50 protein-coding genes are annotated in these 57671 nt (G+C 45.0%); 24 read left to right on the plus strand and 26 right to left on the minus strand.

The features are described from left to right. The first annotated feature begins 619 nt into the window (after nucleotides 1-619). The 4 genes from J4N43_RS15745 (at nucleotide 620) to J4N43_RS15760 (ending at nucleotide 6883) form a co-directional block, all read left to right on the plus strand. The gene (locus J4N43_RS15745) at nucleotides 620-1837 is read left to right on the plus strand and encodes an AAA family ATPase (RefSeq protein ID WP_005374503.1); all 1218 of its coding nucleotides are present in this window, start codon (nucleotides 620-622) and stop codon (nucleotides 1835-1837) included. Nucleotides 1838-1844: 7 nt separating this feature from the next. Then, nucleotides 1845-2819, plus strand: coding sequence for a ParB/RepB/Spo0J family partition protein (locus tag J4N43_RS15750; RefSeq protein ID WP_158159432.1), 975 nt, complete (start codon nucleotides 1845-1847; stop codon nucleotides 2817-2819). 105 nt (nucleotides 2820-2924) lie between these two features. Beyond that, nucleotides 2925-4952: a tRNA(Met) cytidine acetyltransferase TmcA gene (locus J4N43_RS15755; protein ID WP_158159431.1), complete on the plus strand. Its 2028-nt coding sequence runs from the start codon at nucleotides 2925-2927 to the stop codon at nucleotides 4950-4952. A 251-nt stretch (nucleotides 4953-5203) separates the two neighbouring features. Then, on the plus strand, nucleotides 5204-6883 hold the full coding sequence (locus J4N43_RS15760) for a flagellar assembly protein A (protein ID WP_158159430.1): 1680 nt from the start codon (nucleotides 5204-5206) through the stop codon (nucleotides 6881-6883). Nucleotides 6884-6938: 55 nt separating this feature from the next. Here J4N43_RS15760 and catC read toward each other — a convergent pair whose 3' ends face one another. Continuing rightward, nucleotides 6939-7598 (minus strand): type C chloramphenicol O-acetyltransferase, encoded by a 660-nt coding sequence (gene catC / locus J4N43_RS15765; protein WP_054575282.1) that lies wholly within the window; start codon nucleotides 7596-7598, stop codon nucleotides 6939-6941. A gap of 88 nt (nucleotides 7599-7686) precedes the next feature. Here catC and J4N43_RS15770 point away from each other — a divergent pair, with 88 nt between their 5' ends. Both J4N43_RS15770 and J4N43_RS15775 read left to right on the plus strand, forming a co-directional pair. Further along, a complete protein-coding gene (locus J4N43_RS15770; protein WP_017635661.1) occupies nucleotides 7687-8598 on the plus strand; it encodes a LysR family transcriptional regulator in 912 nt (303 codons plus the stop codon). 37 nt (nucleotides 8599-8635) lie between these two features. Continuing rightward, complete coding sequence (locus J4N43_RS15775) at nucleotides 8636-9301, plus strand: Type 1 glutamine amidotransferase-like domain-containing protein (protein ID WP_054700563.1); 666 nt, start codon at nucleotides 8636-8638, stop codon at nucleotides 9299-9301. 89 nt (nucleotides 9302-9390) lie between these two features. Here J4N43_RS15775 and J4N43_RS15780 read toward each other — a convergent pair whose 3' ends face one another. From J4N43_RS15780 to murQ, 3 genes are all read right to left on the minus strand, one after another. Beyond that, complete coding sequence (locus J4N43_RS15780; RefSeq protein ID WP_158159429.1) at nucleotides 9391-10446, minus strand: porin; 1056 nt, start codon at nucleotides 10444-10446, stop codon at nucleotides 9391-9393. Between the two features lie 148 nt (nucleotides 10447-10594). Continuing rightward, entirely contained in the window at nucleotides 10595-12049 is a 1455-nt protein-coding gene (gene murP / locus J4N43_RS15785; RefSeq protein ID WP_252094183.1) for a PTS N-acetylmuramic acid transporter subunit IIBC, read from the minus strand. Nucleotides 12050-12077: 28 nt separating this feature from the next. Beyond that, a complete protein-coding gene (murQ, locus tag J4N43_RS15790) occupies nucleotides 12078-12980 on the minus strand; it encodes an N-acetylmuramic acid 6-phosphate etherase (RefSeq protein ID WP_017635657.1) in 903 nt (300 codons plus the stop codon). A gap of 242 nt (nucleotides 12981-13222) precedes the next feature. Here murQ and J4N43_RS15795 point away from each other — a divergent pair, with 242 nt between their 5' ends. Continuing rightward, on the plus strand, nucleotides 13223-14074 hold the full coding sequence (locus tag J4N43_RS15795; RefSeq protein WP_005383578.1) for an SIS domain-containing protein: 852 nt from the start codon (nucleotides 13223-13225) through the stop codon (nucleotides 14072-14074). 19 nt (nucleotides 14075-14093) lie between these two features. Here the strand turns inward: J4N43_RS15795 and mpaA are convergent, their stop codons facing one another. Further along, nucleotides 14094-14804: a murein tripeptide amidase MpaA gene (mpaA, locus tag J4N43_RS15800; protein WP_053350131.1), complete on the minus strand. Its 711-nt coding sequence runs from the start codon at nucleotides 14802-14804 to the stop codon at nucleotides 14094-14096. A 141-nt stretch (nucleotides 14805-14945) separates the two neighbouring features. Here mpaA and J4N43_RS15805 point away from each other — a divergent pair, with 141 nt between their 5' ends. Then, on the plus strand, nucleotides 14946-16571 hold the full coding sequence (locus J4N43_RS15805) for an ABC transporter substrate-binding protein (protein WP_053350132.1): 1626 nt from the start codon (nucleotides 14946-14948) through the stop codon (nucleotides 16569-16571). Nucleotides 16572-16634: 63 nt separating this feature from the next. Here J4N43_RS15805 and J4N43_RS15810 read toward each other — a convergent pair whose 3' ends face one another. From J4N43_RS15810 to J4N43_RS15845, 8 genes are all read right to left on the minus strand, one after another. Then, nucleotides 16635-17219 carry a flavodoxin family protein gene (locus J4N43_RS15810; protein ID WP_053350133.1) on the minus strand — a complete coding sequence of 195 codons (585 nt, stop codon included), beginning with the start codon at nucleotides 17217-17219 and terminating at the stop codon, nucleotides 16635-16637. Nucleotides 17220-17354: 135 nt separating this feature from the next. Continuing rightward, a complete protein-coding gene (locus J4N43_RS15815) occupies nucleotides 17355-17948 on the minus strand; it encodes a mechanosensitive ion channel family protein (protein WP_042522270.1) in 594 nt (197 codons plus the stop codon). Nucleotides 17949-18441: 493 nt separating this feature from the next. Next, a complete protein-coding gene (locus J4N43_RS15820) occupies nucleotides 18442-20556 on the minus strand; it encodes a type I secretion system permease/ATPase (protein WP_005374556.1) in 2115 nt (704 codons plus the stop codon). Nucleotides 20557-20571: 15 nt separating this feature from the next. Beyond that, on the minus strand, nucleotides 20572-22485 hold the full coding sequence (locus tag J4N43_RS15825; protein WP_252094184.1) for a bifunctional diguanylate cyclase/phosphodiesterase: 1914 nt from the start codon (nucleotides 22483-22485) through the stop codon (nucleotides 20572-20574). A 5-nt stretch (nucleotides 22486-22490) separates the two neighbouring features. Then, nucleotides 22491-23174: a transglutaminase-like cysteine peptidase gene (locus J4N43_RS15830; RefSeq protein ID WP_005374561.1), complete on the minus strand. Its 684-nt coding sequence runs from the start codon at nucleotides 23172-23174 to the stop codon at nucleotides 22491-22493. 114 nt (nucleotides 23175-23288) lie between these two features. Then, nucleotides 23289-24680, minus strand: coding sequence for an HlyD family type I secretion periplasmic adaptor subunit (locus tag J4N43_RS15835; protein WP_005374562.1), 1392 nt, complete (start codon nucleotides 24678-24680; stop codon nucleotides 23289-23291). 173 nt (nucleotides 24681-24853) lie between these two features. Next, entirely contained in the window at nucleotides 24854-26077 is a 1224-nt protein-coding gene (locus tag J4N43_RS15840; protein ID WP_017634536.1) for a sigma-54-dependent transcriptional regulator, read from the minus strand. After that, the gene (locus J4N43_RS15845; RefSeq protein WP_054578584.1) at nucleotides 26070-27944 is read right to left on the minus strand and encodes a sensor histidine kinase; all 1875 of its coding nucleotides are present in this window, start codon (nucleotides 27942-27944) and stop codon (nucleotides 26070-26072) included. The genes J4N43_RS15840 and J4N43_RS15845 overlap by 8 nt, the downstream gene beginning before the upstream one ends. Before the next feature lie 115 nt (nucleotides 27945-28059). Here J4N43_RS15845 and pdxH point away from each other — a divergent pair, with 115 nt between their 5' ends. Continuing rightward, nucleotides 28060-28695: a pyridoxamine 5'-phosphate oxidase gene (gene pdxH / locus J4N43_RS15850; protein ID WP_005374570.1), complete on the plus strand. Its 636-nt coding sequence runs from the start codon at nucleotides 28060-28062 to the stop codon at nucleotides 28693-28695. Between the two features lie 73 nt (nucleotides 28696-28768). On the opposite strand, the gene J4N43_RS15855 is transcribed toward pdxH, so the two are convergent. Continuing rightward, nucleotides 28769-29488, minus strand: a complete 720-nt coding sequence (locus tag J4N43_RS15855) for a helix-turn-helix transcriptional regulator (RefSeq protein ID WP_017820063.1) — start codon at nucleotides 29486-29488, stop codon at nucleotides 28769-28771. A 972-nt stretch (nucleotides 29489-30460) separates the two neighbouring features. Here J4N43_RS15855 and J4N43_RS15860 point away from each other — a divergent pair. From J4N43_RS15860 to putP, 4 genes are all read left to right on the plus strand, one after another. Beyond that, nucleotides 30461-31273, plus strand: a complete 813-nt coding sequence (locus J4N43_RS15860) for an AraC family transcriptional regulator (protein ID WP_025768702.1) — start codon at nucleotides 30461-30463, stop codon at nucleotides 31271-31273. Nucleotides 31274-31677: 404 nt separating this feature from the next. Continuing rightward, complete coding sequence (putA, locus tag J4N43_RS15865) at nucleotides 31678-34809, plus strand: bifunctional proline dehydrogenase/L-glutamate gamma-semialdehyde dehydrogenase PutA (RefSeq protein ID WP_017634533.1); 3132 nt, start codon at nucleotides 31678-31680, stop codon at nucleotides 34807-34809. 11 nt (nucleotides 34810-34820) lie between these two features. Then, a complete protein-coding gene (locus J4N43_RS15870; protein ID WP_005383557.1) occupies nucleotides 34821-35528 on the plus strand; it encodes a 1-pyrroline-5-carboxylate dehydrogenase in 708 nt (235 codons plus the stop codon). 136 nt (nucleotides 35529-35664) lie between these two features. Continuing rightward, a complete protein-coding gene (putP, locus tag J4N43_RS15875; RefSeq protein ID WP_005374582.1) occupies nucleotides 35665-37158 on the plus strand; it encodes a sodium/proline symporter PutP in 1494 nt (497 codons plus the stop codon). Nucleotides 37159-37282: 124 nt separating this feature from the next. Here the strand turns inward: putP and J4N43_RS15880 are convergent, their stop codons facing one another. After that, nucleotides 37283-37816: a GNAT family N-acetyltransferase gene (locus tag J4N43_RS15880; RefSeq protein ID WP_017820066.1), complete on the minus strand. Its 534-nt coding sequence runs from the start codon at nucleotides 37814-37816 to the stop codon at nucleotides 37283-37285. Nucleotides 37817-37964: 148 nt separating this feature from the next. On the opposite strand from J4N43_RS15880, the gene J4N43_RS15885 reads away from it, so the two are divergent. Next, nucleotides 37965-38204 (plus strand): RNA recognition motif domain-containing protein, encoded by a 240-nt coding sequence (locus J4N43_RS15885; RefSeq protein WP_005374587.1) that lies wholly within the window; start codon nucleotides 37965-37967, stop codon nucleotides 38202-38204. Between the two features lie 91 nt (nucleotides 38205-38295). Here J4N43_RS15885 and J4N43_RS15890 read toward each other — a convergent pair whose 3' ends face one another. Continuing rightward, entirely contained in the window at nucleotides 38296-38730 is a 435-nt protein-coding gene (locus J4N43_RS15890; RefSeq protein ID WP_062730876.1) for a hypothetical protein, read from the minus strand. Between the two features lie 18 nt (nucleotides 38731-38748). Continuing rightward, nucleotides 38749-39282: a GNAT family N-acetyltransferase gene (locus tag J4N43_RS15895; protein WP_062730877.1), complete on the minus strand. Its 534-nt coding sequence runs from the start codon at nucleotides 39280-39282 to the stop codon at nucleotides 38749-38751. 358 nt (nucleotides 39283-39640) lie between these two features. On the opposite strand from J4N43_RS15895, the gene J4N43_RS15900 reads away from it, so the two are divergent. Further along, nucleotides 39641-39889 (plus strand): hypothetical protein, encoded by a 249-nt coding sequence (locus J4N43_RS15900; protein ID WP_081007959.1) that lies wholly within the window; start codon nucleotides 39641-39643, stop codon nucleotides 39887-39889. Between the two features lie 292 nt (nucleotides 39890-40181). Then, the gene (locus tag J4N43_RS15905; RefSeq protein WP_005374595.1) at nucleotides 40182-40658 is read left to right on the plus strand and encodes an Lrp/AsnC family transcriptional regulator; all 477 of its coding nucleotides are present in this window, start codon (nucleotides 40182-40184) and stop codon (nucleotides 40656-40658) included. Nucleotides 40659-40761: 103 nt separating this feature from the next. Here the strand turns inward: J4N43_RS15905 and J4N43_RS15910 are convergent, their stop codons facing one another. Then, nucleotides 40762-41469 (minus strand): DUF445 domain-containing protein, encoded by a 708-nt coding sequence (locus J4N43_RS15910; protein ID WP_025998611.1) that lies wholly within the window; start codon nucleotides 41467-41469, stop codon nucleotides 40762-40764. 591 nt (nucleotides 41470-42060) lie between these two features. Further along, complete coding sequence (locus J4N43_RS15915; protein ID WP_005374597.1) at nucleotides 42061-43911, minus strand: ABC transporter ATP-binding protein; 1851 nt, start codon at nucleotides 43909-43911, stop codon at nucleotides 42061-42063. Nucleotides 43912-44315: 404 nt separating this feature from the next. Here J4N43_RS15915 and J4N43_RS15920 point away from each other — a divergent pair, with 404 nt between their 5' ends. Both J4N43_RS15920 and J4N43_RS15925 read left to right on the plus strand, forming a co-directional pair. Continuing rightward, complete coding sequence (locus J4N43_RS15920; protein ID WP_062730878.1) at nucleotides 44316-45317, plus strand: arginine deiminase-related protein; 1002 nt, start codon at nucleotides 44316-44318, stop codon at nucleotides 45315-45317. Nucleotides 45318-45582: 265 nt separating this feature from the next. Continuing rightward, nucleotides 45583-46821 (plus strand): DEAD/DEAH box helicase, encoded by a 1239-nt coding sequence (locus tag J4N43_RS15925; protein ID WP_062730879.1) that lies wholly within the window; start codon nucleotides 45583-45585, stop codon nucleotides 46819-46821. A 64-nt stretch (nucleotides 46822-46885) separates the two neighbouring features. On the opposite strand, the gene J4N43_RS15930 is transcribed toward J4N43_RS15925, so the two are convergent. Further along, nucleotides 46886-47578, minus strand: a complete 693-nt coding sequence (locus tag J4N43_RS15930) for an MOSC domain-containing protein (protein ID WP_062730880.1) — start codon at nucleotides 47576-47578, stop codon at nucleotides 46886-46888. A gap of 111 nt (nucleotides 47579-47689) precedes the next feature. Here J4N43_RS15930 and J4N43_RS15935 point away from each other — a divergent pair, with 111 nt between their 5' ends. Next, a complete protein-coding gene (locus tag J4N43_RS15935) occupies nucleotides 47690-48505 on the plus strand; it encodes an AraC family transcriptional regulator (protein WP_062731084.1) in 816 nt (271 codons plus the stop codon). An 88-nt stretch (nucleotides 48506-48593) separates the two neighbouring features. Beyond that, entirely contained in the window at nucleotides 48594-49586 is a 993-nt protein-coding gene (locus J4N43_RS15940) for a zinc-dependent alcohol dehydrogenase family protein (protein ID WP_062730881.1), read from the plus strand. A 73-nt stretch (nucleotides 49587-49659) separates the two neighbouring features. On the opposite strand, the gene J4N43_RS15945 is transcribed toward J4N43_RS15940, so the two are convergent. From J4N43_RS15945 to J4N43_RS15955, 3 genes are all read right to left on the minus strand, one after another. After that, nucleotides 49660-50355: a VC0807 family protein gene (locus J4N43_RS15945; RefSeq protein ID WP_005383527.1), complete on the minus strand. Its 696-nt coding sequence runs from the start codon at nucleotides 50353-50355 to the stop codon at nucleotides 49660-49662. A gap of 166 nt (nucleotides 50356-50521) precedes the next feature. Further along, nucleotides 50522-51052, minus strand: a complete 531-nt coding sequence (locus J4N43_RS15950; protein ID WP_255209459.1) for a sigma-70 family RNA polymerase sigma factor — start codon at nucleotides 51050-51052, stop codon at nucleotides 50522-50524. Nucleotides 51053-51172: 120 nt separating this feature from the next. Further along, nucleotides 51173-51859 carry a DJ-1/PfpI family protein gene (locus J4N43_RS15955; protein WP_005383525.1) on the minus strand — a complete coding sequence of 229 codons (687 nt, stop codon included), beginning with the start codon at nucleotides 51857-51859 and terminating at the stop codon, nucleotides 51173-51175. Between the two features lie 126 nt (nucleotides 51860-51985). On the opposite strand from J4N43_RS15955, the gene J4N43_RS15960 reads away from it, so the two are divergent. Both J4N43_RS15960 and J4N43_RS15965 read left to right on the plus strand, forming a co-directional pair. Continuing rightward, nucleotides 51986-52942 (plus strand): LysR family transcriptional regulator, encoded by a 957-nt coding sequence (locus J4N43_RS15960; RefSeq protein ID WP_017820076.1) that lies wholly within the window; start codon nucleotides 51986-51988, stop codon nucleotides 52940-52942. A 127-nt stretch (nucleotides 52943-53069) separates the two neighbouring features. Beyond that, on the plus strand, nucleotides 53070-53609 hold the full coding sequence (locus J4N43_RS15965) for a CAP domain-containing protein (protein WP_005398264.1): 540 nt from the start codon (nucleotides 53070-53072) through the stop codon (nucleotides 53607-53609). Nucleotides 53610-53688: 79 nt separating this feature from the next. Here the strand turns inward: J4N43_RS15965 and J4N43_RS15970 are convergent, their stop codons facing one another. Further along, complete coding sequence (locus J4N43_RS15970) at nucleotides 53689-54108, minus strand: VOC family protein (RefSeq protein ID WP_005374615.1); 420 nt, start codon at nucleotides 54106-54108, stop codon at nucleotides 53689-53691. Nucleotides 54109-54337: 229 nt separating this feature from the next. On the opposite strand from J4N43_RS15970, the gene J4N43_RS15975 reads away from it, so the two are divergent. Together J4N43_RS15975 and J4N43_RS15980 are read left to right on the plus strand one after the other, a co-directional pair. Next, a complete protein-coding gene (locus J4N43_RS15975; protein WP_053350147.1) occupies nucleotides 54338-54907 on the plus strand; it encodes an imm11 family protein in 570 nt (189 codons plus the stop codon). A gap of 8 nt (nucleotides 54908-54915) precedes the next feature. Then, the gene (locus J4N43_RS15980) at nucleotides 54916-55161 is read left to right on the plus strand and encodes a hypothetical protein (RefSeq protein WP_252094185.1); all 246 of its coding nucleotides are present in this window, start codon (nucleotides 54916-54918) and stop codon (nucleotides 55159-55161) included. On the opposite strand, the gene ahpF is transcribed toward J4N43_RS15980, so the two are convergent. Both ahpF and ahpC read right to left on the minus strand, forming a co-directional pair. After that, nucleotides 55158-56726, minus strand: a complete 1569-nt coding sequence (gene ahpF / locus J4N43_RS15985) for an alkyl hydroperoxide reductase subunit F (protein ID WP_062730882.1) — start codon at nucleotides 56724-56726, stop codon at nucleotides 55158-55160. The genes J4N43_RS15980 and ahpF overlap by 4 nt on opposite strands. A 334-nt stretch (nucleotides 56727-57060) precedes the next feature. Continuing rightward, on the minus strand, nucleotides 57061-57618 hold the full coding sequence (gene ahpC / locus J4N43_RS15990) for an alkyl hydroperoxide reductase subunit C (RefSeq protein ID WP_005374632.1): 558 nt from the start codon (nucleotides 57616-57618) through the stop codon (nucleotides 57061-57063). Nucleotides 57619-57671: the final 53 nt, after the last annotated feature.

The raw sequence follows: 57671 nt of genomic DNA on the forward strand, positions 1-57671 counted from the left end.
GTCAATTTCTGCTCAATCCCCCATTCTGTCTGCACTCAACCGTAAATCAGAGAAGAAAACTCATGCTTCCGAGAGATTCTAAGGCTTGATCATATTTCCGATTAATGGATCTTATTTTATTTGCGTGTTTACACCGTACTCTGCTCTATTTTTCCATGATCATGCTTTCGGATTTGCTTATTAACACGGAAGCATGATCATAAGCATGCCTTGATCATACTTCCATAGATGTTTCGCTGGAACTGCCCTATTTTGCTCGGAGACATGATCAAGGTGTTCAGATCTTTATTGTTCCGATATTACTTACTATTTATCGTTTAAATTAGGTTGGTCTAACATAACCCGTAATTTAGCTTAATATTATAATCGTTCCGGTAGAAAATTGATTTACATTGTAAATGAGTGACGCTGTAACACTTTTTATTTTTAAGTTTAGGTGTCCACTTATGAGAAGATTATTTGATTAAAAATAGTTATCTTTTTGACCATAAATCATAAAAGCGTCGATTTGGGTGTTTTTTTATGTGATGGTAATTCAAAATGTTCGTGCACCTTTTTGTTGTTTTTGGTCTTTACTGCTGTACAATTGCAATTATAAATCCTTCCAACGGAATTTGGCATGAAAAGAGAAAAAACGATTGAAAACCTTCTTGAGTTAGCGGAGCTGACTCAGCAGGTTCAAGCTGACCGTATTGAAATTGTTTTAGAAGAGCGAAGCGATAACTACTTCCCACCAATGTCGAAAGCGATGATGGAAACCCGTTCTGGTCTAACTCGCCGTAAGCTCGACGACGCGATTGGTAAAATGGAAGCCGCTGGGCATCAATTTACTAAAAACAACGCGAATCATTATTCAATTACGTTAGAAGAAGCACACATGCTCATGGATGCGGCTGAAGTGCCTAAATTTCATGAGCGTAAAAAGAATTCAGGTAACAAACCTTGGATTATTAATGTGCAGAACCAAAAGGGCGGTACAGGTAAATCAATGACCGCGGTTCATTTAGCGGCATGTTTAGCGCTAAATTTGGATAAACGATACCGTATTTGTTTAATCGACTTAGACCCACAAGGCTCGCTACGTTTATTCCTCAACCCGCAAATCAGCATGGCAGAGCATGATAATATCTATTCTGCGGTAGACATTATGTTGGGTAACGTGCCTGATGGTGTGGAAATTGACAGTGAATTTTTACGTAAAAACGTATTGCTGCCAACGCAATATCCGAACTTAAAGTCGATTTCAGCGTTTCCAGAAGACGCGATGTTTAATGCGGAAGCATGGCAAACGCTATCTGAAGACCCATCACTCGATATCGTCCGTCTGCTGAAAGAGCAACTGATTGATAAAATTGCTGATGACTTCGATATCATTATGATTGATACCGGTCCACACGTTGACCCATTAGTATGGAATGCGATGTATGCATCAAATGCCTTGCTAATTCCTTGTGCGGCTAAGCGTCTGGACTGGGCTTCAACAGTAAACTTCTTCCAGCATTTGCCTACGGTATATGAAATGTTCCCGGAGGACTGGAATGGTCTTGAGTTTGTTCGCTTGATGCCAACCATGTTTGAGGACGACAATAAGAAGCAAGTTTCTGTTTTAACTGAAATGAACTATCTTCTAGGTGACCAAGTTATGATGGCTACTATTCCTCGTAGCCGTGCGTTTGAAACCTGTGCCGATACCTACAGCACAGTATTTGATCTGACAGTAAGCGATTTTGAAGGCGGTAAGAAGACACTAGCTACCGCGCAAGACGCTGTTCATAAAAGCGCACTGGAATTAGAGCGTGTCCTGCACTCTAATTGGCCGTCATTGAATCAGGGGTAATAAGTAAATGGCTTTGAAAACGTCTGAATTAAACGCGAAATTATTTGGCAAAACGAATAAGCGTCGTGTTGTGACTCCGCAAGAGGCGCAAACTGCGGCAAAAGAGAAAGCTCAAACGATTGAACTAGCAGTTGCAGGTGAAAATATTGTTCAGTTTGAACTTGTGCGTATTCCTGCAAATAAAGTTGCGACAGAAACAACAGTATTTGTTGATAACGCTCGTGAGCAATCGTTCTTAAACGAACATGCTTTATCTGATGTTTTAGTCACACTCAAAGAGCGTGGCCAACAATATCCAGCAGTGGGTCGTAGAACTGAAGATGGCAAGATTGAAGTTTTAGATGGTAGCCGTCGTCGCATGTCTTGTATCCTCGCTGAACAAGACTTTTTGGTTTATGTTGCTGACAACATTAATACTGACCATGCTAAGTTTTTGTCTGATGTGGCAAATGCTCACAAGCCGCTCTCTTTATATGAAAAAGGGAAAGAGATGCAGGCTAAGCTTGATAGTGGTGAAGCTGAGGATCAGAAAGCATTGGCAAAAATGTTCCAGTGCAGTGAAGCGTTGGTAAGTGGCGCTTTAAAAGCCGCAGCATTACCGTTAGAACTGCTTCAAGCGTATCCGAATGTTGGCGATCTCGGTCGCCCAACAATCGTGAAACTGCACAAACAGTTTTCAACGCTAACGCCAGAGCAGCAGCAAGAGCTGTTAGATAAATGTCGCTCTAGCGAAGGGTTTTTATGGCAGCGAAGCACTGCTCAAGGCGTTGCTCGTCTGACAAAAGAAGTCACGGAAAGCATCGAAAATTGGATTACTGAACTTGCACCAGCAAAACCTGGTAAGAAGACGGAAAAAGTCGACTTAGTTAAAGGTCGAGCAAGCTATAGCCGAAAAGGTAGCAGCCTGGCGTTGAACTTGAAGAAAGTTGAGGACAGCTTAATGGAAGAGATTCTTGCGTTTGTACAAACCAAACTGCAATAACAAATGATGATTGAATCAACCGCCTCCGGGCGGTTTTTTTATATCTGAGAAGCGTCAAATTAAAGATGTGATACCATTGCGTCAGTTCAACGTTGGATAGACAAAATGCAGACACAATCTGATTTCCTTTCATCACTTCAACATCAAGCTCACCAATCTTTCCAAAGGATTGGTGTTGTCATTCAAGGGGAGGCTTCTTGGCAAAATGCGTTGATGTCAGAGTTCCATAAAACGCAGCGCCATCAACGTTGGTTTTCTGTTGGTGATTTTGGTTTGAAAAACGTATCCAGTGTTTCGTCTAAACAAGGGCACATATTGCTAGGCAGAGAGTGTGACGTTCTATTGTTTGATGCTCGAAATGGCTTTGACGCCAATAGTTTTACCGCCGCGCTTGGCTCATTGGTTGGCGGCGGTTTTCTTATTGTCATTACTGAGCTGCGACAAAATGCGAATTTTGCTCAGCAATGGATGCACAAACAATGGGAGAAGCTCGTTGTTATTGAGCAAGACAAACCATTGCCAACGGCTCCAGACATCAAGCAAGCAGAAAAAGAAAGCCACTACACGGAACAAGAACATGCCATTTCTCTAATTGAAAAGGTGGTGACAGGACATCGAAAGCGACCATTAATTTTGACCGCTGATCGTGGACGTGGAAAAACAAGTGCCCTCGGAATTGCGTGTGCGAACTTATTACAGCAGAAGCCGCTTAGAATCTTAATTACGGCACCATCTATAAAAGCCGTTGAGCCTGTTTACCAACATGCTTTACGTTTACTCCCTAGCGCACAGCGTATTAAGAAGGACAGATTAGAATCAGGGCAGGGAGCCATTCAATTTATTGCTCCAGATGAACTATTATTGAGTCGACCTGAATGTGATTTGTTACTTGTCGATGAAGCGGCTGCAATTCCAGTTCCTATGCTCAAAAGCATTACCGAACATTATCATCGACTCGTTTTTTCTACGACTATTCACGGTTATGAAGGTTGTGGCCGGGGCTTTACGATTAAATTTGTTGATTGGCTTCAGAAACAGCGTTCGGGAATGAAAACATGGCACATGACACAGCCCATCCGCTGGAGCATGAATGATGCGCTTGAATCATGGCTCTATGACGCGTTTTTGTTGGATGCGGAGTTAACGCACCATCAACTTAAACAGGTCGACTCAATTTCCCTTTCTAAAGCCGATAAGAAAAATTTGATATCGCAGCCTAGTTTGCTGCGTGAGTGCTTCGCTCTTTTGGTGAATGCTCATTATCAGACCTCGCCGAATGATTTGATTCACCTTTTGCAAGACGACAACAGTCAGCTCTATTTTGCTAAGCAAGATAATGCGGTTGTGGGGGTAATATTAGCGGTCGAAGAGGGTGGGCTTGACGCTGAATTGGTTGAAGAAATTCAGCTTGGTAAGCGTCGTCCTAAAGGACACTTAGCCCCAGTTACGATTGCAAACCACCTAGGATTTCCGAATGTCGCGAATCTATCGACGCTGCGAGTCATGAGAATTGCTGTTCATCCGGAATTGCAAGGAAGAGGCATCGGTCAAAAAATGCTGCAGCAACTTGATCAAATGGCGGCTAAACACATTGCTTACTTATCCACGAGTTTCGGTGCGACGGAAGAGTTGGTCCATTTCTGGCTACAATCGAACTTCCGTGCAATTCGTTTAGGGTCAATGCGCGATGCTGCTAGCGGTTGTTATTCAGTCTTGATGGTCAAACCTTGTGATTCCCAACAGACGGCTTGGGTCGACCAATCTCAGGCGCTATTTGAAGAAATGTTGTCTAACAATGTGGCTGACGTCTATCCAAAATTAGAAGCCTCTATTTTTCGAGCTCTATTACCGCAACCTTTGGGAATGAGTCCACTTCATCCCGCTAAGTTATTACTAATTGAATGCTATGCTGATGGTGGTAACAGTTATGAGTCCGTGTCTGCTTGGCTTCAGCAGTGGTTACTTAACTTAGGTTTGAACTCCGCTTCCGACTTGATGATCAGTAAGCTTTTTCTTAACCGTAGTTGGACTGAATGTGCTCAGCAATTTGGTTTACCTGGAAGAAGGCAAGTTGAGCAGCAGTTAAGGGACGAAGTAAGACACATTTGGAACGATTTACACTGTAAACACTAAAGGGAAATTTACACTGTAAATGAAATTATTAGGAGCTGATTTTACACTGTAAATCCAGCTCCTTTTTATTTCGGCGTGTATTTTGATTGAGCTTTAGGTTAAATCGAAATGCTCTCTTAATATCTGTTTAACCGTTATTGATGGATTACTTTCTTTAGTGACGTGAGCCCTATAATAAGAAATGCGAGGTTTGTTCAGAAAACGGATTTGGGTAGACTGAAAGTGTTGATGGGAAGCAAAGTGGTAAGGGTATGTGGAAGCTGTGTCTTGAGTTATCTGAAGATAAGACCAAGGTGATAGCCCGTCTTCCGAGTGAAGTGGACCTCGGTGGTGAGCTAAATCAAAATGAATTAAACGAGCAGCTCGTCGCAATGAACGCTGAAAAGATGTTTGTTGTTGAGGGGGAAGTCGTGAGATTCATTAACTGCGCCAAAGAACGTAAAGCCGAGGCCTACGAAGGCATCGTCATTGCGGAAAAACGCAACGCGCAAGTTGAGGTTGAATTATCGAATAATGACATGCTCGCCAGTATGAACGTTGTCGGCGCGTACGGAGGCCGAGGTTTACGTGGCCCCGAGATTGTTCAAGCCCTTGCTCAAGCGCGAGTTTCGAAAGGCATCAACAAACTGGCTTTGAAGAAAGTGTTGGTTGTCAGCACTCAGCTCAAACCCGGCGAAACTTTTTCTCAACCTGTAGCGGTTGGTAAGCAACCTATCAAAGGCAAAGACGCTCTTTTTACTCCTCTTGTTAAAGACATCACCAAACGCATCCTCAAACCCAAAGACGGCCAATCTGCTAGCGACAAAATTGATTTACGTAACCTCGGTGAAACTATCGCGGTTGACGTAGGCGATGAGGTGATGCGCCGCACGCCTGCGACCAAAGGTACGCCTGGTTTTACTGTTCAAGGGCGAGTGATTCCTCCACAAGCCGGAAAAGACAGCCCAATGAAGCCAGGCAAGGGCACCGAGATAAGCAAGCAAGACCCAAACCTATTGATTGCATCGGTATCCGGTACGCCTCTGATTAAAGACAAAACCATCGAAGTTGATAACGCACTCTGTCTCAATAGCGTTGGCGTGAATACAGGCCACGTGAAATTCAAAGGGAATGTGATTATCGGTGGCAACATTGAATCTGGCATGATTGTTAAAGCGACGGGTTCTATTACTGTAGGCGGCTTCATTGAATCGGCTGACGTACAAGCGCAAGACGACATCCAAGTTGGTAAAGGGATCATTGGCCACACCGTGAGTGATGGCCAGCCAAAGAGTTGTCACGTCAAAGCCAAAGGTTCGATTCGTGCCAGCTACGCCCAATATTGTGATTTGCAAGCCGGAGAAAATATTGAGTTGGCGGTGCACAGCATGAATAACGATATTGTTTGTGGGCGCAATCTGACGGTGCTAGATGCGAACGGTAGGAACGGCACGCTCAGCGGCGGAGATGCCAAAGTCGGTGGCAAAGTGGTGTGCTTACAATTGGGCGTAGAAGGCGACACCGCCACTAAGGTAGAAGCGTTCGCACGCTATTCTGCATTTAAGGAGCGATTAGCTGAGCTTAAAGAACAATACAAACGCGCTCAAGAAGGCACGATGGATGTGATTCGTAAAGAGCTCGAATTTAAGAAACGTCCTAAAGCCGAACGTACCGACGAAGAACAAGCTCAGATTGACGTGATGAAAACACAAAACAACGAGCAGCTTGAAGCGATAAAGCAAAAGCTAGAACAAACGGAACATGACTTTGAAGTCGCGTTAGAAGAAAATATTGTCGAAGCCAAAGAGCGTGTATTCACTCGCGTGACGGTGCAGTTTGGCGACGAACAAGTAACGACAAAGCGCACTCATGGCGGTTGTTCGTTCCGTTTCAATCAATACGAAATTAAAGTCTCGGCGAACTTGGAAGAAGAGGACGTCGCTGCGGTTTAAGCTTTCTTACTCACTGAGCCCACACGTCGCAACAAGATGTGTGGGCTTTTTTTATCTACAAATCGACAATGTGCTCTTGATAGTAGTCCGCAAGCGCACCCACTTGGCTGCTACACATTACTTTCATTGCTTGTTTAATGTGTTCTATTGGCCAGTTCCACCATTGGATATTGAGTAGAGTTTCAATCTCTTTATCGCTGAATCGTTGACGTACGACTTGGTTGTTTCCAACCACCACAGAATAAGGTTGCACGTCTTTCGTCACTACGGCGCGTGCTCCGACGACGGCTCCATCGCCGATGTTTACTCCGGGCATGATCATCGCCTCACTGCCAATCCAAACATCATTTCCCACCACTGTGTTTCCGGCACGCTCGAAACCGTCTTGTACGCCTTCTCCAAATTCTTCAGGAGAGAAGGGGAAGGTCGAAATCCAGTCAATGCGATGACCTTGGTTTCCTGCCATCATGAAGGTGGCTCCAGAAGCGATGGAACAAAACTTGCCAATGATTAATTTGTCGATGCTATCGGGTTCTCTACTTTGCCATTCTTGAAGTGTGACGGGGTCACCCAACAAGTAGCGTACCGCTTGCTCTTCGAAGCTTTTTTGATGATAGAAGCCCGAGTAATAGCTGTAATCGCCAACGATGATATTGGTATTAGTGATGTGATCTTTAATGACTTGACCTTTTAACCACGTGTCGAAAACACTCATAACTCATCCTTTCAAATTTAGGTTGTACAGAGTTTAGAGGCTTTCTATTATTTCCAGTAGTTTGATTTTAGAGATTCAGAATTACTGTATGGAAATAAAATGGCTCAGCTACGTACCACTTTACGTCGCTTTGTGCGAGGAGCGAAGTATTGCTGGCGCAGCAAAGCGCCTGAATTGTTCGAATGCGCATGTAAGTCGGCAACTTAAACAGCTTGAAGACATATTGTCGGTGCAGCTTATTCAGCGAACTACGCGCCAGTTTAATTTGACCTACGATGGTTTGCGGTTTTATCAGCAGGTAAAGCAACTGCTCGAAGGCGCTGAGCAGATCAATGAGCAAGTCATGGCAAACGAGATCGTATCGGGAAAATTGAGAATAGCGGCGTCTGCTTCTTTCGGAGCCGCGTTACTCAGCCAAACATTGATCGAGTTTCGATTGCAACATCCACAAGTGAGCGTCGAAGTGATCTTCACAGAGACACCTCTCGACTTGATTGAGGCTGGGTTTGATATCGCATTCTACTTTACCGATACTCCTCCAGAGGGATACGTCGGCCATCAGCTACGCACTTTACACTGTAAACCGATCGCTCATCGCTCGTATTTAGCTGATAAACCAAATGTAAGTACGCCAGAGGAGCTTGGTGACTTAGAGCACATCCTTTATAAAAGTCGCGACTTGGTGTTAGATAAGTGGACGTTTACGCATAAGCAAACTCAACAGCAGTGCAGCATTGAGTTAGAAAGTACGCTGAGTTTTAATCTTGTCCAGTCCATGTTGGATGCTACTTTGGCTGGCTGTGGTGTAGCCATGTTAGATGAATTTGCACTGGCTAAACTCGACCCTGCACAAAAAGAAAAACTCGTGAGTTTGCTTCCAGAATGGCAAACGGATGCGATTTTGCCGCTTTATCTGCTTTACCCAAAACGTGAGCACTTACCAAGAAGAACGCGAGCGTTCATTGATCACTTTAGGAACATATATTCTGTCGGAGAATAGCGACAACAAACTTAGCAACAATTGAGGAAGTAAAGGAATGCGAAAACACTGTATTGCGATTGGCGGTGGGGGCTGGATGATGGGAGAGAATCCGAGCCCGCTCGATCAATACATTTTGTCTTTGTCTGGTAAGGAGAATCCAAACATTTGTTTTATACCTACAGCCACGGGAGATGCCGATGAAGTGATTGAACGTTTTTACGATGCGAAGCTTAGTGAAAACGTGACCCATTTTCCGCTGTTTAAGTTTGAAGCTGGTTGGAAAGAAACGCTATTTGAACAAGACATCATTTACGTAGGTGGCGGTAATACGCGTTCGATGTTGGCCATTTGGCGCGAATGGGGAATCGATAGAATACTCAAGCAGTGTTATGAACAAGGCATCATCATTTGTGGCATGAGCGCAGGTGCAATTTGTTGGTTTGAGTTTGCGGTGACAGACAGTGATCCCGAAGCATACCAAGTTATGCGTTGTCTTGGATTTATTGACGGTTTGGCTGCGGCGCATTTTTCTCATGTAGGTGAGAAGTTCGAGGTTTTCCAAGCCTTTGCTCGTTCTCAACCGAGCATCACTTGTTATGGCATTCACGATTATGCGGCATTGCACTTTGTTGATGGAAAATTGTTAGCTACTGTCACCAGCTTTCCTGATGCCGGTGTGTTGGTCAAAACAGGTAACGAAGAAAACATATTACGAGGGTGAGCTTCTTCAAATCAGCATTAAAGGCAATAACTACTGACCGGACACAGAAGAAGCTCATGGATTCAGCTAACTTACATTAAGTATCGTGCTTACAGCTCGTAACGCAGACCTAAGTGGTAGTAGCTTTCGTCTGCGTGCGCACCGCCAAACGAGACTTCTTGTCCATTGCTGTAGCCACGCGAGCCGTTACGATCAACGTAGTTTGTGTAGATAGAAGAACGAGGCGTCAGTTTGTATTGCACTTCTAGCGTTGTATCTTTCAGCTCTAGCTCGTCACCATCACTATTTTCTAAAGAACGATAACCAGCACGCAGTGCCCATTTGTCATTTACACTGTAAACCGCCGTCAACTCCATCACTTTGTCGGTGCTGGTTTGTGAGTAATAGCCCTCTAGTTCATCTTCCGAGTACAACGCACCCAACATCAAATCACCTAAGTAGTAACGCGTACCAGCGCCCCAGAATGTGTAATCGGTGTCGTTGTTTTCACGTGCATCACCTTTATTTTTCTGCATCGCTATCACTGGTGCCAAGGTACCCAAATTCCCCATGTCTAGCGTATAACGCAGTGCAGCGTTGTAACCGTAGTCGAGCTCAGAAGTGTTGTTTCCTAAAATGTACGCGACAGAAAAATCGACATTACCTAGGTTGTTTTGGTATTGCAGCGTGCCATCTTGACGGAAAACTTGCGTCGCGGTTTTGTCGACTTTATTCGCTTGGCGCGCCATAGAAACATCGGAAGAAGCGAATACATCACCAATGTCGGTAAACATAATCAATCCAGATGCCACGCGACCACCTGTAATGCGACCATAATCTTTCGCATCAATACCCGTCCATACATAACGTGCGGTCAGAGACGGTTTGTCGTTTACTTGGTTTGCGTATTCAGCGGCACCCACTTGGTATTGCGCTTGGCCGATGATCGACGCGTACTCGTTGATGGTTTGTGAACCGTTTAAACCAATACGGCCATCAAACTCGCCATTTGCATCGCCGTGCTCATCATTTTTACTGGTGACATTGAAACCAAGACGAGAGTAAATATTTAAAACTGACCCATCTTCCGCTTGATACAGCTGCGCTGCCATTGCGTTTGATGCCATCAATGTTGGGAGAAGTAGAGTCAAAATGTGCTTTTTCATGATTAACGACCTTTCATTTCTATTGTTTTAGGTACGACAAAGCCCCTTCCGAGTAACGGAATAAGAAAAATTGTCGTGAAGTAGAGAGAGGGTGCGCCCTTGTTTGCCAAGGACGCGAGCTAGTCCATTCCTATAGGGGAAGAATGATTTAGCTTAAATCGACGTCTTTGCAGCCAAAGAAGTAAGTCGCGAGGAAGCCGACGATGTAAGAGATAAGCAGGCCAGCAACAAACACCATCATTCCCGGGAAGATGCCATTTTCTGATGTCATGAGAGGAATCGCCACGATACCGGACGGGCCAAACACCGTATTAAGACCAACTGGTAAGCCAAGGTAAGAAACTAAACCGATAAAGAAGCCGCCCGCAGCGCCGCCAATACAAGCGGTAACGAATGGTTTTACGCGTGGTAATGTCACGCCGTAAATCAATGGTTCGCCAATGCCTAGAAGGCCAGGAATAATAGCGCCTTTAACTTGAGTGCGCAGTAGAGCGTCTTTTTTGGCTTTGAAATACAGCGCCATTGACGCGCCAACCTGACCTCCACCAGCCATCGCCAGGATAGGGAATAGCGAGTTAAAGCCCTGTGCTTCCATCAATGCAAAGTACACTGGAACAAAACCCTGGTGGATGCCAAATACCACAGAAATTAAGAACAAACCTGCCAAGATTGCAGCGCCTAATGGGTTATCGTTCAAGTTGAGGAACAACCAAGACATCCCTTTAAACAGCTCGCCGCCGATTGGCATGATGATCAAGAAGGTTACCGCACCCATGATCAACAGAGTGATAACGGACGTTAAGATCATGTCCAGATCATCTGGCATGTGTTGACGAACCTTACGCTCGACTTGCGCACCGATGATCGCCGCCAAAAGTACGCCGATAATGTTGCCGCGCGGATCAATCGCAAAGCCGAAAAACTCGTTCATGCCAGAGTAAATGCCGGATGTCGCCTCTGGGTTGTAACCCAGCACAAACAAAGAGGCGAGAATGGCACCATTAACACCAGAGCCGCCAAATGCTTGCTGCGCGTTGTAACCAATCAGAATACTTAGGAAAGCAAACAGACCCTTACCAAAGACTTTCATGTAGGCGATCAAATCCAACATAAACTGGCTTGGTGTCTGGTCGAGAACAAACATCTGTTCCAATAACGTCGCAAAACCTAGCAACAAACCAGCGGCAATAAAGCCTGGGATCAACGGCGTAAAGATAGTGGCAAACTTGCTTAAAAAACGCTGAACCGCACTGGTTTGTTTGCTCTTCATCTGTTTTTTCTGCTCGGCCGCGACGGCAGAAAGATCTTGTTGCGGCTTATCTGGTTCTTCACTATCACCAGAGGTTAAGCTGTCGATCAATTGATTCATCATCTCAGCTGCTTGTTGAGCTTTTCCGGGACCGAGAATGATCTGAAACTGCTCATCGCTTTCCACCACACCCATTACGCCGGGAATTTGCTTGATAACTGATTGATCAGCCAAGTCATTGTTGGCGAGCGATAAACGCAAACGCGTCATACAGTTACCACATTTGCTTACGTTGCTACTGCCACCTACTGCGGACAGCAACTGCGATACTGTGTTTGAAGTTATTTTTGCCATAGGGTCTATCCTTCAGAACTCGGATTATTTAGTTATTATTTAGTGCTGCGCGAATAAAGCCGTTGTGCGCGGCGAGGCGTGATTTGGCTTGTTCGGCATCCAAATCGGCCAAAATCATTAAGATGGCGGTTTTGCAGTGGCGACCGCAGGCATTTAATGCTCGCTCTGCTTCTTCTTTTGATGCGTCGGTTGCTTCCACAACAATGTTGGTTTGGCGTTGGATGAGCTTGGCGTTAGTGGCTTCTACATCCACCATTAAGTTGCCAAATACCTTACCGCTACGAATCATTGCGCCTGTCGTGAGCATGTTTAGCACCAGTTTTTGTGCGGTGCCGGCTTTCATGCGAGAAGATCCAGTGACAACCTCTGCGCCAACTATCGGCAGAATCGCGATGTCGGCCGCTTCTGCCATGGCACATTCTGGATTACAGGCGATAGATGCGGTCGTGGCTCCGATGGATTTAGCGTAGTCCAAACCACCTAGTACATAAGGTGTACGGCCACTCGCTGCAATGCCTACAACCACGTCATGCTTGGTGAGGTGAAGTGCTTTTAAGTCGTCTTGACCCATTTTCGCGTTGTCTTCTGCGTTTTCTACCGCTTTTAAAATCGCTTGATGTCCACCAGCAATTAAGCCAATCACCATATCTGGATGCGTGCCGTAGGTAGGAGGACACTCGCTTGCATCAAGAATGCCTAAGCGACCTGACGTACCAGCTCCCATGTAAATTAAACGGCCACCATTTGCAAAAGCTTGGGTAATTGCGTCAACTGTCTCTGCAATTTGTGGTAGCACCGCTTTTACCGCGAGCGGGACTTTTTGATCCTCTTCATTAATGACTTGCAGCATCTCGATGGTCGAAAGCGTATCGATCTCGGCACTGGCTGGGTTACGGCTTTCTGTCACCAATCTGCTTAAATCAATCTTCATGTTTTGCACTCTTCGTAATGTTCAATCTGAGGGCGATTTTATGGAATAAAATATTCAGGTTTGGTGATAAAAATCACACTTGAGGTTATTCTTTATGCAGGAGAAATTTGGAATAATGAGAGAAAATATACGTCTATTACATCCGGGATTAACTGTCTTGGTTAGAATAATCAGGGGGTTAAATCAAACGCCTATTATTTCTGTTTTGGAATAATTTATTTAAAATTTTTGAGGTTTTTGTTGTGTCAGTTATCAATAGGATAGTCGCGAGGCGTACTCAGCTTTCGCAAAGTGGTCGTTTGGTTGGCGATTGGATTGTTGAAAACGCAGAAAAGGCGGCGCTGCTCACTAGCCAAGAACTTGCGGCGCAAGTAAAAGTGAGTCAATCGAGCATTGTGAAATTTACTCAGCGTATCGGCTTTAAAGGTTACAGCGAGTTTAAATTAGCTCTGAATGAAGAGATTGGCCGTAAGCATGCGATGCAGTCGACACCGCTGCACAGTGATATTTTGGCTGACGACCCCATTGCGGTTATTTCACAGAAACTGGTGAAAGCGAAAACCGACGCTATGTTTCAAACCACCAATACGCTGTCTTACGAAGCGTGTCACCAAGCGGTGAAATGGTTGAGTGAAGCGCGTCGAGTGCAAGTGGTCGGGATTGGGGGCTCTGCACTGACCGCGAAGGATTTAAGCTTTAAACTGCTTAAACTTGGTATTACGGCGCTTTCTGAACAAGACAGCCACGTGCAGATTGCTGTTGCCCGCACGCTCTCTCCAGAAGATGTTCAGATCGCAATCTCGTTTTCGGGTGAGCGCAAAGAAATTCTCGTCGCGGCAGAAGCGGCAAAAGAGCAGGGCGCGAAGGTGATTGCGTTATCTGCGCCTGGAAGAAGTCGCTTGCGCGGTATTGCCGATATTACGTTTGATACGATTGCCAATGAAACGGAACATCGCAGCTCATCCATTGCTTCGCGTACCGCGCAAAACGTGATCACCGATTTGCTGTTTATCATCTTGGTTCAGCAAAGAGACGACAGTGCCCGTCAGTTGATCAGCGATATCAGTACCGACATCAAACAGATCCTCACATGATCGCTTGTTTAACAGCGGACTAGAGATCCGGATCGTGCCTCAGCAAAGCAATAAAAGCAGAGAGATGTTTTTCAATGGTGAGATCGGCAGAAATCGCTGGTAACTCCAACGTGATGCAAGGTAAATCACGTTCACTACACCAAGTGCCGAATGAGCCGGGTGTTTCGTAGTCGACATCGTCAACGATTGGCAGTTGAAACTGCTCGCCGAGCCATTTGGCAAGGTCGGAATGTTTGGGATCATCCACAAACGCAAGCGGTTCATGAAACGACACCACAAACTTTGGCTTGCGCAGTTCAATCAAGTTAATTAATGCGCTAACTTCAGGCTCTAGTTGGTTTTTAGTGCCAGTTTTCACCTGTACGTCTCGAACGGGTGTGTGAGAGCTCCATCGATACACTGTGCCATGCTCAGTCCAATTTTGGGTTGGAAACGCGCGATTGAGATCCACTTGGTTTGCATTTGCGCGTGTGCCTAGTTGGTTGCCGTCCGGATTCATTGACAGAATCACATCATGTCGTAAGTTATCAGCAGGCAAGCTTCTTAGCGCGCAGGACAAACCTGCAATCGAGGCCGTCTCGTCCCCGTGAGTGCCTGCCAAAATCAAACCTCGCGAAGCACTTTCGACTTGAGCCGGAAAATACAGTAATGGCGCACCAAGCACGGATTGACCGTATGATGTTGGCCGAATTAAAAATGCCGCTCTTTCCGTTCTTGGAATTAGACTCACCGTAATCTCCTGATTGATGAAGTAGTATCAATATCTAAGCTAATTACACCTAGCTAAACTGAACCGTTTAAACTCGTCAACGGTTGAAATGTTAATTGTGGCACTTGCTTCACAAGACGCGTTAGGAGAACGAAAAAAGATATGGATTTTAAAAAACATTCAACGGCGTTGCTGATTTCCTCTTTATTCACCCCTTTTCTTGCTACATCAGTTGCTGCGGAGACCTTACCTAAAGGCATTCAACTTGCCGCAGAACAGCATTTAGTACGTGCGAATGACGCAGAGGCGGCGACGCTTGACCCAGCGAAAGCCGAAGGTCTGCCAGAAATGCATGTGATTCGTGACTTATTTGAAGGGCTTGTGATTCAAGATCGTGACGGAAACATTATTCCCGGTGTGGCAGAATCATGGGAAACCAACGACAACCAAACCTTTACTTTTCACTTGCGCAAAGACGCGAAATGGTCGAATGGCGAGCCTGTGACAGCGGATGATTTTGTCTATTCACTGCGCCGAGCGGTAGATCCGAAAACCGCTTCTCCAAATGTTTGGTATCTCAAACTCACCAAGATCAAAAACATCGCCGATGTAGCAGAGGGCAAAAAGCCTTTGGACGATCTCGGTATCAAGGCAGTGGATAAATACACCCTACGTTTTGAGTTGGACAGTCAAGTGCCGTACTTTGTTGCTATGACTGGGCACACGTCCATGATGCCAGTGCATCAAGCGACAGTGGAAAACCGCGACAAGCCGTGGAGCGATCCAGACCAATTTGTTAGCAACGGTGCATTCACATTGGATAAGTGGGTCGTGAATGAGCGCATTGAACTGGTTAAGAGTCCAAGTTACTGGGACAGCGCAGATACGCATCTAAACAGAGTGACTTACATTCCGTTTGAAAACCAAAACGCGTCTATCAATCGCTATGCGGCAGGAGAGCTGGATGTCACGTCAGATGTGCCGACTCATATGGCGCAGAAGCTTAAACAAGATTACAAGCAGGCTTACACGGTGGTGCCATTATTGTGTACGTATTACTACGCGTTCAATACCACTCGTCCGCCATTTGATGATGTGCGAGTGCGTCAAGCGGTGTCGTACTCCATCATGCGCGATGTGATTACGAATGGTGTCACGCAAGTGGGTAACCTTCCTGCTTATACTTTTGCGCATCAGTACACCGCAGGGTTTGATGCGACGCCGCCTGAATACAGTAAGTGGAGTCAGCAACAACGTGACGAGAAAGCGCGTCAGTTGTTAAAAGAAGCGGGTTACAGCCAAGACAAGCCGCTCGATTTTAAATTGCTGTACAACACCAGTGAGGCAAACAAATCGATCGCGGTTGCGATAGCGTCGATGCTACAAAAAAATCTCGGTGCACACGTGGAGTTAGAAAACCAAGAGTGGAAGTCGTACTTAGTGGCGCGTAAACAAGGCAATTTCGATGTGATGCGCGCTTCCTGGTGTGGTGATTACAATGAAGCGTCTACTTTCCTGAGCTTACTTCGCTCAGGTTCTTCGGGTAACTTTGCACGTTACAGCAGTGAAGCGTACGACAACGCGATGAACAGTGCATTGGCTGCAACCAATGAGAAAGCACGCCAAGGATTTTACGACCAAGCTGAACAGTTGCTGGCGACAGATATGCCTATCGCGCCAATCTATTACTACATGCAAGCACGTTTGGTTCGTCCTACGGTTGGCGGTTTTGCCAAGAACAACGTAGAAGGTCGTATCTACTCGAAAGACCTCTACATCAAGAAGTAGCGCTCAAAACAAGCGATAAATATGAAGCCCCGAAGATGTATCTTACGGGGCTTCTTTTTATTGTTAGCGAGTGGATAGCTTATTCACGAGCATAGCGACTCGTTTGCCAAGATACTCCGCCGTTGCAACATCAGAAGCATGCAACTGACCACCTTCACCACCTTGTGCAACAATACCACCTTGTACACCATAACGATTCAGGTTTTGCTCCCCAGAATTGCTGATCTTATCCAACCCGATCCACATCATGCCGTGTTGGTTAGCGAGCGTTTGTAGATATTGTAATGTGCAAGATTGGTCGCCATTCATTGCCCCACCACTGGTAAAGCCAGCCGCGATTTTGCTCGCCCATTTTTGGTAATACCAAGATTCACTGCTTGCATCTGCAAATGCTTTAAACTGCGCTGCTACACCGCCCATATAGGTCGGTGAGCCAAAGATAATCGCATCACACTCAGCAAGTTCATCCATTAGTTTAGGGTTCACAAAACGTCCCTCAATAATCTCATTGCCTTCAATTCGGTGAGAGAGGATTTCACAGTCATCTTGCTGCTTAATGCCTTGTTGTTCAACGCCTGCGGCAATCGCGCGAGCAAGCTGACCAGTAACGTCGGTTTTAGAGAAATAAATAATCGCAATTTTGGACACAATGGTTCCTTTTTTCATTGTTGATTTTTAATCGTGCGACTAAGGCTAAAACCTCAAGTTAAGTTGAGGTCAACACTAAAACTTAAAAAGAAGTGCATTAAAAAGCCGATGTAGATACATCGGCTTTTTAGTGGGTTATTTCTTTCTGCGAGTATAAATCCGAGATTTTACTTTACTTGGCTCTGGCTTGTTTTTCGCCAGCTTTAGCACTGCTTTTTGCAAAATCTGATTGTTTGGGTAAGTGATTAAGTTTCCGTTGTCGTGCTTAATTAACACGTGAAACATACTGATTTCTTGAATCTCACCGCAGATGTCTTCATCTTTATCTACGACTTTAATTCGGTCACCCACTCGGTATGGGAAGACAAAAAAGATCAAAAAGCTGGCAGTGATGTTGCTCAGAATTGACCACTGCGCAATAAACGCCACACCTAATACGGCAAAAATGGACGATAGGAACAAAGACACATCGCCATAGCCAATACCTGTGATAATGGCAAAAATAGAGGCGGTCAAAAATAGCAGCGCGACATTGAAACAGCGCTGAATAAAACTCAAACGAGCCTTTTTTACACCTTTCGTTGTTGCCAAATTTAGGATGGCTCTATTTACAATCCTCTTCAGGATGCGATACGCGATCAGGACAAAAATGCCCATCAATAGTTTGTAACCGAGGGAGCCCGTAGTGAAATACTGGCTCACTTGCTCTAATTGGATCCAATCATTCATTTCTTCATCTCGACGATATCTAGAAAGCGGCTTTTATAGCTGATTTTTTGCTGTAAGTAATCACAATTTTTCTTTACACCATTTGTCTCTGTGTTGAGGTACTACAGAGTACTATATTGGTTAATCAAAGACTTAGTGAGCATTGCGAACTCTTTGGCTTTATTACTTATATTCAACCAAAGCTGACGTGATTTTGAAAAGAGCAATCTTTGAGCTGTATCCCATATCCGACATTCTATGACGCTAGTTCCTTATAAACGAGCTGAATATGACTTTTGTCCTGATAACCTAAGGTGTATTAATTGAAATAGCTTTTAGGGCGTTGAAAAATGGAAGAAGATGAAAAGGCGATTATGATTTTATTCGTGATTGTTGGCCTTGTACTCGTTTGGGTCGCGCTTGAAGAACTTAAATATCTCGGGCTCCCAATAAAATAAGCCCCGTTAAACACAAGTTAAACGGGGCCCTTGTCTTTTATCAATGTGAATTCAGGCTAGCTAACCGCACGCACTTTGCCTTGTTTCAAATCGTTCAGCACTTGCGCTTTAGGGCCATCTGCAATGATGCTGCCTTTTTCCATCACAATTACGCGATCAACGATGTCGAGCATAGACGTTTTATGCGTAATCAGAATCAGCGTTTCACTAGGTTTCAACTGTGCTAATTGATGTTTAATGTGCATCTCTGAGCGATTATCCATCGCACTGGTTGGTTCATCCATTAGTAGAACAGGAGGACGACCCAAAAATGCACGAGCGATCGTGACTGCTTGACGTTGACCACCCGAAAGCATTGCTCCACCTTCACCAACTTGGCGTTCTAAGCCCGCTGGGTCAGATTGCGTAAACGCAGTAACACCGGCACGATTCGCTGCGTCTAGTACGTCACGGTCATCGGTTAATGGGCGACCTAGCGTAATGTTGTCGCGGATAGAACCAAAGAACAGATTCGAATCTTGCGGCACACAACCAATATTACGGCGAATGTCGACATGATGCAGCTGTGCGATGTCGGTATCATCAATGCGAACATGACCTTCCGTCGGCTGATACAAGCCCATGATGAGACGCTCTAACGTGGTTTTACCCGAACCGATACGGCCTATGATCGCTACTTTTTCGCCTGGGTTAATGGTCAAGCTCAAATCTCGAATCGACGCCACCGGTGAATCTGGGTAGTGGAAGGTCACGCGTTCAAGTTCAATTTTGCCTTGTACTATTGGACGGTGAATGTAACGTTTACCTTCTTCTTGTTCATCCGGCATTTCCATGACTTGATTGATAATTGTCATAGAAGACTTCGCTTGGTTGTAGCGCGTAGAGAGTAAGGATAACTGAACCAAAGGACCAATCGCGCGGCCGCTAAGCATGGTTGCGGCAATCAAACCACCCATGGTTAAGTCGCCCTCTGCAATCAAGTAAACGCCTAGGATGATCATCCCTACGTTACTACTTTGCTGCACAAAACCTGCCGCGTTTTGAATGCTATCCGTAATTCGGCGGCTTTTTATATTCCAGTTCGCCATGTGCGCAACTGCCTCTTCCCAGCGGTATTGGAATTGGCTTTGCGCACTGAGCATTTTTACGGTTTCTAACCCAGCCAAGCTCTCTATCAAATTGGCATATTTTTGCGATGCTAGGCGTGAACCCTCCTCAATGGAGCGGCGCAGCGGCCCTTGTATCAGTAGCGAGTGAATAATCAAAATGACCACGCCCACCATCGGTACATACACAAGATCGCCAGCCATTAGCCATATAATCACTAAGAATAAAATGGCAAAAGGCAAATCAATGAGAGCACTGACGGTCGCTGAAGTAAAAAACTCTCGAATAGATTCGAATTCTTGTAAATGGCGAGCGAAGGCACCGACCGAAGGCGGCTTCGATTCCATTCTAATCCCCATCACTTTGCTGAACAGTTTGGATGAAATCAGAATGTCAGACTTCTTGCCCGCCACATCAATGAAGTAATTTCTCAGCGACTTGAGAATGAAGTCGAACAGGAACACGACAAAGATGCCACTTGCTAGTACCCATAGGGTTTCAAACGCAAGATTCGGAACCACTTTGTCGTACACCAAGCGAGTGAATAGCGGAGCGGCAACCGCAAAGAGGTTGATGAGAAGTGATGCGATTAAAACATCGCGGTAGATGCGTTTTGACTGCCACAAGGTTGACCAGAACCAGTGGCCTTCGTTGGTTTTGAGCACTTCGGGAGAGCGCTCATCGAAACGGAATTGCTTTTTAACTAAAAAGTACCGACCAGTGTATTGCTCAAGTAGGTCTTCTAATGGAATAGAGATCGGCACCATTCCACTTTCTAGGGTGGTGACTTCGGCCTCGCGTTTCTCCATATTGATGCTGTTGAGAACGCAAGAGTCACCGCCTTTAAGAACTAAGATTGCCGGCAGAATTAGGCTGGAGATGCTCTCCAGCTCTGCGCGGTTTTCCTTGGCAACCAATCCGGCCCTTTCCGCTGCTCTTGGTAGCAAAAATGGGGTCAGTTTACCGTCAGATAGCGGTAGTCCGTTGACTAGCGCTTCTGGCGAGTTAGCTAACCCATAGTAACGGCTAACGTAGATGAGCGAATTCAGTAAAGGGTCTTTCATCGTTGATAAACCTTTTTATTCCTTGTCGACGATGAATCCTTGGAATACCTCAACAAAGTGTTCAGTGAGGAAATCCAACTGGATTTGAGTTTCGATACGCGATGCGATAGTCGTAATACCAAGGTTGTGGGCAGTACGAGAGATCGACGTTAGCGTGAATTTTTGTTTTTCGTCGTGCAAGTTGTGTGTGAATAGGTAATCGAGCTTCACATAGTTCAGGCGGAACTCTTGGATGTATTCCAAAGATTGGAAGTTACGTCCGTAGTTATCTACGCCGAACTCAGCACCTGATTGGCGAATGGCATTACATAACAGTGCTGTGTGGTGAGGCTGATCGATAAAGCATTCCTCTGGAATTTCAAAGTGTAGCTTAGAGGCCACTTTGGCGTGTTTTTCCAGCATGCTAGTTGTCCAGCGAATAAACGATGGTTGAGACAAGCTGCTTTGCGCGATGTTAATCGCGACTGGGTCATTAAGTTCACCACTTTCTAGCATCTTAATCATTGATTCAATGACATACTGGTCAAAGATGTTGGTGGCGTCTAACTGTTCTAGTGCGAATAGGTATTGATTCGCACGATACGTTTCACCATCTTTTTCGATGCTTGAAAATACTTCGTTGTGGAATACTTTACCCCATGTGTTTTTCGCAGCTTGGAAACGGAATTTAACCCAATCACTATGAATGGCTTCTTCAACCAACGCTTTCCATTGCTGTTTACCCATCAAACTAGAAGGTGTATCACTGCCAATGAAGCCGTATGGCTTGTCTGGTTGCGCTTTGGCTTTCGATAGTGCGTTGTCCACCATCGAGAGGATTTCAGAGCGCGTTTTCTGATCTTTGCTGTGTGCAACCCCTAGTGACGCTTTAGGTTTTGCTAAGCCTGTTGGGTCAGTATTTAGGCCGTTCACACAATTGACGATGCTGTCCGATAAAATGCGTAACTCGCTCTCATCCATATGAGGGAAAAGCAAGCCGAACTCATCACTAGACAAGCGAGCAATAGTGGCTCCCGGTACATCAATGGTGTTTTTCAAACGTTGAGACAGTTCTTTAACGTGGGCATCTGCGCGTTGGTAATCTTTGGTCTCGTAAATGTCCCCAATGTATTCAGCATGGAGTAGCGCGATACCCCCTTGCGTTTGCTCTGCAAGCCATTGGTCGATTTGGTTGATGTAGAATGAGCGGTTACCCAATTTAGATATAGGATCGAGGTAAGCCTGAGCACGCAGACGTTGCGCCTCTTTGGCTTGCTCTTTGAATGATAGCTCGATTTGAGCAGACATCATGTTAATGCCATCTACCACCGCGATAAGATCTTTGGTTCTTGGACGAGCAAGCGGTTCACCAAATTGGTTATTCGCGATTTCATGCATTTTATTTACGATGGCCGTTAATGGTTTTAGCGAGCGACGTAGGATGTATGAAATTGCCACTAAACCAGCTAGAAAAATAACACTGAATACAGACAGCAAGCCAATAAAACCTTGCCAGAGCTGCTCGTAAGCTGCGCCTGGGTGGCTAATGATTTCTACTTCGGCGAGCTGCATCCAACCACTGGTCACAACACGCTTATCGTGAATCGCTTTAAATAGATTCATGTCGATAAACCATTGTGGCACCGTACTTGGTTTAACTGGGTAAGTACGCACGATCTGGTAGTCAGAATCTAATGCTGTAAGACGAACAACGGAGTAGGTGCTGCCGTCAAATAGAGCATTAATCACGGACTCAACCGCGACTTTATCTTTGTCCTTTAGGTAAGGAGCCAGTGCCAAACCTACGGTGTTAATAGTGTTGTTGACCTCTGAACGTTGCTGTTGCTCCAAGCTGTCTCGAGTCGTGTTGAATTGGATTACGAATACTGATGCCAACAAGAGTATAAAGACCGTAACCATCCCCACCACAAGCTTCTTATATAGGGTCATGTTTCTCACTCGTCATAGTTAATTTTAGGTTTATTTAACTGCAACTTACGTTCGCGCGAGCGTAAGTCATTCCAAAGGCTCAACCGTGATGCTTTCCCTGCTAGCTCTCCAGTGCTAGCAGATGACTTCATCAACCACAGGTTTGTACCATTAAAACTGTATATCGGTAGCAAGTCGCTACGCTTAGAGGCTCGGACAATGTCAGGATTGATATTATCGAGAATGAGCGGCTCAGAACTTGGGGTAGGGTAGTAAGCTAATACCATGTGAAACTGATTCAGTTCGATGGCTTTTACGTATATTAAACGCATCTTTGAATCTGGTATTCCTAGCTCGAGTAAAGAGAAGTACTTAGCAATAGTGAAATCTTCACAGTCTCCTGCGTTACTCCCTAAAAATTCGAGTGGCGTAGCCCAATAATCTGTCTTTCCCCACAGTTTTATGTCGTCAACGAAATACAGCTGATTAAAAAAGTCGTTAACGCCAGCGAGCTGTTCATGAGTCTCTAATTGTTTAAATAAGTCGAGGTTCTTTCGCCATGTATTTACGCGCAATCCCGCACGTTCGCCGTACACCGCTGTGACCGTATTGACCCATCGTTGTTCTTTACTGTTCAGCGCACCAAGTTGGAACGACAAACAACTTAAGCTGATTAATAATGTAACTTTACGCTGCAAATTGGATCGCATATTCGACTCGTATCACAAGTATACTCTTCTAGAGAGTTCGTCAGTGAGAAATAAGTGCTTTTTATTTAATCACTTATCGCTCAATACTCCCTATCGCGAGTATCTTAATGTGGTTTACTCCTTCAAGGCGTTCGTTTTGGCACTTAAAATCGGTTTAAGTAGATATTCCAAAACGGTTCGCTTCCCTGTGATGATATCGACCGATGCTGTCATTCCTGGAATGATTGGTAAATCTGCATCTTGACCAAAGTTTGTTTTTTCGGTGCGTACACGAACAATGTAGAAGCTGTTGCCTTCTTCATCTTGAGTGGTATCCGCGCTGATATGTTCCAACTCTCCCTCTAAACCGCCGTACTTTGTGAAGTCGTAAGCTGTAAATTTCACGATAGCATGAAGATCTGGGCGTAAAAATGCGATGTCTTTTGGCGCAATTTTCGCCTCTACCAATAGTGTGTCTTCTGTTGGTACGATCTCGACGATATCCATACCAGGTTGGATAACACCACCGACAGTATTGATGTTCAGTGTTTTGATTTTGCCTGTTACTGGCGAATTCACAACCGTTCGGTTTACTCTATCTTCCAAGCCCACCGCTGATTCAACCAAGGCAGATAACTGGTCTTGGGCGCTGTTGAGTTTCTCTTGCTGTTCAGAGCGGAATTTGAGTGCAACATCAATACGGTTGAGCATGGATTCTCGAATCGCTGATTGCAATACGGGAATCTTGAGCTCACTGGACGTCATTTCACGACGGGTATCGTTGACTTGGCGCTGTAATTTGAGCAGTTCAATACGAGGAACAACGCCCTCGTCTGCCAAAGGTTTGGTGATATCGAGTTCTTTTTTCGCGTATTGGTAGCTTTGACGCAAGTTCCTTACTCGTGCTTGGATCTCTACCAAGTCCTGCTGCTTTTGCTGCACTTGTTGGTCAATAACAGAAAGTTGGTTGCGTAAATTATCTAGATCTTCGCGATATTCTGCTTTTTGACGCTGTGTGAGTTGAGGTCGAGTCTCTTCCAAGGTTGGTGGGAAGGTCAGTTTACCGTAATCAAGTAGTACACTTTGACGCCAGTTTTCCGTTTCAAAATCACGATTAACGGCAACACTGTTAATAGAAGCGGATAGTTGCAGCACAGATGCGGTAAGGTTGGCAACTTGTTGCTCACGTTCACGAAAATCCGAACGAAAGCGGGTGTCGTCGATAAGCAGTAACTGTTGGCCTTTTTCAACCAACTGACCTTCTTTGACCAAGATTTCTTTGACTAAGCCACCTTCTAAGTTTTGGACTACTTGTATCTGTGAGGAGGGAATCACTTTGCCTTGACCAACCGTGACTTTGTCGATTTCAGCCCAAGATGCCCAACCTATTGCTGCAATGAAAAATAGAACCATAACCCAGAGCATAAAACGCGCGCTGTTGGGGGTATTGAGGAGCAATGCTGCAGTTTTGTCATCAACAAAATCCAACTCTTCATCGTTGAGTTTGTTGTAGTTATCTCGGCTCATCACAGTCCCTGCTTATATAATTACGGATTATCTTTTTGATCTTATTATTATTAACCGATCATGTCAGCATGCTCGGCTAATAAAATATGAGAAGAGGGTTATTCTCTCTTCAAATGAGCTTTCTTACACTTTCTAAATCAAACAAAAGCATAATTAGCGCCGGAGTATAGCTATTACGCCTTGAACTTGGCTTTATCCAACTGATGTTTTTTTAGTTTGTCGTACAAGGTTTTGCGTGATACCTGTAATTCTAGTTGAACCTCTTTGAGTCTGCCGCGATGTCTTTGCAATGCATCGAATAACAAGCAATATTCAAAGTATTCTGTGCGCTGAGTCATACTCTGAATTTCAAGACTTTTCTCACTATTCCAATCTTCCATTCTAAAAGTATCTGGCTTGAGGGCACGAAGTTCAGCAAATTGGCGTAGCTGCTTAACGTTTTCTGGCCATTCGAGATTGGTGAGGTGTTTGACTTCTTCTAGGCTGATATGTGGTGGCTGTAACTGATATCGGCTCGCGGTGTGGCGCACAAAGTGCTTGTATAAAGGCCCTATATCTTCCTTTCTTTCATCGAGCGTCGGTAAGTGAATTAGAGTCGCCAGGGATTTTAGAGGCGGCTCGGCTTGGGTGGTCGCGCCAAAAACACGTTCAAGTTTTGGGTGCTTGAACAAGTATTCCCATTGCTCAAATGATACATGCTCTGCGCTATGTAAGTACAAACTGCAGTGGCGTTTTCCTTCACTTAAGCGGTGTATGGCTTTGTCGAGCGCTTCTAATGAAAGCTCATAGAGGTCTTCACCAGAAGCGGCGATTAGCTCACTATCCGGTGTTGCATGTATGTCGTGGGCAAATTGTGCGGCGAGCCGGCGACCTGTACCATCTTGACCTACAAAAATGAGCGGCTGGCTTGTAGGCGCACTGATTAAGGCGCGACGAATACTAACCATGGCCTTACTGTGACCAATCATTTTCGGACCAACATGAGTTTGCATGTCGAGCTCTTTCTTAAGCCAGATGTTTTCTTGCAACAAGTTCAGTTTATCGCTGGCATTGTTGAGCGATTTCATGAGCTGTTCCGTTGAAAACGGTTTTTCTAGAAAGTCGTACGCGCCGCTTTTCATCGCATCTACCGCGGTTTTCACATCTCCATGTCCAGTAAGTACGATGAATTGAAAGTGATCGTTTTTGCTTCGCAAAGTTCGCATAAACTCCAAGCCATCCATCACGGGCATATGGATATCGGTAATGATAATCGCAGGCGTATTTGAGTCGATTACGCGTAAGGCTTCTACTGCGTTTGGTAAGCAGGTGACGTCTATACCTTCAATCAGCAGGGCTTGAGACACGGCATCACGAATGTGTGGTTCGTCATCAACAAAGAAAACTGGGTTATTCATGGTCGTTTTCCACTTCTGGGGTACGTTTATTCTGATTGACTATTGGTAGCGTCACGATAAAGGTCATCCCTCCTGCTTGTTGTTCTGTGTTCTGATGTTTATAGGCACAGAGGGAGCCGTGATAGCTCTCTATAATCCGCTTGGAGATTGTTAAACCTAATCCAAGACCCTCCGGCTTAGTCGTAAAAAATGGGTCGAACACTTTTGCTAGGGCTTCGTCTGACATCCCTGGTCCGTTATCGGAAACAAGAATGTCGCAACTGTCATCATGACACTGAACAGCAATGGATATTTGCGGATCGATACAGTGGTTTTCCATCGCTTGTGCGGCGTTGTGGAAGAGGTTTATCAGCACTTGTTCTAATTCAACGCTGTGAATGGCCAGCTTCACATCATAGTCGATGGCCGGAACTTTTAGTGTTACTCCTTGCTTAATAAGCTTGTTGCTCAAAATGCTGGTGGCAGTATGTACCGCGTCGTGCAGTACTGAGATTTCATTGTGTGAATCGTGCGTGGCTTTCCGAGTAAAGACTTTTAAGCGGGCAATGACTTCCGAAATGGTGTCATTGAGTGTCAGCATTTTGCCCAAATTGTCAGCGACCATTGGGTATTTTTCCATTGCCAACAAACGCTGCGAGTTTTCGGTATAGGTTCTTAGTGCGGAAAGTGGCTGATTTATCTCATGATTAATACTGGCTGATAGCTCGCCCAACAGTGCCAATTTCGCGGCTTGCGTCAGTTCTTGTTGTGTTTGTTTAAGCTCTTGTTGGCTTTGCTCATATTGGCGGATGGTCTGTTGTAGTTTTTGGTTGGCTTCACTCAGAACTAGTGTCCGTTGCACTACTTTTTCTTCTAGGCTCACATTGAGATGGGCAAGGCGTGCTTTGTTAACTAGGGTTTGGAACCACGCTAACGCAATTAGAGCAATGAGCGCATATAAGATCAGGAAGACGATATCGGCCTGTAAAACGGCGGCAAGAACGCTGTTGTGGTTAATTAAGGCAACGACGCGAAACCCTTTATCCAATAAGTGTGTTGCGTATGCGAGGTAATTTGGTGATAGAAGCAATTGATTGTCATCAAACTCCGTGACACCACTGTGTGCCGTCAACTCACCAAAATATTCGGGCAAGGTATCGCCATATTGACGCGTTTCGGTAAGTTCAATTATTGCACTCGATGACAGTGGGAAAAGTGCACGATAGCGCCAGTCTGGTAAATTGCTCATAAACACGACATTGTGTTTATCTGTAATGAGTACGTCAGTCGTGGTTTGCGAAAGGCGCTGTTCTAATTGCTCCAAGTTCACTTTTACTGTGATCACGCCAACGACTTCCTCATTTACCCACAGCGGAGATGAGAAGAAGTACCCACGTTTATTCGAGCGCACGCCTAATCCAACGTATTGAGCGGGCTCACCGCGTCGCGCATTTTTAAAATAGGGGCGATAGCTAAAGCTAGAGCCAACAAACGTATCTTCTTGCTGAAAGTTACTTGAGGCAATGACTAACCCGGTGCGGTCATGAACGTAAATCGTATCGGCCAAACTTTGCTTCAACCAATCTGATAACAGTAGGTTGAGCTCTTGAGAGGGCGTTCCGCGCTCTACTGCTTTGAGTAGTCTTGGGTCGTGACTTAATAGGTTTGGTATCTGTTCAAACTTTGCCAGTTCGTAGTCCACTTCTTGTGATACTTGCGCGGCTTGTCTCTCTAGCTTTTGTTGCCATTGATCATGTTGGTATTGAGTTGCGTAATGATGAGTAAGCGCAAGCCCTGAAATGCCAACGGCACACAGTAGCAGTAAAAAATGACGTAGGGCTTTGGGGTTGAGTAAGTTCACGATCGGCTCACTGGTTTTTTGTGTCATGGTATCAAATGACGCACTGTGATGCTGTGAGCGGCAACGATAACAAGCACAATGATGTCCTTGTATTTCCTCAGTATCGGGAGCACAATCGACAAAAACGAGTGAAGGAGTAAAGATGGAACTTGCTGATATTCGTCGTGAGTACACCAAAGGTGGGCTGCGTCGTAAAGATTTGAAAGCTGATCCTATTGATCAATTTAATCTGTGGCTAGAGCAAGCAGTTGAAGCGGGTTTAACGGACCCGACTGCGATGACAGTTGCAACGGTTGATGAAAATGGCATGCCGTTTCAACGCATTGTTCTATTGAAAAACGTCGACAAAGATGGTTTTGTGTTTTACACCAACCTAGGCAGTCGCAAGGCCCAGCAGCTAGAGCATAACAGCAATATTAGTTTGCACTTCCCTTGGCACCCGTTAGAGCGCCAAGTTCATATTACTGGTGTGGCTGAAAAGCTTACCGCCGTAGAGAATATGAAATACTTTACTTCTCGTCCTAAAGAGAGCCAGTTGGCCGCAATCGCGAGCAAACAAAGTAGCCGTATTTCTGCCAGAGGTGTGTTGGAAGGTAAGTTTTTAGAGCTAAAACAGAAGTTTGCTAAGGGTGAAATACCAGTACCAACCTTTTGGGGTGGCTTTCGCGTAAAACCAAAGAGCATCGAATTTTGGCAAGGTGGCGAACATCGCCTTCACGATCGTTTTCTTTTCTCCCAGCATGATGGAAGTTGGGACATTGATCGTCTAGCGCCATAGGCTTATGGTCCCTCATGAATAAACAAACACCGCCGAATTGGGGCGGTGTTTTTGTAGGTAGAAGCGATGCGAATTATCGCTCTCCATTCAACACAACCGATAATTGATGCTTAAGCAGCGTTTTGGGTACAACAGAGCCGTAGCCTGCTTCCATTGCTTTATCTATTAGCTCGTTCTTGCTGTTCGCTGCAAACTTATTACGTAAGCGTGCGACGTGACCTTCAACGGTTTTTGTTGATATGCCCATGACCTGAGAGATAAATTGAGGCTTTTTGCCATAGAGCAAGAGGAAAAGCGTTTCTTGCTCGCGGCATGTGAGCTTCTCTGGTTTTGGTTGTAAGTCAGAAAAACGAAAGATGGATTGTTGATTTGGGTTGGTACTGATTGCACGACAAACCCAATACCCGACTTCAATCACGGCGGTGTCGGTGAGTTCCCTTCCGTAGAAAATGGTGCCTACGATGTCGCCTTTGTCATCTCGCCACGGTGTTTTAGTAAATATATGTGCTCGCCAGCGGCCATCTGGATAAGGGTGGATATCCAGAATTTTTAGTGACTCGCCAGTTTCGAGAACGTGTTTATCTTGGCGTTGAAATTCTTGCGCGCATTCAGTGGTTGGGCTGGCCATATCAAAATCAGTTTTACCCAAGCACTCCTCGGGCGACGTGTGCCCTAACAGTTCTGCGTATTCCTGGTTTACGTATAGGAATACCGAATCTTTATCTTTGCATCCCCAACAACCTGGTAGCTGTTTAAGGAGGGATTGTTCTATGGTATCGACTGAAATATTCACAAAAGGACTCACTACATACTGCTTTTACCAATACAGAGACGTCCGTGTTACATGGCTCGTATTGATGTTGCCAAGTAGGCAGTTACGTTGCTAGAACACGTTCGTTGATTGGCGCTCAATCCAATTAAATTCATGGTGTTCGATGTTTTCGTCAGGTAGTCATAGACAACGACGAAATGGAACGAAGAGTTTAATTGGGAAAATGGTCTGTTTCATTACAGATATGTGCGCTCACGGATGTCCGCCTAATGTTCGGCTTACAACTCGTATCGTCCTTGATCATGCTTCCTACAACTCAGTTGTAATGTGTTTGACTTTCATATCACTTGTGAGCGAAAGAGCAGCACCTAAGCATATGAGAGGGACAGTGAGACAAAAGCTATGATATCAGCTTATGCCATTGTTTTCATTGTTGAGAAGCGAAAAAAAAGCCAGCCTGAAGACGGGCTGGCAACACAAGATATAATCTTGTCGACGTGTAGAAGAGGTTCTAAATTACCTAGCGAGGGTCTGCTAAGTAAGTTAGAGGTATCAATGAGATACCGAGAGCTTTAGATCGTATGCATCTTAAAGCTCGATAACTAATGTATTGAATCAGAGGCATATTAGTAAGGGGGGAAATCCCTCTATGTTGAGCTTAAGAGTGGGTTTCGATCCGTTTCAGGGGCGACTTATCTAATATGGAGCACGGTGTTTTACAAAATAACAGATTGTTCGGTAATAAGGATCTTTACATTGATTGATTATGTATACGTAAGGTGTTGCCTATCTATCCGTTTTTGTTAATAAAATTGGTTGCTCACTGACCGTAAATTAACCTCGCATGATCATCGTTCCGGAACTATGATCATGTAAATGAACTTGATCATGCTGGTTTGATCTTGTCGATTGAGTTGGGTAAAAGTTGCAACCCAACAAAGAAGGTATATGATGCGAAGACGTAAGCTGACCGTGTAAAGACGACTGTTTAAAATGAGTGATTCAGATAACCAAAAAATCCTTTCATATCAAGAGATTATGCTGCCAAAGCCGGCGGAGCTGATCACACTTCCGTCTTATATGGATTGCCACGATCATTCTTATACGCAGATCGTGATTGGTTTAAAAGGGCAAGCCGAATTTGAAGTGCGCGGGCGAGGTAATCTTGTCGGCCCTGGTCAAGGTTGTGTGGTTACCGCATGCTCTGATCATGCTTTCGGTGGCGTCATCAATCAATCGGATATTTTGGTGCTGAATATGCCCAAACCGACAAATGATGATCCTGAAATGCTTCAAAAAATCAATAACCTGGAGAGAGACCATGTCTACTTCCAGTTAGATAGTCAAATTCAGAAGCTGATACAGATGTTGGTTCAGGAAATGCGCAACCATCCGGATGACCTGCTGTTAAGTCGTGCGTGTAACGACACTGTGATTGCATTAATGCAGCGCCATATCTCGGCATTTGAGACCAGTCGAAAAGAGTCGCGCTTTGATTTGGAGGCGATTGATCGTTACATTGAGCAGCACCTGAGTCATAAGATTAGTGTGGCTCAATTGGCCGGGCGAGTGTTTCTTGGGGAAAGTCAGTTTCATTGCTTGTTTAAAGAGCAGATGGGGATTACACCTCATCAATATGTTCTCGGAAAGCGAATCGACATGGCTCGTGAATTAATCGAGCAAGGGCACCTTTCTTTAGGGCAAATTGCCGAGTTTACTGGCTTCTCAAGCCAGAGTACTTTTACTCATACTTTTACTCGCTTACAGGGAATATCACCTTCCCGTTATAAAAAACAAGTTGGATAACAACGCGTTTTTTTAGGTCAAATAATCATCAATTAGAATAAAGCCATGCACTATGCATGGTTTTTTATGTTTTATTCACGTGACCTATCTCTCGTTTTTTAAATTCTCTGTTCTTTGCAGTGGCTGATATGCCACTTGATCCTACATTTTCTCTTAGAACGAGCTCTTCACAAAAATCTTATTGATATTCTTGATATTTTGTTGTGAATGCAATGAAAAAATTAAAATTTACAACACAAAATATTACCTATTTGAATGTGACTATGTGGATGTTTTGTTATAAAAGCGAGTTTTTGGCAAAAATGTCGTAGTTTTTGACAAGTATTCTTATCGGCCTCAAAATACACTGCCAGCCATTGATAATCCTCGAAGCGGTTTTCGAGGAGTGAGATTGAGGAACACACATGTTTACAGCTACGAACGTGTTGACACCGGAATTTATCGGGCAGCCGCTTGATAAGTTGTGGTCACTGATCTCGCCATTATATATGGTGGACGAGTCTCAATGGCTAGAGCAACTATTGCCACTAGCGACGCCGACAGAGGATGAAAAATCGGCGATCACTACCCAAACGACCCACCTTATCGAAGCCATTCGTGCCGATAAGAAGTCAATCCAGATGATTGATGCTTTATTGCTGGAATACAGCTTAGATACTCAAGAAGGTATCTTGCTGATGTGTCTTGCAGAAGCATTAATGCGCATCCCAGATGCCGCGACAGCAGATTCTTTGATTAAAGATAAGTTGAGTGTCGCAGACTGGAAATCTCACCTGAAAAACTCTGACTCTGTGTTTGTTAACGCATCAACATGGGGCCTTATGCTAACAGGTAAAGTGGTTGGTCTTGGTGAGCAAGGCACCCAGAGCCCAGGTCAGGCTGTAAACCGTCTGGTAAATAAATTCTCTGAGCCCGTGATTCGTAAAGCCATGTATCAGGCAATGAAGATAATGGGTCACCAGTTTGTTCGTGGTCGTACGATCGAAGAAGCGCAGAAGAACGGTCGCCCAATGCGCGACAAAGGTTTCACCTACTCGTTTGATATGTTGGGTGAGGCGGCGTTAACTACAGCGGACGCGAACAAGTACTTCAAAGATTACCTAATGGCGATCGAAGCGGTGGGTCGCGAGACTTACGGTAACGACACCAGTCCAGCGCCTTCGATTTCCATCAAGCTTTCTGCATTACACCCGCGCTACGAAGTCGCAAATGAAGAGCGTGTAATGACAGAGTTGTATGACTCACTAATGCAACTACTAAAACGTGCTATTGAAGTCGACGTTGCAATCACAATCGATGCAGAAGAGGCGGATCGCCTTGAGCTTTCTCTTAAGCTATTTGAGAAAGTGTACCGTAGCGATCTTGTGAAAGGTTGGGGCAAGTTTGGTTTGGTTATTCAAGCCTACTCAAAACGTGCGCTACCAGTCTTGGTGTGGCTAAATGCACTCGCAAAAGAGCAAGGTGACGTTATTCCTCTGCGTTTGGTTAAAGGCGCGTACTGGGACAGCGAAATCAAGTGGTCTCAACAAGCGGGTTATGCAAATTACCCAGTATACACTCGCAAAGAAGCGACGGACGTTGCATACCTAGCTTGTGCTCGTTTCCTACTTAGCGAAGGTGTTCGCGGTAATATCTACCCACAATTTGCAAGCCACAATGCTCACACAGTTACGGCAATTGCTGTCATGGCGGAGCACAAAGAATACGAGTTCCAGCGCCTACATGGTATGGGTGATTCACTGTATAACCATGTTATGAAAATGTACGGTCAGCCAGTACGTATTTATGCTCCTGTCGGTAGCCATGCTGATCTTCTTCCGTACTTGGTTCGTCGTCTGCTTGAAAATGGTGCGAACAGCTCGTTTGTACACCGTCTAGTTGATGCGCGTTGTCCGATTTATGAGTTGACCCACCACCCTGTGGATGTGTTGACGGGTTTTGACACGCTACACAACGACAAAATTCCATTGCCTGCCGATATTTTCCCTGAGCGTAAGAACTCATATGGCGTCAACATTGACATCGACAGTGAAGCGAAGCCATTTGAAGCTCAGGTCGAAAGCTTCATGGACAACCAGTGGGTTGCAGGCCCGATGATCAATGGTGAACGCTTTGCCGAAAGCATGATCAAGGAAAATGCGGCTGAGATCATCACCGCACCATACGATCGCCGAATTGAAGTCGGCAAAGTGGCATTTGCAACACTTGATCATGTTTCCGCTGCAATTGATGCGGCGCAAACTGCTTTCTCTGATTGGAAAGGTGTTCCTGTTGAGCAAAAAGCGGCTTGTTTAGAAAAGCTTGCTGACTTAATGGAAGAAAATCTGGCTGAGCTGGTGGCGATTTGTCACAAAGAAGCGGGCAAGACGATTCACGATAGTATTGATGAAGTTCGGGAAGCAGTGGATTTCTGTCGTTATTACGCGAAACAAGCGCAAAACCTACAGCCATTTGAGCTAGAAGGTTTTGACGGTGTGAAACGCATTTCTAGCCGTGAAGGTCTTGGTGTGTTTGTGTGTATCAGCCCTTGGAACTTCCCGTTGGCTATCTTCCTTGGTCAGGTAACGGCAGCACTGATTGCAGGTAACACTGTGGTTGCAAAACCTGCTGAGCAAACAAGCTTAATTGCCGCTCGCGCTATTGAACTAATGCTTGATGCTGGCTTCCCTGCAGGTGTGATTCAGTTACTTACTGGTCGCGGCGCTGAGATCGGTCATGCACTGACTTCTCATGATGCTATTGCTGGTGTGGCATTCACTGGCTCAACGGCAACGGCGCAACGCATTAACGTCACGCTCGCGGAGCGCAGCGCGAAACCGGTTCCGTTTATTGCGGAAACAGGTGGTCAAAACGCAATGATTGTGGACAGTACTGCATTGCCAGAGCAGGTGGTGCGTGATGTGATTCGTTCGGCGTTTGCATCTGCTGGTCAGCGTTGTTCTGCCCTTCGTGTTCTATTTGTACAAGAAGATGTAGCAGACCGTATGATCAACCTGATTCAAGGTGCGATGAATGAACTGCATGTTGGTTTACCTTACCTACACAAAACAGATGTTGGTCCGGTTATCGACAGCAATGCAAAACAAAAACTCCTCGCTCACCTTGAGCAAATGAGCAAAACACAGACTAAAGTCGCTCAGCTACAGCTGGATGAATCGTGCCAGCATGGTGACTTTGTTTCACCAAGTGCGTTTGAAATCTCGGGCATCGATGTGCTGAAAGAAGAACAATTTGGTCCAATCTTGCACATTGTTCGCTTTAAAGCGTCTGAATTACCGAACGTGGTTGCGCAGATCAACAGAACAGGTTTTGGCTTGACGATGGGTATCCATAGCCGTAACGAAACCACGTACCGTTGGATTGAGAAACATGCTCGAGTAGGTAACTGCTACATCAACCGAGACCAAGTTGGCGCTGTGGTTGGTGTACAGCCGTTTGGTGGTCAAGGCTTGTCGGGTACTGGCCCGAAAGCTGGTGGTCCACACTACCTATTCCGATTTACTCAACATCTTCTTGCTCAAGCAGAAAACGCATAAGGAGTCGCATTATGGTTCATCAGATCACCTATTTTAAAGATGCATTCTCTGCGTGGGAGCAGTGGAATCTGACTGATTTTGATTACAAATGCGAGCATGTTCTGGCATTTAAATCTGCACTAGAAGGGCAGCAGTCTACCGTTGCCAAAGTGGTTTCTTACCACTTGCAACAAGCATCAGCTCTTCTTGCAGAAACTCACCAGTTAGTTGGCCCTACAGGGGAAACTAACGAACTGTATGCCGCAGGACGCGGTGTGGCTTTGGTGATTTGTGAAAACAACATCGAGCCTGCTGATAATGCGTTATACAGTGCTTTTGCGATGATCACCTGTGCCTTAATTGCCGGCAACAGTGTGGTCGTTTGCAGTGACAATGCAGAGCTAAACCAATTGGTTAAGCAAGCTGTAGCGTTGGCAAACTTCCCATCTAACTTAGTCCAGGTTGTTGCGTACGATGCGTCTGCCCCGTTGCTTGAGAGCGATGTACGTAGTGTGGGTTATGTTGGGCGTTCACAGGTTGAGCATGCGCTCAATCTTCAACTAGCTAAGCGTGACGGTGCAATCGTCGGCTTAGTTTCTGAAACGGATTTAGAGTCACCGAAATTGGCTCATGATCCTCATCTCTCGTTGCGCTTCATTACTGAGCGCACTCGAACGATAAATATTACCGCGGTGGGTGGTAACGCAACTCTACTCGAGTTGGGGAACGAAACTCACTAACCTGACTTGTAATGCCAATCTGGAGTAACTGGACTGAGAGCCGGTCCAGATTGGTTTTTTATACTCTGATGTATTGCTGAGACGGTAAAATATCAGGGCAGGCAAGGAAGGAAATAATTATAACGAGGACTATCTAATGATAGAAAATAGCTTTGCTATCACGTCCACTTTTGTGGCGTATTTACTGATTATGGTTGCTATTGGCGTTTACGCGTATAAGAGGACTTCCAATTCATCTGACTACTTCCTAGGTGGCCGTAGCCTAGGTCCGTGGCCTGCTGCATTATCTGCAGGTGCTTCAGACATGAGTGGTTGGCTGCTGCTAGGCTTGCCTGGCTATGCGTACGCTGCGGGTATCGAGGCCTTCTGGTTAGCCGGCGGTCTACTTCTTGGTACATGGGCAAACTGGCTCATCAGTGCAAAACGCCTCCGTACCTACAGTATCCAAACTGACGCGCTAACGTTGCCAGAGTTCCTGTCACGTCGCTTCAACGATAAGTCGAAACTGATTCAGACAATCTCTGCGTTTTTCATTCTTCTATTTTTCCTTTTCTACACCAGCTCAGGTTTGGTCGCAGGGGGCAAACTGTTTGAGACGGTATTCGGTCTAGATTATACCTACGCTGTTATCATCGGTACGGTGTGTGTCGTTTCTTACACACTATTCGGTGGTTTCCTAGCGGTATCTTGGACTGACTTAGTGCAAGGTCTGCTAATGGCGGCTGCGCTAATGATTGTTCCTATAGCGGTAATGGACGGTGGTTTAGGTCAGCTAAGTTCTGATCTACATGACATCAACCCAGAACTTGCAACGCTATGGAATGACGCGAAAGGCGAACCATTGTCTGCGATTGCCATTATCTCTCTAGCGGCGTGGGGCCTTGGTTACTTTGGTCAGCCACACATCCTAGCGCGTTTTAAAGCGTCTCGTTCAAACAAAGATCTAACGACTGCACGTCGTATCGCAGTGATTTGGACGGCACTATCTATGGTTGGTGCAATGCTTGTTGGTCTTGTTGGCCTGGTTTGGGTTACGGGTCATCCGGGTACTCAACTAGAGGACGGTGAGAAGATCTTCATGCTATTGGTTAACGCAGTATTCCATCCTGTCGTTGCGGGTATGTTGTTAGCAGCAATCCTAGCGGCGGTAATGAGTACCGCTGACTCACAGCTCCTTGTTTCATCTTCAGCGCTTGCAGAAGATTTCTACAAGCAAGTATTCAAGCCAGAAGCGTCTTCTGAAGAAATCGTAATGATTGGTCGTATCGGTGTTATCGTTATTTCGCTTGTTGCGCTATTCCTAGCGATGACGCCTGATAGCTCAGTACTTGGTCTTGTATCTTACGCTTGGGCTGGTTTTGGTGCGGCATTTGGTCCTGCGGTTGTACTTAGCCTTTACTGGAGCGGTATGAACCGTAATGGCGCGTTAGCAGGTATTCTTGTTGGTGGTATCACTATCGTAGTTTGGAAGCAGCTAACAGGCGGTTGGTTTGATGTGTACGAAATCGTACCGGGCATCATCTTCTCTACGCTTGCCATCATTGTGGTAAGTAAAGCAACGGGTGGTGCTGCGCAAGACGTGTTAGACCAACACCAGTCGTTCGAGAAAAAACTGGTTGAACTAGACTAGTAACTTCCCGTATATGAACACAAAGCCCGCTATTTTAGCGGGCTTTGTTTTATCTGAAACTTAATTAACGTTAATGGTGGTAGCTTGAGATCAAAGCTTAGCATTGCTCGGTTAGATTGGAGTGTTAGTCGCGACGAATTTTGGCGTAAATAACGGTGTTACTCAGCTCTCCCGATGTAGTCAGACGTTCGTTTCTGAGCTCTCCTTCGAACTCATAACCACAGCGCTCGGCTACAGCCCGGCTCTTTTGGTTGGTGCTATCAGCATGAATTGCGATTCTCTTGGCGCCCAAGTCATCAAACGCATAGCGCTCAACTTCGAGCACAGCCTCGGCAACATAACCATTGCCAACGGCAGCATTATCTAACCAATAACCTATCTCAAAGGATGGTACGTCGGGATCTCGAATCATCAAGCCGACCGCACCCAGTAAGCGATCGCTTTCCTTTTCAATGATGTAGTAACGCAGCTCTTCTTCGAAGTTTTCAAAGTTTGCGATGGCTTTCTCTGTCCCTTCTATCATCGCTTCTAATGTCAGCACATGAGGCACCCACGGCAGATAGACTTCGAGAGTCTTTTGGCTGCGAACGACAGCTTGATGCGCCTCTTCGGCTCGTTCTAAACAAGCAGGGATGAGTTTGAGACGTTTCGTTTCCATGCCGACTCTCCTATGGGTGAAAAATGAACGGAAAATCATTTAAACAGATGTACTTAGAATGATCTAGTCAACGCCGTCATATTATTCACTTGGTTTGCCAGAGAGAAACTGAGAGAATCGAACCGTTATCAAACCAACTAGGTTCATTATGAAACTTTTAGTAAGAAACTTGGCTCGTCACATGACCGAGCAAGATATCCGCAAATTATTCTCAGCGTACGGCAAAGTAGAACTGTGTTCGCTAGTGCTTGATCAAGACACGGGTTTGTCGAAAGGCTTCGGTTTTGTCATCATGCCGGACGAAGCAGAAGCCATTTCTGCTCTTGAAGCACTGAATTTGACGAACGTAGAAAAAAGCAAAATTCGCGTGAAAGTCGCACAAGACTAATACAGAGAAAAGCCAGCGTTATTGCTGGCTTTTTTGTCTTTCTATTTAGAGACCAAATTGGCAACATTCTAGAATGTCTTCTCTTTTCGTTTTAGCGAGATTGATCATCAATTCTCTCTTCAAGTAGTTTCATTAAATCCTTTAACTGTAGAGAATCGAAATTGTCTGAATTCGGCACTTGGTAAGCGTCGTTGACTGTGTAGAGCATCAAACTTTTGCTAGAGAGGAACTCTTTCTGTATTTGGACTTTGACAATGTCATCAAGAGGTAGACGGAAGTAAACCGTTGAGCCCTGGCGGTACTTCAAGGTGTTGGTGCTTACATCGACATCTAGCGTTTTAGGATTGAACGCGCGGCGCGTGAAGTACGTTGAGAGCAGTTTCAATCCTATTATTGTGAGTGCTACGAGTCCAAACTCGACGATCTTGTCTGCTAGGTAGGAAAAATAGAACAGCGACAACACTACAGTTCCTAGCAAGAAAGGGTTGTTCTTGGGCAGATTTTGTGAAGTTTCATGGATGATCATCCGACATATCCCTCGACTTTATTCAGAAGCGACGAACGTGAGTTGGTAGACACAAACCTTTCGTTCTTTGCCTTGCATGCGCAATGTTTTGTCACCGATGTAAGGGATATTTAGTTTTTGGATCACCGATTTAGAACGCTGATTGTCCACCAAATGCATCACGGTTATTCCGTTTAACTCAAAGTGCATTCGAGCAAATTCGAGTAAGGCTTTGGAGGCCTCGAATGCATAGCCTTTCCCCCAATGTGGCACGCCAACCCAGTAGCCTAATGTACCGTAGCCCTCTTCGATACACGGTAAACTCACTGCACCAAGTAACTCACCAGTGTTTCGCAAGGTAATAGCGTACGCCACGCCTTGATGCTGCTGATACATCGGATCGTGCCTATCTATCCATGCTTGCGCCATCGGTCGCTCATAAGGATGAGGGATGTTTGCTGTCATGTCGGCAATTCGCTTATCTCCAGCGAGTAAAGCCACTTGTTGGCAGTCATCGATATTGAATGGCCAGAGGACGAGTCTTTCGGTAGTAAGAATCGGTTGTATCGTCATGCATTTCTTCCTTGATGAGACGGCTATAGCTGCTAGCAACTGGTTTGCGAGATAAATCAAGATAACAAGGCGTCTCGAAAGCTCGAGCTAGCCAGCTGTAAAGTTGTCATGCGCCTTACTAAATAATAAGCCCGAACAATTGCTTATGTGTAATGTGTCGTATCATTACACACATAAGCACGTTTGCTCATATTGATGGTACAAAAGTTGAGGTCTGACCAATGTCTCAGTTTTTTGATACTTTCGTTCAATTTTTTGAAGATAGGGCACAAAAAATTAAAGGAGCTTTTTAATTGTGGAATTATTTTGAACAAAATATGTCAATTGTCAGTAGGACGAAAAAGTAGGGAGAAGAGAAATGCCGGATATATATTGCGCAGCTTGTAGAAAATCAACGCAACATAAAGTGATTATGAAGCGTTGCGAGCCTCAGTCTGTTGACTCGTTAACAGGCAAAATGGTGAGTTTTACACAGCTGATGGCGAAATTTGTATCAGGTGAACATTATTACGAGATGGAGCCTCAATACTACTGCCGTTGTTGTAATCATCGTGCAATTGGAGAGGTTGTTCCACATCCTGCACGGCATACATCGGCCGCACTCTAACTCTGAGTGATAGCCATGATTAATGGCTAAATAGGGCGGCGTTGCCCGAACGACATATCTATACAGGCGTGTCATGCGCTTTCAAATTTGCGACTCCGCGGGAGCCGATAGGTTGCTTTTTCTCTTCATATCACGGTTACTAAGTGAGCGGCAATAATCATAGCTCTTTCCCTCCTTCGTTGTTTTCTGGTTATTCTCTGCTGAATTTCACATGCTGTGCATTTGATGGTTTGCAATTGTTTGAGCAACGATTAATGTGATGCTTTCTAAGTGGTTACAAGGAAGTGGGTTAATGAGTTATCAATTGGACCGGATTGATTTACATATTTTGAGAGTGCTTCATTCGAGAGGCAGAATTCCGGTTGTAGAACTAGCAAAGCTGATTAACTTAACGACTTCTCCATGTTCTGACCGTGTAAAGCGACTAGAAAAAGAAGGGTATATCAATGGTTACCATGCGGAGTTGAATGCGGAAAAGTTGGGGCTGGATGTGCAAGTATTCATCCATATTCGTTTAGACCAAACCAGTTTTTCTATTTTTGAAAAGTTTGCGAAAGCGGTGGAATTGATGCCTGAAATTGAAGAGTGTTACTCGCTCTCTGGAGATTTCGATACCATGATAAAAGTTCGTGTTAAGAGCATGAAAGCGTATCAGGAGTTTATGTCGAGCAAGTTAGGTACGCTTCCGGGCGTGATTCAAACTCGTAGTGAAGTGGTCATAGAAGAACATAAAACGGGATTTGGTGTTAATCCCGAGCTCCTTGGTTAGGCGAGGCATGTGTTGAGCCTCCTTATTTAGCGTGGCTTGGTATATTACTTTTTCTCGATTAAAAAAGGAGCCGAAGCTCCTTTTTTAATAAATCGGTGAGCGATTATGCCCCGATAAAGGTACTGATAACGCCAATTAAACCACCAAAAACACCGCCCCAAACGACTAGCCAGCCAAGGTGTTCTTTGATCATCTTTTGCACTATTTCTTTAACTAATGCCGGTGTTAATTCGCTTAAACGTTGATCGATGATACCTTCAATGTTCTGCTTTATCTCATCCATCATTGCAGGAGATTCGAATTGCTCTTTCAGTGCTTCTTTGATGTTATCGCTCTTGCTCAACTCAATGATGGATTCTTGCATCTTTTCGACGAAAGGTTGGCGCATGGGTTGTAGCGCTTCCGAGCCGCCAAACATCGCTAGCATGCCGCCAAATTGAGAGCCTTCAATTACTTCCACTAGGGAATCAAATGCTGGATTTAAATCTACTTTCTCAATTACTGGTTGAAGATCGATGTTCACACCGCCCGCCATTTCTTTATTCAAGAATCGGTCAATATTCGCTTCAGTAAAAAACTGTTCCATCATTAAGTTTTTGATAGCCAGTTTAAACTCTTCAAATCGTGCGGGGATCACGCCAGAACCGTATAACCCAGGCACTTTCTCAAACAGCATATGGATGGCAAGCCAGTTGGTGATGGCGCCTGAGAACGCAAACAGCCCTGCATACCAAAGATAGTCGTTTTGTAATTGATGACCTCCAGCCATCAAAGCGATAGCGAGGACATTCGTTAGCAAACTTTTGTTCATAGTGACCAGTTATATGTGAATATCGGAATAAATAAGTGGGCCTGATTCTATACCTAAGTCACATTGAGATGCTAGGTTTTGCCGTGATGAGTGACCGTGTTGCGAAGGGATAAAAATGGATGTACAGAAAAACAAAACCCGACAATCATTGTCGGGCCACTGCTTTTTCTTAGAAAAACTAAGATTCTATTTTTAATTTTAGATGCGGTAGATCTTACAACAAAGTTGGCATTTCCATCTTTCTGAGTAGCCGAATAGCCTGTCAGCCCAACTTGGTTTGAGTTGTACGATCTGCATTGAACCACATTTACACATAAGCTAATTACCTTATTGTTAATATAATAACTAAGCCATCTATTGAGTATAGCTGTTTCTCAAAAAGTGAAATGACAAATGAAGACGGCTCAATACTCTGTATTGTGTTCATTGCAATGGATACGCAACGAGGCGGTATATTAGCAGAAAAAGTGTGATCTTTATCATGTAGAGTGTTTCATATATGAGAAACCACAATGGCTATATGAGCATCTAGCCATGGATTAAAATAAAAAACGGCGCTTAAAGCGCCGTTTTTATTGAGCTTATCACTCGTTAAGAAGCGTGTTGATTGTCTAGTTCTTCAGCGATAAATCCGCCAGTTTGATGCGCCCAAAGCTGGGCGTAAATGCCGTTATTCGCAATGAGTTCTTGATGAGAACCTTGTTCAACGATGCTGCCTTTATCTAGCACGATGAGGCGATCCATTTGTGCGATGGTCGATAATCGGTGAGCGATAGCAATAACCGTTTTCCCTTGCATTAATTCATTCAAGCTTTCCTGAATCGCTGCTTCGACTTCTGAATCCAGAGCCGATGTGGCTTCATCCAGTACCAGCAATGGTGCGTCTTTGAGTAGCACACGAGATATTGCGATTCGCTGACGTTGGCCTCCAGACAGTTTTACACCACGTTCACCAACTTGCGCATCGTATCCGACATTACCAAATGGGTCGGTCAGAGTTTCGATAAACTCATGGGCATGCGCTTGCTTAGTGGCTTTCAGCAAATCTTCTTCTGTCGCATCTGGATTGCCATACAAAATATTGTCTCGAATTGAACGGTGTAGCAGAGAAGTATCTTGGGTCACCATACCGATCTTTGAACGCAAAGAGTCTTGTGTAACTTCTGAGATGTTCTGTCCATCGATCTTAATGCTGCCGTCTTCGACATCGTGGAAACGAAGTAACAAGTTCACCAAAGTCGATTTTCCGGCGCCGGAGCGCCCAACCAAGCCGACTTTCTCTCCTGGTTTGATGTTGAGATCGAGATGGCTAATTACGCCTTTGTTCTCACCGTAATGGAAGCTGACGTTATCAAAGTGAATGCCTCCTTCAGTGACAACCAAGTCTTTTGCACCTGGTTTATCTTTAATATCAATAGGCTTAGAGAGCGTTTTCATTCCATCGACAACGGTTCCCATGTTTTCAAAGAGGGCGCCAACTTCCCACATTATCCACATCGACATACCATTTACGCGCAATGCAAGACTAACAGCAATCGCAATCGCGCCAACGCTAATGGCACTATCCAACCACAGGTAAATCGATAAAGCAGCAACGGAAAATACCAAAATATAGTTTGAGATCTCTACAGCGACGTCGAAGCCGGTCACTAGGCGCATTTGACGATAGACCGTATTCAAAAATCCTTTCATGCCTTGCTCGGCATATTGGGTTTCGCGCTGGCTATGAGAAAACAGTTTGACGGTTTGAATATTGGTATAACTGTCGACGATGCGCCCTGTCATTGTCGAACGTGCATCGGCCTGCGCTGAAGCGACGTCTTTGAGCTTAGGGACAAAATAGATTTGGATAGCGATGTAAGCGAGTAACCAGACGATCATTGGGATCATCAAACGCCAGTCCGCCGTCGCTAACATAATGATCATGCTGGTGAAGTAAACCGTAACGTAAACAAACACATCCATAGCTTTCATTACGGTTTCGCGCACAGCTAATGAGGTTTGCATGACTTTTGTTGCGACTCGACCTGCAAAATCATCTTGATAGAAGTTCAAGCTTTGATTGAGCAAATACCGGTGTGCAAGCCAGCGGATAGACATTGGGTAGTTGCCCAATAACGTTTGATGAACGAGCAACGAGTACAAGATCACCAATATAGGCATGACAACCAGCAATAAGGCTCCGTAGAAAATCAAATCCGATTTGTTGTCTTGTAAGAACGTTTCTGGATTGCTGGTAGACAACCAATCAACCAATTGTCCCATGGCGCCAAACAACATTACCTCAACAACAGCCACAATTGTGGCCATCAAAGACATGATGATCAAAGGCTTTTCATAACCACGAGTGTAATAACGCAGAAAAGCGAACATCCCTGAAGGAGGCTGATCCGGTGTAGATTTGGGGAACGGCTCTGTAAAGCCTTCAAATCGTTTAAACATAACTCATCCTAAAGTTAAAACAGTGCCATTTGGGGTGGCTAAATCCATCGATTCACGCTGCTTTGGACGAAACCGCGTGTATGAGAGTTTTTTGCCTGCTCCTCGATAAAGCAGACCGATTGACGAGAGGGGCGAAAAAATAGTCTAACCGATTGTGTCTTAAATGTAACTAGTTGGTTATGAGTGTGATTGTCTATGGTTCTGATTCTTATGATGAATTCTTATCATGTTCATCGTGGTGCCATAAAAGCTTAAACCTGCAAAGTGACAATAAAATTTAAGGAAAAATGAACTTAATGCAGCAAAAATTACTTTTGTGCAATTAAATTAATTGTCAAAACAGCAAAACTGAAGTTAACAATAAATTTACAATCTCCTCATTCTAGTGATAAGGAATGTATTGGATGCTATTACACGAATCAGTGACCCAATTTGCTAATGGGAAAGAAGAAAGCACGCAAAGTGCTCAGCGCCAAACCGCGAACTGCGTAGTGATGGTGCCACCGAAAGAGTTTCGTTTTAATGAAGAAACCGCACAAGATAATGAGTTCCAACATAAAGTGTCACTCAGCCAAGAAGAAGTCTCACGTCGAGTAATGGCCGAGTTCGCGAGTATGGTTGCAACGCTGCGTCAAGAGGGCGTTCAAGTTGTTGAGTTTGATTATCCAACTTCAGATGTTGCGACGCCAGACGCGGTATTTCCAAACAATTGGTTTAGCACTACGCCAGATGGCACGTTGTACACTTTTCCAATGGCCTGTGAAAACCGTCAAAAAGAAGTACGTCCCGATGCGCTTGTGGCAGCACTAGCGCAAGCAGGGCGAGAAGTTCATCGACGCAGCAGTCTAACTGAATATCTTGTCGAGCAAGCGTATTTAGAAAGCACGGGTGTGATGGTGTTTGACCACCTAAATAAAACGGTCTATGCCGCACTCTCACAACGTTGTGATCGTCTGGTTTTAGAAGATTACGCCGATCGTATTGGCTATGAACGAGTGATTTCTTTCCAAACTCGTTTGCCGTCTGGTGCGCCGATTTATCACACCAATGTGATGATGGCGGTTGGCGAACAGTTTTGCGTGATTTGTGACGAAGTGATCCCAGAATTTGAGCGTCGTTTTGTAATGAAGTCAATCGCCAAAGACAAGCAAGTCATCTCAATTTCGCTTGATCAGATGAACCAGTTCTGCGGTAACATTCTGCAACTAGAAACGATCAACGGCGACAAGGTGATTGCGATGTCGCAATCGGCGTACGATGCATTTTCACCAGCACAAAGAAACCAATTGGCAACGCACGGTAAATTGCTGCCATTCGACGTTTCTACCATAGAATCTATTGGTGGTGGTTCGGTTCGTTGCATGTTGGGTGAAGTGTTCTTACCGAATCGTAAAGCTGTGCTTTAATAAACTGCACATTTCTTTTCAGCCGCAGTGAAAGGCTGATGAAGCGTTCTCTTCAAGGGTTTTTAGCCGTTAGCTCTGTGGCAGTACAGACTAACGGCTTTTTTGCGCTTTTTAGTTTTCTGACGATTTGCGTAGGCGACGCTTGGTTTAAGCGCCTAAAATAGGATGGTTCACCTAGCAGATTGTGGTAAAGTCCGCGCCTGCATTTTACCGCATCTTCATTATTTTTATTGCTTCTTCAACCCAAAGTACAAGGTTTTCGTTAATGCCATTTTCTACTCTCTCATTGAGTTCTGAGCTGATTCACGCACTGCCAAAAGACTTCAAGAAACCGACCGATATTCAAGCGTTGGCCATTCCTGAGCTGTTGGCTGGTCAAGATCTATTGGCTTTGGCAAATACAGGCAGCGGCAAAACCCTTGCTTATGGTTTGCCTTTGTTGGAAAAGCTGGGTGTCAATCCAGAGCAAAAAGCGCTGATTCTTGTGCCAACTCGTGAGCTGGCAATGCAAGTGAGTGAAGCAATTAACCAAGTTGGTCAAGTTCTTGAACTCAACGCAGTGTGTTTGTGTGGCGGCGTTGATAAAGAGCAACAACAGCAGGCGCTAGCGACAAATCCTCATATCCTTGTCGCGACGACAGGTCGTTTGGTTGATCTGGCAAACAACGGTTTAGACTTAAGCAATATCCATTACCTAGTGTTGGATGAGGCGGATCGTCTGTTGGATATGGGCTTTTGGCCTGACGTGCAAAATATTGCGGGGCTGATTTCAAACCAGCTTCAAACCGCAATGTTCTCGGCAACGTTTTCAGATGAGTTGAAGGGTAAAGCGAAGCTGCTTATGCAGGCACCAAAGCAAGTTGCAGCGCATCAAGAAAACAGCACCAACCAAGATATTGCTGAAACGCTGTACCTCGTCAACAAAGGCAGTAAAACCAAGGCATTGATTGAACTGATTCAAAAAAACGCGTGGACTAAGGCATTAGTCTTTATTGGTGCGAAAGAGAACGCCGATGGCTTAGCGAAGAAGCTGAATAAAGCGGGCATCTCAACCAATGCGCTGCATGGCAATAAGAGTCAAGATGAGCGAGAAGAAGCTCTGGCGCAGTTTAAATCTGGGCAAATTCAGGTGTTGATTGCCACCGATCTACTAGCGCGCGGCATTCACATTGAGCAATTGCCTGTAGTGATCAACTTTGAACTGCCAATGCATGCAGAAACTTACGTTCACCGAGTAGGGCGTACCGCTCGCGCTGGCGAGCAAGGTGTGGCGGTGTCATTGGTTTGTCATGGTGAAATGGACGCACTAAGCGCGATTCGTCACCTGACTCAACGTGCATTACCAGTGCAAGATCTGGCAGGTTTTCCAGTAACGGATAAGCCATCAACTGGCGAGAGCAAACGCGCGCCACGCGATAAAAAAGCCAACCGCCGAACTAATGCTAAGAAGAGCATTAAGCAGTTCCAAGGTAAGTCGAAACGCCCAGCCCCGAGTGCGAAGTAAACCAAAAAACACGCTCTGACGGCATAGTCGGTTCAGAGCGTGGCTTAAATTTTACTTTGGGGTGTTAACCCACAGTTGGGCCAACCAAGCGCATTTCCCAATCTTCAACTTCGCCAGTTTCTAGGCGGCGCTCGACTAACTTGCCCCAAGACTCGACTAACGGCAGTTCAGACAGCTTAGTGAGTTCTTTTCTATCTAAACAGCCAGTGAAAACCGCACCCATGATGCGAGCCAGTGGCCATTCTGGATAAGGTCTTTCGCACAGAATAATCTCGTCACCTGCACCGATATCGCCTTCTTCCAACACTCGGAAATACCAGCCTGTTCGAAGCGTATCTTGCAGTCTTCTCGCCATATCGTGTTGGTCAAAGCGTACGTTAAGTTTCCAACAAGGCATGCGACCTTGCGACACTTCCAGTAGTGTTGAGCCGATGCGAATTTTATCTTTCAAGCAAATCGTGGATTCGGTGACGCCTTCGGAGCTGATGTTTTCGCCAAAGCCGCCGGCGGATTGAAAAATGGTTCTTTCGCCTAATTCTTGTTGCCAGATTGGGTAGTGTTCGCTTGGGTAAATATGAAGCGCTTTTTGAATGCCACCATGAAAGCGCGGATCGCCTTGTTCATCACTGATAAAACCAAGCTCTGTTGCGTGCTGGCGCTCAGGCAGCACTTGTTTGTTGATTGCGCTTTGCGCTCCATGAGCATAAGGGACGGTTTTCCCTGCTAGCACAGCTTTTACGACGCCGATTTTCTTCATATAACCTCCTTATTATTTGAATGAGAGATAAAGTGTTTACCTTCATTCGCGATGCGGAGCATGATAGCCTAGTAAACGTGTGTCGGAGTAGAGATGAAAAGACAACTAACAATGCTAACTCGCCAAATTGATTCGAAGTCAGGCGTCGTCACCTCCAATAAGATGATGGACGCGAATCCCCATTCTCCTGTTTTGGTGAAAACCATCGACATGCCAAAAGGTTACATTGATGCGCTGCATCAACACACTTGGCATCAAATCATCTTTCCTATCAAAGGGTTATTGCAAACACAAACGGAGCATTATCAGCATTTGGTTCCGCACACCTCTGCGTTATTTGTTCCTGCGGGTGTTCAACACGAGTCGATTGCTCTAAGCAACACGATATTTGTTGGTATTTACCTCAACCCTGAGTTTGGCGCAACGTACGAGCCACAAGTGAGAACCATTGCTTTAACGTCGTTTTTAAATGAGCTTTTACAAGAGATCCGCAGACAGTGTGAAGGTGAGACAAGCCACGAAGAAGTGCTGCATTTGCTGGCGGTGCTGCATGATCAAATTTTGAAAAGCAACGTGCAGACATTTCAGTTATTGCTACCACAAGACAGACGACTAAAACTGATTTTCGAGCAGTTGACCGACGAGCCCGCGTTGAGCTGTTCGCTAAAAGAGTGGGGGGAGAAAATTGGGGCGTCTGAGCGCACTTTATCACGGTTGTTCGCCAAGGAATTCAATACTTCATTTCTGCTTTGGCGGCAACAAATTCGGCTAATTTACTCGCTTTCTTTGTTAGATGAATCGTTGCCAATCCAAGCCATTGCAGACCTAGTGGGTTATCAAAACGACTCATCCTACATCAAAGCATTTAAAGCCTATTTTGATATGACGCCACAACAGTTTAGAGTGAACGGCGCATCGCGCAGGTAGAAATACAGAGTTTCGACTTCACTTAATGCTTTTGAGTAGAAGTTACGAAACTTCCTTTTTGAATTTCAATTACATGGTATGAATAACAATGGCACCAACGATAAATACTCGAGTGAATCAATTCTGTTTTGGTCAACCCAAAACGTCGCTGTCGTTGGAAAAAGAGCCCCTCAATCCGCTTGCTCAGGGCAAGGTTCGGGTGAGACTCGAAGCTACAAACATTAACCCAAGTGACTTGCTTTCCATTCATGGTGTTGGGCAATACCGCCGCGTTCACGTACCACCTCGCGTGCCGGGATTTGAAGCGGTTGGGCGTGTGGTGGAAGTCAGTGCAGTTGGTCAAACTGGCCTTCAAGTTGGGCAAAAAGTGTTGGTGGCGATGAGTGGTACTTGGCAATACTACATAGATGCTTCGCCTGAGAATCTTTTTCCGCTACCTGAGAGTTTGGAGAACGGCTATGCCTGTCAGTTGTACATCAACGCGTTAACCGCGTGGGTGATCACCACTAAAGTAGCTAAGTTGAACAAAAACGATGTGGTGATCATCAATGCAGCAGGGTCAGCGATCGGTAAGATATTTGCCCAGCTCGCCTATTCACTGGGTTTTACACTGATTGCTGTGACCTCAAAGCCAGACGAGTATCCGTACGATACTATTCCAGTCTTGGACGCAAAACAAGACTTACACGCGCAGCTGCAAACGCGCCAACTGCCACAACCAACGGTCGCTCTGGACGCTATAGGTGGTGAGGCTGGCACGGATCTCATTCGTACCTTGAAAGAAAACGGCCAATACATCAACTACGGAACATTGTCGTTAACGCCTTATACGCCTGAGTTTTTTGAATCGATGAAGGCCAACAACATCGACTTTAGTACATTCTTTTTGCGGTATTGGGAAGAATCGGTAGGTAAAGGCGGGAGAAAGACGGTGTTCGCTGAAATGTTAGAACACTTTATTAGCAGCGACATAAAGTTAAACGTTGCATATGATCTGTCGTTAGAGGACTTTCAAACAGCGATTGAAATGGTTGAGCGACGCTCGTCAGCAGTGTCAGGAAAAATCATTTTGACGCTGTGAATTACAGTGGGCCTGTTGAGAAAAGGGAGGATAAAATCCTCCCTTTTTTATGGGTTTATTTGTAATGATAGGGCTATTTTAGATGGAAGATTTGCTCTGTTTCGAGCGATGTCATCGCACGTACTTGACGCCAAATGTAATAAAAAATACCGAACATCATCAACATACTTGGGATGGCAATCATTGGGTAACTGTACAGCGTCATTTTTCCTAACTCTTCGTTAAAGGCAGCAGTACCAGAAGGGCTAGTCACAATCCAAGTCGCAAGGAAGTAGTTCATTGCAGATGAGAACGCAAAAGTACTTGCAAACAGGTAGTTAGAAGACATAAGGCAACGTTCGAACGCATCGGTTTTACCATTTTCTTTTAAACGTTGGTTAATCAACGCGAGGTTCAACACAGTGTCATTCAGTACTAACTTCTGCATCAGCGGGTAGCGGGTAAACGTTGAACCCAAAACCGCTAAACCGATCAGGCCAGGAATCAGGGCTTCTTTTAGTGCTAACCAGCGTGTATCAAGCTCTAACAAGCCGATGCCACCAGTTAGTAGAACACTGATAAAGCCCAGAGCAGAAATAAAGTTAAATTTCTTGTTACGGACAAGGTCCATACCGCCATAAATGATAGGAAATAGCAAAGCGACAACCAGCGCCATTGCTGTCCCTAGATGCTCATCGCCACTAAACTTCATCAAAATGAAGGAAGGGATAAATACGTTGAAAAGGATTTCAAATAAGGGATTCGGCTTTTTCGCCGTCGTGTTACTCATAATGTTTTACTGACTCTACTCTATGTCGGCTGTTATTGTACTTTGACAAGAAGTGTTCATCTAGTCGCGCTTGATGTAAAGCGTTAAAGCGTCGAGTTGTGTAACGACTTATGAAATAGACCGGAGCATAGCCAGTTAGTTTACATGATTGACTACTTTTTGTGTCTTAATGACTCTCCTTCTGTGCGATGATCTGATTACGCGCTCTGAATAATCGAGTCGCCACTGTGTTGTGGTTGAGCCTCAAGGCTTGGGCAATTTCATCATGATTCAACCCAGCCACTAAGCTCAAGAGCAACGGCTCTCGGTATTTGGGTTCGAGAATCATCATTTGTTTTTGAAGCCAATCTTGGGCCATGTCGTAGTCACTGCCAGGGTAGGTTTTTGTCTGTATTGCACACTCATCAATGTCGACAAAATCGTACTGTTTTCTATCAAAGCGCCGAGCATTCTCACGACGCAAAATAGTAATGAGCCAAGACTTCGCGGCGTTGGGGTCATTTAATTTATCAAAGAATCGCCACGCTTTCAGAAAGGTTTCTTGCGCTAAATCTTGAGCAAGGTGGTGATCTTTGCATAACCAATACGCGAGACGGTAAATCTCTTGGTATCGATCTTTCGTCAGTGCTTCGTAACGTTTATGTTTTTCCATAGCATTAAGATAAAAAGTTTGGAGAGCACGTTGTGTCTGCCAGATGAACGACAACCCTTTTTATCGCTTTTACAGTGATAAAAAGGGTTGTTCGATTAGGAAGACAAATTCGAAGAGTTAACCTTCCAAATATCGAAGGGTGACTCTGATTTCTTTCTTACACGCTTAAAATGGTTGGTTGGAAAAGCGTGAGTACTGGATGGCATCTGCGACTTCCTGAGCTTTAGACTCTGAAGTCATAAGGTGAAGTAGCTTAAGAGCAGCTTGATAGCTAACTAGGCTACCGTTCGAAGTGATAACGCCATCATCAATGACAAAATTCTGGTCGACTTGTACTTTGACTGCTGGGTAATCTCTTTGAAAGCCGTTTTCACCTCCGGCCCAAGTTGTTGCTTTTTTGCCGTTTAAAAGGCCAGCTTCGGCTAACAAATACGCGCCAGAGCAATTACTTGCCATCCAATCTGCCGCCTTTGAGGTAGTTTTAATAAAGTGAATGAGATCTTTATTTTCGATTAGTGCATCCATGTCATAGCTGGATGTTAAAACCAATACGTCGAGTTCCGGCAGATCACCAATCCAAGCATCCACACCAATTTTTAATCCTTCTTCAGTGGTGATGGTTTTCTGATCTGAGACGGAAATGGTGAGCACGTCATAATCACTAAACCAAGTGAGACGACTTGCGACGCCAAAAACCTCTAAAGGAGCAGTAACATCAGAGGTCAGTACGCCATCGTAAACCAGAATACCAATTCGTTTATCTGCGGCATGTGCTGTTTGAAGCATCCCAAAGAATAGGACTAGTGTCGCTATCAATAGTTGTAGTGCATTCTTCAATCCGTTTTTACCCATGGTTTTTTCCTCGTTAACAGAGCATCAAGTTATTGAGGTTCATTATATTTAGGCTAATTAGTGATTGAAGAGCCACTTTGTCTTTACTAAAGTGAATAAAATTCATGAATAGAGTTCATTGGTTATATGGATAAGATACGGTCCCTACGATTTTTTATTGCCACTTTAGATGGCGGTAGTTTTGCTGCGGCTGCCAAAGTGTATGGCACTGACCCTTCGACCGTGAGTAAAGCCATACATCGTCTTGAAAGCGATTTGGGTATACAGCTTTTTCAACGTTCTACGCGACAGAGCCGCCTGACAGAAGCTGGTCGTAGGTACGCAAATACTGCTAGGTTTGTACTGGAGGAGCTGGCGGCATGTGAGGATTCATTAAAAAGTCACAATGATGCGCTTTCAGGGCAGCTTAAGATTAATGTGCCAGTCTCGTACGGTCGCCTCTATATTCGTCCTTTATTAAAAGAGTTTTGTCGCCGCTACCCTAACATCACTATCGATATTCATTACGATGACGCCTACGTTGATATTATTGAGCAAGGTATTGATGTGTCGATTCGCTCTGGTGTCGTTCACGATAGTCAATTGATTGTGCGTCAGCTCAGCCCTATCGATTTTATCATTTGTGCCAGTCAGGATTACTTAGCGCGCCATGGTGTTCCGAGTGGCCCGGATGTATTCAATGACCATTCTTGGGTTCGTTTTCGTTTTAAACAAACGGGGAAACTGTTGCCGATTCGGATGCCAGAACCAGACGGTGCGAGTGAATATGACCCCGAAAGAAACTACATTGTAAATGACGGTGAATCCATGGCAGAGCTTTGCGCAGAAGGCTTAGGATTAACTCAGATCCCTCATTTTATCGCGAGAGACTGGCTTAAAGCGGGGCGTTTAGTGCCGATATTTCCGAGCATGCGCCAAGCAGGAAATGGCGTGTATCTTCTCTATGCCAACCGGGAATATGTGCCTGCACGAGTTAGGGTGTTCATCGATTTTATCACTCAAGCAATACAGGATATGGATGAAACGCCATTCCATACTTGGGCTGAAACGTTGCCGATTTATCGACCGAACCAAGGCGATTGAAAACTTCATGTGAGTCTTTGGTTAAAACCCCCTAAGCTATATGGCGCTTTTATTGGTTTTTGTTAGTTTATTGGGCGTTATTATCGAAAAGCGCAGTTTGCTCTTCGTCACTCATAAAGGAAAGACAATGCCAACTAAGATCTTAGTGCCTGCTTTGGCCCTACTTCTCAGCGCATGTGGCGGCGATGGGGAGTCGTCAGCCCCAGCAGAAAGCGGCTCACAAAACACAGGTTCCACATCGTCACAAGGCACATTTGCCGAGCAGATGCTTGCAGCGGTCAACAGCGCTCGCTCTACTACACAACAGTGTGGCGCAACCACCATGCCACCTGTTGGGGCCCTGACTTGGAGCTACGATTTGGAAAGCGCCGCTTATCGACATTCAAGCGATATGGCGAACAGCGATTTCATGAGCCACACAGGCTCTGATGGCAGCAAAATGTCAGATCGAGTTAACGCAACGGGTTATGCTTGGAGCGCCATTGGTGAGAATGTCGCCGTAGGGCAAAGCACCATTAACGCCGTCGTGAATGCTTGGTTATCGAGTGAAGGTCACTGCCTTAATATCATGAGTGCGGATTTTGATCAGATGGGCGCGTCGCTTGTCGAAAATCACTCTGCACGTTACGGGTATTACTGGACTCAGGTTTTTGCCAAACAGCGCTAATGCGATAAAGAAGCCCGATAGATAAAAAATAAAACGCCAGCAGTCACTATCTGCTGGCGTTTTATTATTTACATCTCTTTTAGCTTGTCAGGTTACGAAGTTTTGGGTCATCCGCCAGGTATTCAACAAATTCAATCTCAAAACCTGCAGGGTCAACAAAATACACATTTTTGCGATATGGTTCATCAGCACCAGGTTGGGCAATCGGATAACCTGCATCGGTTAGTCTTTTGATGATTGCATCGACGTTGTTGGTCACATAAGCAAAATGCGCTAGCCCAACTTGGTGCCCGCTCAACTCGCGGTTTTCTCCTTCGCCATGGTCACTCATGGCTATGTATTGATACTCGTCGCCAAAATGTAGCCAGTTTCTTGGTTTGCCACTCCATTCGCCTTTACCTTCATCACGCACGTACCAATGTGGAAATGCAGTTTGGTAAAACTTCAGCATTTCAGGGATATCTTTCACGACTAAGTTAATATGTTCTAGTTGGATCATGATGTGCTCCTTTTTGTCATTTTCTAGCCAACGATGAATATGCTAAAACCTCAAGTAAAGTTGAGGTGAAGGGCTTTTTTGATTTTATTTGTAGACGTCATTTATAAAGGTCAGGCAGCTGACACTGAAGAGTTGGCTCACACAGAAATCATTGAAACCTTGTGCAAGATTGGAAAGATGTTACATGATGGGGACTTCCAGTTAACCGTTTGATTTAAGTAAGCAAAAGATGAAAGTTTTTACACTTAATCATGATGTTGAGAATTTCCCTTTTTTACAAGAAACTCAACTAGAGATTTCTATACAATACTCGGATGGCGATTTGCGGGAGTTATGTGGTGAGCGTGTCGCTGATACTTGGATGATTATTGATTTGGAGTGGGTGAGTGATAACCACATGCTTACAACAAAACCTGATTTTGCAATCTGGCGTGCAGGCGAGTTTGCTTGTTCTGAGTCCGCATATAATCAAATAAACGAAGCTCTTGATTCCAGTTGTGAGTTTTTGCCATTACGCGTCGCTGGCGAGCGTTGGTATGCTATAAACATACTCAAAACTTGCGATGCCATTGATAAGGATCGCACTGTGTTAAATGTAAGAGCTAATGGTAAGCCAAGTCGTGTAAAGCGGTTTAAAAAATTAGTATTGAGTAGTAAATCAATCAAATCCGGAGGCTTGTTCAGGATTGAAAATAACGGAAGCGGTGTTTACTGCAATGATGAATTAGGTGGTTTGTATGAAATTTACCATCGTTGTCAGCTAAAAGGCCTGATATTTGAAGCAGTAGAAACGAGTTAAAGCCCGCAATGTTTCACCCTAAGTGTATTTCGGCAGCTTTATTTTACGCTGTTATTTCTAGTAATAATTTGTTTCCCCCCCCCCCAAAAAAAAAACAAAAAAGCCAGCAGTTAGTACCTGCTGGCAAAGTCTTTGGGCTTCTAGGTTTTTTGATTTTATTTCTTGTTACTCATCGCTGTCACGGTGCCCCGATTGGTTTTCCGGGGAAGAAAACACAGCACCGTGCGCTTTGTGCTCAAGAAATTGGAGATTAACCTTGCTTACGGATTAGGTAGTCAAATGCGCCTAAGCTTGCTTTTGCACCTTCACCCATCGCAATGATGATCTGTTTGTAAGGAACGGTTGTTGCGTCACCTGCTGCGAACACACCTTCTAGGCTAGTATCGCCACGGCTGCCGACTTCAATCTCACCGCGCTCAGATAGGGCTACTTCTGAATCTTTTAGCCATTCTGTGTTTGGTACTAGACCGATTTGAACAAAGATACCTGACAATTCAATCTCTTTGATTTCATCTGTGTTGCGGTCTTTGTACTTCAAGCTTGTTACGCGAGTACCGTCGCCTACTACTTCTGTTGTTTGCGCCATCGTGATGATGTCTACGTTTGGTAGTGAGTTCGCTTTGTCGATAAGCACTTGGTCTGCACGAAGTACGTCTGCGAATTCAAGAACCGTTACGTGCTCTACGATACCAGCAAGGTCGATAGCCGCTTCGATGCCTGAGTTACCACCACCGATAACTGCGGTTTTCTTGCTTTTGAACAGTGGACCGTCACAGTGTGGGCAGTACGCGACGCCTTTGTTGCGGTACTCTTGCTCACCCGGAACGTTCATTTCACGCCAGCGTGCACCTGGGCTTAAGATGACACTCTTACTCTTCAGCGTTGCGCCGCTTTCAAGTTGGATGTGAATCAAACCATCTTCTGTATGTGCTGCGCCCATTAGCTTCTCAGCTTGTTGCTCAGTCACGACGTCTACATCGTATTCTTTTAGATGTTCTGCTAGGTCAGTTGCCAGTTTTGGACCTTCAGTGCGTTTTACCGAAATGAAGTTCTCAATTGCCATGGTGTCCATGACCTGACCACCAAAGCGTTTAGCAACAACGCCAGTGCGAATACCTTTACGAGCAGCGTATAGAGCAGCTGCGCTACCACCAGGACCACCGCCGACAACAAGTACATCGTATGGGTCTTTTTCGCTCAGTGCTTTCGCGGCTTTCTCGCTCGCGCCGTCATCGACTTTGTTTAGGATTTCAGTCAGAGACATACGGCCTTGACCGAATATCTCACCGTTCACGAATACGCTTGGTACGGCCATGATGTCGCGTTGTTTCACTTCATCTTGGAACAAACCACCGTCGATCATGGTTGCTTTTACTTTCGGGCTGATCGCCGCCATCATGTTGAACGCTTGAACCACGTCCGGACAGTTTTGACACGACAGTGAAATGAAGATTTCTACGTCTAGATCTTTGTCTAGTGCTGCGATTTGCTCAATCACTTCTGGTTCTAGTTTGATTGGGTGACCGCCAGAATGAAGCAGTGCCAATACTAGAGAGGTAAATTCGTGACCCATTGGCAAGCCTGCAAAGCGTAGTGCTGTGCCTTTTGCTGGGTTAGTTACCGCCATCACTGGTTTACGTGCGCTTGCGTTGTCGTCACGTTCAACGGTGATTAGGTCGCTCATCTCTGCGATTTGGTTCGCTAGAGACAAAATGTCATTCGATGCTTTGCTTTCATCTAGACTAACCACTAAACGAACTTCTTCTTTTACATTAGCCAGATATTGTTTGAGTTGTTGTTGGATCGCTTGGTCTAACATAGTTGTTACTACCTTAATTAAATAGTTACCAATCAAAACAAGTATTTGTTCATTCTTGCTAGCTAAAATCGTTGATAACTGCGTTATAGATTTTGTAGTTAGAGGAACTAGCTATCGAAAATCTATGCCTGGTTCTAAACGATTTTTTCTACGCAATTACTGCACACCTACTTATTCAGATAGGTAATAAAAAGTGGTTACTGTAGATAAAACCTGAGGGGGAGAGAGCAAATCAGGCAGAAGGTCGTCAAGGTATCTAACCTGAAGTGCTCTCTAATTCAGTTCTAATCAGAAAAAGGAAATCGGAACTGATTAGAACTTAAATTTCAGTGGCTTAGATTTTGCCAACTAGGTCTAGTGATGGAGCTAGTGTCTCTTCACCTTCTTTCCATTTAGCTGGGCAAACTTCGCCTGGGTGTGCTGCTACGTATTGAGCTGCTTTCACTTTGCGTAGTAGGTCTTCTGCGTCACGACCGATACCTTCAGCAGTGATTTCCATTGCTTGGATAGTACCTTCTGGGTCGATTAGGAACGTTGCACGGTCTGCAAGACCTTGGCCTTCACGCATCACACCGAAGTTGTTTGTGATGTTGCCTGTTTGGTCGCCAAGCATGTAGTACTGAATCTTACCGATTGTGTCTGAGCTGTCGTGCCACGCTTTGTGAGTGAAGTGTGTGTCAGTTGATACTGAGTAAACTTCTACGCCACGTTTTTGTAGCTCTTCGTAGTGGTCTGCTAGGTCACCCAGTTCTGTTGGACATACAAACGTAAAGTCTGCTGGGTAGAAGAAGAATACTGCCCATTTACCTAGAACGTCTTGTTCTGTTACTTCAACGAATTCGCCGTTTTTGTACGCTGTAGCTGCAAATGGTTTGATTTGAGTATTAATCATAATTTACTTTCCTTTGAATGTTTTAAGCTGAGCTGTTGTTGCTTTCGGAAAGT

It is taken from the genome of Vibrio sp. SCSIO 43009, assembly GCF_023716525.1.
Lineage (GTDB): Bacteria > Pseudomonadota > Gammaproteobacteria > Enterobacterales > Vibrionaceae > Vibrio > Vibrio alginolyticus.

Excerpts from the sequence above, each read along its gene's own strand:
- J4N43_RS15745 (WP_005374503.1), top strand. The coding sequence starts at position 620 with ATGAAAAGAGAAAAAACGATTGAAAACCTTCTTGAGTTAGCGGAGCTG.
- J4N43_RS15750 (WP_158159432.1), top strand. The coding sequence starts at position 1,845 with ATGGCTTTGAAAACGTCTGAATTAAACGCGAAATTATTTGGCAAAACG.
- J4N43_RS15755 (WP_158159431.1), top strand. The coding sequence starts at position 2,925 with ATGCAGACACAATCTGATTTCCTTTCATCACTTCAACATCAAGCTCAC.
- J4N43_RS15760 (WP_158159430.1), top strand. The coding sequence starts at position 5,204 with ATGTGGAAGCTGTGTCTTGAGTTATCTGAAGATAAGACCAAGGTGATA.
- catC (WP_054575282.1), bottom strand. The coding sequence starts at position 7,598 with ATGAGTGTTTTCGACACGTGGTTAAAAGGTCAAGTCATTAAAGATCAC.
- J4N43_RS15770 (WP_017635661.1), top strand. The coding sequence starts at position 7,687 with ATGGAAATAAAATGGCTCAGCTACGTACCACTTTACGTCGCTTTGTGC.
- J4N43_RS15775 (WP_054700563.1), top strand. The coding sequence starts at position 8,636 with ATGCGAAAACACTGTATTGCGATTGGCGGTGGGGGCTGGATGATGGGA.
- J4N43_RS15780 (WP_158159429.1), bottom strand. The coding sequence starts at position 10,446 with ATGAAAAAGCACATTTTGACTCTACTTCTCCCAACATTGATGGCATCA.
- murP (WP_252094183.1), bottom strand. The coding sequence starts at position 12,049 with ATGGCAAAAATAACTTCAAACACAGTATCGCAGTTGCTGTCCGCAGTA.
- murQ (WP_017635657.1), bottom strand. The coding sequence starts at position 12,980 with ATGAAGATTGATTTAAGCAGATTGGTGACAGAAAGCCGTAACCCAGCC.
- J4N43_RS15805 (WP_053350132.1), top strand. The coding sequence starts at position 14,946 with ATGGATTTTAAAAAACATTCAACGGCGTTGCTGATTTCCTCTTTATTC.
- J4N43_RS15815 (WP_042522270.1), bottom strand. The coding sequence starts at position 17,948 with ATGAATGATTGGATCCAATTAGAGCAAGTGAGCCAGTATTTCACTACG.
- J4N43_RS15820 (WP_005374556.1), bottom strand. The coding sequence starts at position 20,556 with ATGAAAGACCCTTTACTGAATTCGCTCATCTACGTTAGCCGTTACTAT.
- J4N43_RS15825 (WP_252094184.1), bottom strand. The coding sequence starts at position 22,485 with ATGACCCTATATAAGAAGCTTGTGGTGGGGATGGTTACGGTCTTTATA.
- J4N43_RS15830 (WP_005374561.1), bottom strand. The coding sequence starts at position 23,174 with ATGCGATCCAATTTGCAGCGTAAAGTTACATTATTAATCAGCTTAAGT.
- J4N43_RS15835 (WP_005374562.1), bottom strand. The coding sequence starts at position 24,680 with ATGAGCCGAGATAACTACAACAAACTCAACGATGAAGAGTTGGATTTT.
- J4N43_RS15840 (WP_017634536.1), bottom strand. The coding sequence starts at position 26,077 with ATGAATAACCCAGTTTTCTTTGTTGATGACGAACCACACATTCGTGAT.
- J4N43_RS15845 (WP_054578584.1), bottom strand. The coding sequence starts at position 27,944 with ATGACACAAAAAACCAGTGAGCCGATCGTGAACTTACTCAACCCCAAA.
- pdxH (WP_005374570.1), top strand. The coding sequence starts at position 28,060 with ATGGAACTTGCTGATATTCGTCGTGAGTACACCAAAGGTGGGCTGCGT.
- J4N43_RS15860 (WP_025768702.1), top strand. The coding sequence starts at position 30,461 with ATGAGTGATTCAGATAACCAAAAAATCCTTTCATATCAAGAGATTATG.
- putA (WP_017634533.1), top strand. The coding sequence starts at position 31,678 with ATGTTTACAGCTACGAACGTGTTGACACCGGAATTTATCGGGCAGCCG.
- J4N43_RS15870 (WP_005383557.1), top strand. The coding sequence starts at position 34,821 with ATGGTTCATCAGATCACCTATTTTAAAGATGCATTCTCTGCGTGGGAG.
- putP (WP_005374582.1), top strand. The coding sequence starts at position 35,665 with ATGATAGAAAATAGCTTTGCTATCACGTCCACTTTTGTGGCGTATTTA.
- J4N43_RS15880 (WP_017820066.1), bottom strand. The coding sequence starts at position 37,816 with ATGGAAACGAAACGTCTCAAACTCATCCCTGCTTGTTTAGAACGAGCC.
- J4N43_RS15885 (WP_005374587.1), top strand. The coding sequence starts at position 37,965 with ATGAAACTTTTAGTAAGAAACTTGGCTCGTCACATGACCGAGCAAGAT.
- J4N43_RS15890 (WP_062730876.1), bottom strand. The coding sequence starts at position 38,730 with ATGATCATCCATGAAACTTCACAAAATCTGCCCAAGAACAACCCTTTC.
- J4N43_RS15895 (WP_062730877.1), bottom strand. The coding sequence starts at position 39,282 with ATGACGATACAACCGATTCTTACTACCGAAAGACTCGTCCTCTGGCCA.
- J4N43_RS15900 (WP_081007959.1), top strand. The coding sequence starts at position 39,641 with ATGCCGGATATATATTGCGCAGCTTGTAGAAAATCAACGCAACATAAA.
- J4N43_RS15905 (WP_005374595.1), top strand. The coding sequence starts at position 40,182 with ATGAGTTATCAATTGGACCGGATTGATTTACATATTTTGAGAGTGCTT.
- J4N43_RS15910 (WP_025998611.1), bottom strand. The coding sequence starts at position 41,469 with ATGAACAAAAGTTTGCTAACGAATGTCCTCGCTATCGCTTTGATGGCT.
- J4N43_RS15915 (WP_005374597.1), bottom strand. The coding sequence starts at position 43,911 with ATGTTTAAACGATTTGAAGGCTTTACAGAGCCGTTCCCCAAATCTACA.
- J4N43_RS15920 (WP_062730878.1), top strand. The coding sequence starts at position 44,316 with ATGCTATTACACGAATCAGTGACCCAATTTGCTAATGGGAAAGAAGAA.
- J4N43_RS15925 (WP_062730879.1), top strand. The coding sequence starts at position 45,583 with ATGCCATTTTCTACTCTCTCATTGAGTTCTGAGCTGATTCACGCACTG.
- J4N43_RS15930 (WP_062730880.1), bottom strand. The coding sequence starts at position 47,578 with ATGAAGAAAATCGGCGTCGTAAAAGCTGTGCTAGCAGGGAAAACCGTC.
- J4N43_RS15935 (WP_062731084.1), top strand. The coding sequence starts at position 47,690 with ATGCTAACTCGCCAAATTGATTCGAAGTCAGGCGTCGTCACCTCCAAT.
- J4N43_RS15940 (WP_062730881.1), top strand. The coding sequence starts at position 48,594 with ATGGCACCAACGATAAATACTCGAGTGAATCAATTCTGTTTTGGTCAA.
- J4N43_RS15945 (WP_005383527.1), bottom strand. The coding sequence starts at position 50,355 with ATGAGTAACACGACGGCGAAAAAGCCGAATCCCTTATTTGAAATCCTT.
- J4N43_RS15955 (WP_005383525.1), bottom strand. The coding sequence starts at position 51,859 with ATGGGTAAAAACGGATTGAAGAATGCACTACAACTATTGATAGCGACA.
- J4N43_RS15960 (WP_017820076.1), top strand. The coding sequence starts at position 51,986 with ATGGATAAGATACGGTCCCTACGATTTTTTATTGCCACTTTAGATGGC.
- J4N43_RS15965 (WP_005398264.1), top strand. The coding sequence starts at position 53,070 with ATGCCAACTAAGATCTTAGTGCCTGCTTTGGCCCTACTTCTCAGCGCA.
- J4N43_RS15970 (WP_005374615.1), bottom strand. The coding sequence starts at position 54,108 with ATGATCCAACTAGAACATATTAACTTAGTCGTGAAAGATATCCCTGAA.
- J4N43_RS15975 (WP_053350147.1), top strand. The coding sequence starts at position 54,338 with ATGAAAGTTTTTACACTTAATCATGATGTTGAGAATTTCCCTTTTTTA.
- J4N43_RS15980 (WP_252094185.1), top strand. The coding sequence starts at position 54,916 with ATGTTTCACCCTAAGTGTATTTCGGCAGCTTTATTTTACGCTGTTATT.
- ahpF (WP_062730882.1), bottom strand. The coding sequence starts at position 56,726 with ATGTTAGACCAAGCGATCCAACAACAACTCAAACAATATCTGGCTAAT.
- ahpC (WP_005374632.1), bottom strand. The coding sequence starts at position 57,618 with ATGATTAATACTCAAATCAAACCATTTGCAGCTACAGCGTACAAAAAC.